This window comes from Aeromonas aquatilis, from assembly GCF_054052405.1.
The window spans coordinates 57,672-106,750 of the sequence record NZ_JBSTYP010000008.1; the positions used below are offsets into that span (position 1 = coordinate 57,672).

Annotated in this window: 43 protein-coding genes, 2 tRNA genes and 1 pseudogene (1 of these 46 only partly in view); 25 read left to right on the top strand and 21 right to left on the bottom strand. The window is 60.0% G+C overall.

The window, feature by feature from the left end; translation table 11 throughout:
- Window positions 1-514, bottom strand: partial view of a CheR family methyltransferase gene (locus ACW5W8_RS04540; RefSeq protein ID WP_042657132.1) — the 5' portion only. Its footprint begins 311 nt before the window's first position; the window shows 514 of its 825 coding nt (coding positions 1-514); its start codon is at window positions 512-514; the stop codon falls past the left edge of the window.
- A 17-nt stretch (window positions 515-531) separates the two neighbouring features.
- Window positions 532-1,443, bottom strand: a complete 912-nt coding sequence (locus ACW5W8_RS04545; protein WP_498626611.1) for a chemotaxis protein CheV — start codon at window positions 1,441-1,443, stop codon at window positions 532-534.
- A gap of 144 nt (window positions 1,444-1,587) precedes the next feature.
- Between ACW5W8_RS04545 and flgA the strand changes: the two genes are divergently transcribed.
- From flgA to ACW5W8_RS04560, 3 genes are all read left to right on the top strand, one after another.
- Entirely contained in the window at window positions 1,588-2,271 is a 684-nt protein-coding gene (gene flgA, locus ACW5W8_RS04550) for a flagellar basal body P-ring formation chaperone FlgA (protein WP_498626665.1), read from the top strand.
- Window positions 2,272-2,362: 91 nt separating this feature from the next.
- Window positions 2,363-2,683, top strand: coding sequence for a flagellar biosynthesis anti-sigma factor FlgM (flgM, locus tag ACW5W8_RS04555; RefSeq protein ID WP_005334177.1), 321 nt, complete (start codon window positions 2,363-2,365; stop codon window positions 2,681-2,683).
- Window positions 2,680-3,096: a flagella synthesis protein FlgN gene (locus tag ACW5W8_RS04560; protein WP_498626614.1), complete on the top strand. Its 417-nt coding sequence runs from the start codon at window positions 2,680-2,682 to the stop codon at window positions 3,094-3,096. Before flgM ends, ACW5W8_RS04560 begins: the two co-directional genes overlap by 4 nt.
- A gap of 36 nt (window positions 3,097-3,132) precedes the next feature.
- Here the strand turns inward: ACW5W8_RS04560 and yfcE are convergent, their stop codons facing one another.
- Window positions 3,133-3,675 carry a phosphodiesterase gene (yfcE, locus tag ACW5W8_RS04565; protein WP_498626615.1) on the bottom strand — a complete coding sequence of 181 codons (543 nt, stop codon included), beginning with the start codon at window positions 3,673-3,675 and terminating at the stop codon, window positions 3,133-3,135.
- A 10-nt stretch (window positions 3,676-3,685) separates the two neighbouring features.
- Window positions 3,686-5,323 (bottom strand): peptide ABC transporter substrate-binding protein, encoded by a 1,638-nt coding sequence (locus tag ACW5W8_RS04570; protein WP_498626617.1) that lies wholly within the window; start codon window positions 5,321-5,323, stop codon window positions 3,686-3,688.
- Between the two features lie 156 nt (window positions 5,324-5,479).
- On the opposite strand from ACW5W8_RS04570, the gene ACW5W8_RS04575 reads away from it, so the two are divergent.
- Window positions 5,480-6,379, top strand: a complete 900-nt coding sequence (locus ACW5W8_RS04575) for a DMT family transporter (RefSeq protein ID WP_498626619.1) — start codon at window positions 5,480-5,482, stop codon at window positions 6,377-6,379.
- 15 nt (window positions 6,380-6,394) lie between these two features.
- Here ACW5W8_RS04575 and rsuA read toward each other — a convergent pair whose 3' ends face one another.
- The gene (rsuA, locus tag ACW5W8_RS04580; protein WP_498626621.1) at window positions 6,395-7,087 is read right to left on the bottom strand and encodes a 16S rRNA pseudouridine(516) synthase RsuA; all 693 of its coding nucleotides are present in this window, start codon (window positions 7,085-7,087) and stop codon (window positions 6,395-6,397) included.
- A gap of 168 nt (window positions 7,088-7,255) precedes the next feature.
- On the opposite strand from rsuA, the gene ACW5W8_RS04585 reads away from it, so the two are divergent.
- Complete coding sequence (locus ACW5W8_RS04585; protein ID WP_498626622.1) at window positions 7,256-8,455, top strand: HD-GYP domain-containing protein; 1,200 nt, start codon at window positions 7,256-7,258, stop codon at window positions 8,453-8,455.
- Window positions 8,456-8,472: 17 nt separating this feature from the next.
- Here ACW5W8_RS04585 and ACW5W8_RS04590 read toward each other — a convergent pair whose 3' ends face one another.
- Both ACW5W8_RS04590 and fsa read right to left on the bottom strand, forming a co-directional pair.
- Window positions 8,473-8,652, bottom strand: a complete 180-nt coding sequence (locus ACW5W8_RS04590; protein ID WP_042057439.1) for a hypothetical protein — start codon at window positions 8,650-8,652, stop codon at window positions 8,473-8,475.
- A 126-nt stretch (window positions 8,653-8,778) separates the two neighbouring features.
- Window positions 8,779-9,432 (bottom strand): fructose-6-phosphate aldolase, encoded by a 654-nt coding sequence (fsa, locus tag ACW5W8_RS04595; protein WP_498626624.1) that lies wholly within the window; start codon window positions 9,430-9,432, stop codon window positions 8,779-8,781.
- A gap of 128 nt (window positions 9,433-9,560) precedes the next feature.
- On the opposite strand from fsa, the gene ACW5W8_RS04600 reads away from it, so the two are divergent.
- The 4 genes from ACW5W8_RS04600 to ACW5W8_RS04615 all read left to right on the top strand — a co-directional run bounded on the left by ACW5W8_RS04600 (window position 9,561) and on the right by ACW5W8_RS04615 (window position 15,763).
- On the top strand, window positions 9,561-10,457 hold the full coding sequence (locus ACW5W8_RS04600) for a glycyl-radical enzyme activating protein (RefSeq protein WP_498626625.1): 897 nt from the start codon (window positions 9,561-9,563) through the stop codon (window positions 10,455-10,457).
- Window positions 10,458-10,509: 52 nt separating this feature from the next.
- A complete protein-coding gene (locus ACW5W8_RS04605; protein ID WP_498626627.1) occupies window positions 10,510-12,942 on the top strand; it encodes a formate C-acetyltransferase/glycerol dehydratase family glycyl radical enzyme in 2,433 nt (810 codons plus the stop codon).
- 96 nt (window positions 12,943-13,038) lie between these two features.
- Entirely contained in the window at window positions 13,039-13,785 is a 747-nt protein-coding gene (locus ACW5W8_RS04610) for a DeoR family transcriptional regulator (protein ID WP_498626629.1), read from the top strand.
- Between the two features lie 127 nt (window positions 13,786-13,912).
- Window positions 13,913-15,763 carry an extracellular solute-binding protein gene (locus ACW5W8_RS04615; RefSeq protein ID WP_498626631.1) on the top strand — a complete coding sequence of 617 codons (1,851 nt, stop codon included), beginning with the start codon at window positions 13,913-13,915 and terminating at the stop codon, window positions 15,761-15,763.
- Between the two features lie 94 nt (window positions 15,764-15,857).
- On the opposite strand, the gene ACW5W8_RS04620 is transcribed toward ACW5W8_RS04615, so the two are convergent.
- Both ACW5W8_RS04620 and ACW5W8_RS04625 read right to left on the bottom strand, forming a co-directional pair.
- The gene (locus ACW5W8_RS04620) at window positions 15,858-16,250 is read right to left on the bottom strand and encodes a DUF2750 domain-containing protein (RefSeq protein WP_005334204.1); all 393 of its coding nucleotides are present in this window, start codon (window positions 16,248-16,250) and stop codon (window positions 15,858-15,860) included.
- 159 nt (window positions 16,251-16,409) lie between these two features.
- Window positions 16,410-16,958: a hypothetical protein gene (locus ACW5W8_RS04625; RefSeq protein WP_498626633.1), complete on the bottom strand. Its 549-nt coding sequence runs from the start codon at window positions 16,956-16,958 to the stop codon at window positions 16,410-16,412.
- Between the two features lie 245 nt (window positions 16,959-17,203).
- Here ACW5W8_RS04625 and ACW5W8_RS04630 point away from each other — a divergent pair, with 245 nt between their 5' ends.
- Window positions 17,204-17,452, top strand: a complete 249-nt coding sequence (locus ACW5W8_RS04630) for a TIGR02647 family protein (RefSeq protein WP_005334209.1) — start codon at window positions 17,204-17,206, stop codon at window positions 17,450-17,452.
- Here the strand turns inward: ACW5W8_RS04630 and ACW5W8_RS04635 are convergent.
- From ACW5W8_RS04635 to ACW5W8_RS04660, 6 genes are all read right to left on the bottom strand, one after another.
- Complete coding sequence (locus tag ACW5W8_RS04635) at window positions 17,439-17,744, bottom strand: hypothetical protein (RefSeq protein WP_498626634.1); 306 nt, start codon at window positions 17,742-17,744, stop codon at window positions 17,439-17,441. The genes ACW5W8_RS04630 and ACW5W8_RS04635 overlap by 14 nt on opposite strands.
- A 90-nt stretch (window positions 17,745-17,834) precedes the next feature.
- The gene (locus ACW5W8_RS04640; protein WP_075112094.1) at window positions 17,835-18,044 is read right to left on the bottom strand and encodes a cold-shock protein; all 210 of its coding nucleotides are present in this window, start codon (window positions 18,042-18,044) and stop codon (window positions 17,835-17,837) included.
- A gap of 207 nt (window positions 18,045-18,251) precedes the next feature.
- Entirely contained in the window at window positions 18,252-19,352 is a 1,101-nt protein-coding gene (locus ACW5W8_RS04645) for a dihydrolipoamide acetyltransferase family protein (protein WP_179903571.1), read from the bottom strand.
- Window positions 19,349-20,335 (bottom strand): alpha-ketoacid dehydrogenase subunit beta, encoded by a 987-nt coding sequence (locus ACW5W8_RS04650; RefSeq protein ID WP_498626636.1) that lies wholly within the window; start codon window positions 20,333-20,335, stop codon window positions 19,349-19,351. Before ACW5W8_RS04650 ends, ACW5W8_RS04645 begins: the two co-directional genes overlap by 4 nt.
- Complete coding sequence (gene pdhA, locus ACW5W8_RS04655; RefSeq protein WP_194496735.1) at window positions 20,328-21,416, bottom strand: pyruvate dehydrogenase (acetyl-transferring) E1 component subunit alpha; 1,089 nt, start codon at window positions 21,414-21,416, stop codon at window positions 20,328-20,330. Before pdhA ends, ACW5W8_RS04650 begins: the two co-directional genes overlap by 8 nt.
- A 268-nt stretch (window positions 21,417-21,684) precedes the next feature.
- The gene (locus tag ACW5W8_RS04660; RefSeq protein ID WP_498626638.1) at window positions 21,685-22,602 is read right to left on the bottom strand and encodes a hypothetical protein; all 918 of its coding nucleotides are present in this window, start codon (window positions 22,600-22,602) and stop codon (window positions 21,685-21,687) included.
- Window positions 22,603-22,843: 241 nt separating this feature from the next.
- Between ACW5W8_RS04660 and ACW5W8_RS04665 the strand changes: the two genes are divergently transcribed.
- The gene (locus tag ACW5W8_RS04665) at window positions 22,844-24,796 is read left to right on the top strand and encodes a TonB-dependent receptor domain-containing protein (RefSeq protein WP_498626639.1); all 1,953 of its coding nucleotides are present in this window, start codon (window positions 22,844-22,846) and stop codon (window positions 24,794-24,796) included.
- A 79-nt stretch (window positions 24,797-24,875) separates the two neighbouring features.
- On the opposite strand, the gene ACW5W8_RS04670 is transcribed toward ACW5W8_RS04665, so the two are convergent.
- The 3 genes from ACW5W8_RS04670 to ACW5W8_RS04680 all read right to left on the bottom strand — a co-directional run bounded on the left by ACW5W8_RS04670 (window position 24,876) and on the right by ACW5W8_RS04680 (window position 30,557).
- Window positions 24,876-25,874 (bottom strand): LacI family DNA-binding transcriptional regulator, encoded by a 999-nt coding sequence (locus tag ACW5W8_RS04670; RefSeq protein WP_498626641.1) that lies wholly within the window; start codon window positions 25,872-25,874, stop codon window positions 24,876-24,878.
- Window positions 25,875-26,051: 177 nt separating this feature from the next.
- The gene (locus tag ACW5W8_RS04675) at window positions 26,052-27,953 is read right to left on the bottom strand and encodes a transglycosylase SLT domain-containing protein (protein WP_498626643.1); all 1,902 of its coding nucleotides are present in this window, start codon (window positions 27,951-27,953) and stop codon (window positions 26,052-26,054) included.
- A 99-nt stretch (window positions 27,954-28,052) separates the two neighbouring features.
- The gene (locus tag ACW5W8_RS04680) at window positions 28,053-30,557 is read right to left on the bottom strand and encodes a putative bifunctional diguanylate cyclase/phosphodiesterase (protein ID WP_498626644.1); all 2,505 of its coding nucleotides are present in this window, start codon (window positions 30,555-30,557) and stop codon (window positions 28,053-28,055) included.
- 368 nt (window positions 30,558-30,925) lie between these two features.
- Between ACW5W8_RS04680 and hpf the strand changes: the two genes are divergently transcribed.
- Window positions 30,926-31,264, top strand: coding sequence for a ribosome hibernation-promoting factor, HPF/YfiA family (hpf, locus tag ACW5W8_RS04685; RefSeq protein ID WP_005334257.1), 339 nt, complete (start codon window positions 30,926-30,928; stop codon window positions 31,262-31,264).
- A gap of 111 nt (window positions 31,265-31,375) precedes the next feature.
- Here hpf and ACW5W8_RS04690 read toward each other — a convergent pair whose 3' ends face one another.
- Entirely contained in the window at window positions 31,376-31,885 is a 510-nt protein-coding gene (locus tag ACW5W8_RS04690) for a VC2046/SO_2500 family protein (RefSeq protein ID WP_498626646.1), read from the bottom strand.
- A 124-nt stretch (window positions 31,886-32,009) separates the two neighbouring features.
- Here ACW5W8_RS04690 and ACW5W8_RS04695 point away from each other — a divergent pair.
- A tRNA-Tyr gene (locus tag ACW5W8_RS04695) sits at window positions 32,010-32,094 on the top strand.
- Between the two features lie 34 nt (window positions 32,095-32,128).
- Window positions 32,129-32,213: transfer RNA gene (locus tag ACW5W8_RS04700), tRNA-Tyr, on the top strand.
- A 177-nt stretch (window positions 32,214-32,390) separates the two neighbouring features.
- Here the strand turns inward: ACW5W8_RS04700 and tamB are convergent.
- Together tamB and tamA are read right to left on the bottom strand one after the other, a co-directional pair.
- Window positions 32,391-36,191, bottom strand: coding sequence for an autotransporter assembly complex protein TamB (tamB, locus tag ACW5W8_RS04705; RefSeq protein ID WP_498626648.1), 3,801 nt, complete (start codon window positions 36,189-36,191; stop codon window positions 32,391-32,393).
- A gap of 61 nt (window positions 36,192-36,252) precedes the next feature.
- The gene (gene tamA, locus ACW5W8_RS04710) at window positions 36,253-38,028 is read right to left on the bottom strand and encodes an autotransporter assembly complex protein TamA (RefSeq protein ID WP_263084106.1); all 1,776 of its coding nucleotides are present in this window, start codon (window positions 38,026-38,028) and stop codon (window positions 36,253-36,255) included.
- 514 nt (window positions 38,029-38,542) lie between these two features.
- Here tamA and ACW5W8_RS04715 point away from each other — a divergent pair.
- From ACW5W8_RS04715 to ACW5W8_RS04765, 11 genes and pseudogenes are all read left to right on the top strand, one after another.
- On the top strand, window positions 38,543-38,917 hold the full coding sequence (locus ACW5W8_RS04715) for a hypothetical protein (protein WP_043818464.1): 375 nt from the start codon (window positions 38,543-38,545) through the stop codon (window positions 38,915-38,917).
- Between the two features lie 133 nt (window positions 38,918-39,050).
- Complete coding sequence (locus tag ACW5W8_RS04720; protein ID WP_005334269.1) at window positions 39,051-39,329, top strand: peptidylprolyl isomerase; 279 nt, start codon at window positions 39,051-39,053, stop codon at window positions 39,327-39,329.
- A 179-nt stretch (window positions 39,330-39,508) separates the two neighbouring features.
- Complete coding sequence (locus ACW5W8_RS04725) at window positions 39,509-40,183, top strand: DUF1499 domain-containing protein (RefSeq protein WP_498626650.1); 675 nt, start codon at window positions 39,509-39,511, stop codon at window positions 40,181-40,183.
- A 25-nt stretch (window positions 40,184-40,208) separates the two neighbouring features.
- Window positions 40,209-40,790 carry a carboxymuconolactone decarboxylase family protein gene (locus ACW5W8_RS04730; protein WP_204476638.1) on the top strand — a complete coding sequence of 194 codons (582 nt, stop codon included), beginning with the start codon at window positions 40,209-40,211 and terminating at the stop codon, window positions 40,788-40,790.
- Complete coding sequence (locus ACW5W8_RS04735; RefSeq protein ID WP_498626652.1) at window positions 40,790-42,943, top strand: dihydrolipoyl dehydrogenase family protein; 2,154 nt, start codon at window positions 40,790-40,792, stop codon at window positions 42,941-42,943. Before ACW5W8_RS04730 ends, ACW5W8_RS04735 begins: the two co-directional genes overlap by 1 nt.
- 17 nt (window positions 42,944-42,960) lie before the next feature.
- Window positions 42,961-44,157, top strand: coding sequence for an ABC transporter substrate-binding protein (locus ACW5W8_RS04740; protein ID WP_498626654.1), 1,197 nt, complete (start codon window positions 42,961-42,963; stop codon window positions 44,155-44,157).
- 77 nt (window positions 44,158-44,234) lie between these two features.
- The gene (locus tag ACW5W8_RS04745) at window positions 44,235-45,869 is read left to right on the top strand and encodes an ABC transporter permease (RefSeq protein ID WP_498626656.1); all 1,635 of its coding nucleotides are present in this window, start codon (window positions 44,235-44,237) and stop codon (window positions 45,867-45,869) included.
- A gap of 23 nt (window positions 45,870-45,892) precedes the next feature.
- On the top strand, window positions 45,893-46,543 hold the full coding sequence (locus ACW5W8_RS04750) for an ATP-binding cassette domain-containing protein (protein ID WP_498626657.1): 651 nt from the start codon (window positions 45,893-45,895) through the stop codon (window positions 46,541-46,543).
- Window positions 46,544-46,557: 14 nt separating this feature from the next.
- The gene (locus ACW5W8_RS04755) at window positions 46,558-47,172 is read left to right on the top strand and encodes a CDP-alcohol phosphatidyltransferase family protein (RefSeq protein ID WP_498626658.1); all 615 of its coding nucleotides are present in this window, start codon (window positions 46,558-46,560) and stop codon (window positions 47,170-47,172) included.
- A gap of 131 nt (window positions 47,173-47,303) precedes the next feature.
- Window positions 47,304-48,386 (top strand): lytic murein transglycosylase B, encoded by a 1,083-nt coding sequence (mltB, locus tag ACW5W8_RS04760; RefSeq protein WP_498626659.1) that lies wholly within the window; start codon window positions 47,304-47,306, stop codon window positions 48,384-48,386.
- Window positions 48,387-48,606: 220 nt separating this feature from the next.
- Window positions 48,607-49,079, top strand: a pseudogene (locus tag ACW5W8_RS04765) (IS3-like element ISAeme20 family transposase); the annotation flags it as partial.

Genomic DNA, 49,079 nt, shown 5'->3' on the forward strand with positions numbered 1-49,079 from the left:
TGCGCTCGGGTGACAACCCGCGAGCCAGTGCAAGACTGTCATAAATGCCTTCCTTGCACTGGTTGAGCATGGTCGTCGAGATATCCGTTCCGACAATCTGAACGCCACCAGGTAAGGTACCCGGCTTTTTCATCTGTTGCTCCAGCGCCGTCATGGCAATGGAGTAGGGCTCCTGACCTGACGACGATGCCGCAGACCAGATCTTGATAGGGCGGCCGCTTTTCCCCAATTCAGGGAAAATCTTGTCGGTAAGCAGTTGAAACGGATAGGTATCACGAAACCAGAGGGTCTCGTTGGTTGTCATGGCATCCACCACGGCCATTTTCAGGTCACGCTCTCGCACACTCATTGCACGGGTAACCAGATCAGACAGACTCTCGATGCCAAACTGAGCCATCAACGGTGAAAGACGGCTCTTCACCAGATACTGTTTGTTATCACCCAGCACGATCCCGCTCTGAACCGCCAGAAAGTTGCTGAACTGTTTGTATAAGTCGTCCGAAAGTGTCTTCATGCAGCTGTTCTTCTTTATTAGAGTGCGTTTTGTACGGCTTTGGCCAGTTCATCTGGTTGGAACTTGGCGATGAAATTGTTGGCCCCCACTTTCTGCACCATTGCCTGGTTGAATACCCCACTGAGGGAAGTATGCAGAATAACATGCAAATCCTTGAGATTGGGATTATTCCGGATTTCGGCAGTGAAGGTGTAGCCATCCATTTCCGGCATTTCGATATCTGAAATCACCAGCGCAATCTGATCCTTGATAGGGCCATTTTTGGTCATTTCTAGCAGCATATTCAATGCTTCACGACCATCTTTTGCCAGCACGCACTCAACCCCGATGGCCTCGAGCGCACGCTGCACCTGTTTGCGTGCCACGGAAGAGTCATCGGCAACCAGTACCGGACGTCCCAGGGTCGGGTGTTCGACGCTCGACTCCACCAGCTCTTTGCTCACTTCGGTAGAAACCGGGGAGATCTCGTTGAGAATACGTTCAACATCAAGGATTTCGACCAACTCGCCGTCCACCTCGGTGACCGCCGTCATGTAGTTGATGCGCCCCGCCCCTTTGGGCGGTGGCAGGATCGACTCCCAGTTCATATTGATGATGCGTTCGACCGAATGCACCAGAAAACCCTGAATGGAACGGTTGTACTCGGAGATGATAATGAAGCACTTGCTCAAATCTTCAATCGGACGCTTGCCAACCGCCATGCTGAGATCGATGACCGAAATCGTCTGGCCACGAATATGGGCGACCCCGCGAATGCAGGAGTTCAACTTGGGCATCACGGTCAAGGGGGGGCACTGCAACACTTCACGCACTTTGAATACGTTGATGCCAAATCTTTGACGTCCGTTGAGACGAAACAACAACAACTCCAACCGGTTTTGTCCCACGAGCTGGGTACGCTGGTTGACCGAGTCCAGAATACTGGCCATAAACACTCCCTAAAAACGCTTGGCATTAATCATGCATGCATGATGGATTGCGTCAGACTATCAATGTGACAACGAAAAGATTCTGAAGCAATCATAGTTAAATATGGTGATATGCGTGAACAACTTATCGACCAACGAGCGAAAATGATTAACCGACTTTTACTCATCAGCCTCTTTTTTGGCAGCATATCTTCCAGCTACGCCTCGGACGTCACTACTTATCTGCAAGAAAAGGCACAAGAGTTCGTTTACAGCCAGCTGGATATTCCGTTGGATGCCAGAGCTGAGGTCACCTCTGCCACGCTGGATGAACGGCTCCCACTGACCCGTTGCGATGATCTGTTGACTATCAGCTTACCAGCAAAAATGGAAATTCGCCGTAATACAACAGTTTACCTTAAATGTGAGGAAGACAAACCCTGGGATGTCTATCTCCCGGTGCGAGTCAGCATTCAAAAACCCTATGTCACGGTGGCCAATCCCATCGCCAAGGGGGATCTGCTGAGTGAAAGCCAGCTGGTCTTGGCCTATCAGGATCAGACCCTGATCCGCGGCGACTACCAGACTGATACAGCTCCTCTTATCGGGGTGCGCAGCAAGCGAGAGCTAAAACCGGGGCAGCCCATCCGCTTGAGCCAGGTTTGTGTAGTGTGTAAAGGAGATCAGGTCACTGTGACGGCAGAAAACAGCAACTTCCAGATCAAAACCATGGCCCGAGCCTTGCAAGATGGCAGCTTCGGAGAGATCATCAAACTCGTCAATATTCGCTCCGGCAAAACCGTTGAGGGTAAAGTCAGTGCTGTGGGGGCCGTATCGGTCTCGTTTTAAATTCGGATCCTTGACAACTTTTTTCTAAAGTTTTGACCTGCCGCACCGATAAACAGGTAAGCAAACCTTAAAGCAGACGAAGGTAACTAAAATGGCCATCAACAATATCAACAACTTGGCGAACAATCGGTTGCAAAATACCGCTAATAGCCAGGGGACAGGCAGCAAGTCAGTCACCTCATCGCCCGAAAACAAAGCGGCTACTGTCAAGCTGGACTCCGTCTCCTTGACCAGTGAGGCGCAACAATTGCAAAAGATGCAACAAAACCTCAATACTGCCTCGACCGGCAATGAGAGCAAGGTCGAACGACTGAAAAAAGCCGTCGCGAGTGGCGAATATCAGGTCAACAGCGACGCTGTTGCCAAGAAGATGTTCAGTTTCGAGGCCAATCTGGACAAAGTTCTGGGATGATGGACTTACCTTCGTTACTGCACACTCAAGATGATTACCTCAGCCAGATGCAAGGCATTCTGGAAGAGGAGTTCAGCTTGCTCGAGCAGCATCAGGCACTGGCCCTGCCTGCACTGACCGAGCGCAAACAGCAGTTGCTTGCTGCGATAGAAACCCTGGACAAGACGCTGGCAGAGATGCCAGAACTGGCACTGCAGCTGGCAGCCTATCCCGACGAGATGGCGCAGGTTCGTGCAAAACTGGATGCCTGCCAGGCACAAAATGATATCAACGGTCGCTTGCTTGAATTGAGCATCGTCTCAAACCGTCGTCTGGCAACCTTTCTTAGTCAGCTGCGCGATCGCAACAGCCTGACCTATGACGCCAAGGGTAATACTCGCTCTGGCACCCGCTCCTACGGTATCAAGGCCTGACATCTCTTATCAGGCCTTGCATTTTTGCTGTCCGTTTTAAAGCACCAGTCGCAACAACTCTCGCCCGTCCTCACACGCATTGACGCGCAGTAACCCGTCCTCATAGCACCCGTAACTGGCCGGCAACTCGCCGCGCGGGAAACAGATTGACCCCGGGTTCATCAATATCCGTTCCCCCTGCCACTCCAGCACCGGCACATGGGTGTGGCCGCTCAGGAACAGACTACCCGCCGGAAGCTGAACCTCGTCCGGGCGATAAAGATGGCCATGGCTGACAAACCAGCGCCGCTCATCGACCAGCAGCTGGTTGTAGGGGGCGGTGATAGGAAAGCGCAACAGCATCTGATCCACTTCGGAATCACAATTGCCCCGCACCGCGATGATCTGCGGTGCCAACTCGTTGAGCAGGTCGGCCACGGCGGCCGGGTTATACCCTTCCGGCAGAGGATTGCGCGGGCCATGGTTGAGCAGATCGCCGAGCAGCAGATAGTGATCCGGCTGCCAGGGCTCAAGTTGGGTCAGCACCCGCTCCAGCGCAATGATGCTGCCGTGGATGTCGGAAATGATGGCAAGTTTCATGAAATGCTCCTCACTGCGGGCTGAAATAGAGATCCTTGGTGGCAATCGTCCCTTTCAAATTCTTGCTGGGCAGCCCTCGCAGCGCGGGATCGACCAGTCTCATCTGATTGTAATGATATACGGGGATGATCGGCGCCTCTTCGAGCAGCAACTGTTCGGCATGCCGGTACAATTCAACACGGCTCGCGCTGTCCAGCGTGTTGGCCGCCTGCTCCAGCAGCAGATCAAAATCGGGATTGCAGTAACCACTCTCGTTGCGCAGATCCTGACAACGGAAGCTGCCCAGCATGGCTGATGGCTCGACGTAATCGCCAAACAGGAAGCTTCTGGCCACCAGGAAATCACCGCTATCCTTGGCCACCTGATAGGCGCCCCACTCCAGACTGTTGAGGGTGACCTGTACCCCCAGCTTCTGCCACATAGCGGCGATGGCCATCGCCATCTGCTTGTGGGTTTCGGCGCTGTTGTAGGTAATGCTCAGCTTGAGTGGATTGGCACTGTTATAGCCGGCCGCTGACAGCAACGCTGCCGCTTTGGCCTGGCGGGTTGGCATATCTTCAAGCGCCACAGGCAATATCACCCGGGGGTAACCCGGCATCTCCGGCAACAGCGACCATGCCGCCTGTTCATCCTGCCCGCTCACCGATCCAATGAGCTGCTGTCGATCAACCGCCATGGAAAGCGCCTGACGCACCCGCACATCCTGCAGTTCCGGGCGCTTCAAATTGAACGTATAGAGATAGGTGCCAAACAGCGGCAAGCCCCAGAGCCGCTCCGGAGACTCGCGCTTCATCTTCTGGTAATAGCCGAGGGAGACCTTGTTGGTGAGCTGGATTTCACCAGCCTCATAGCGCAGCCGTTCAGCATGTTGTGAGGTGATCGGCAGATAGGTGACCCGCCCGATGCGGGTGTGGAGATCATCCCAGTAGTGGATATTGCGCTCGGCTTCGATCCGCTCGTTCGGCGCCCAGCTTGCCAACCGGTAAGCACCATTGCTCACCAGCTTGCCGGGCTCGGTCCACTGCTTGCCAAATTTGGCTATCGCCTTCTGATTGACCGGTACGAAGGGGCGCAGACTGATGAGCTGCAGGAAATGGGGCGCTGGCCGCTCCAGCGTGATCTTCAGGATCAGATCACTTTGTGCCTCAATGCCCAGATTGTCAGACTCCAGCGCACCGGCATAGATGGATTGCGCATTGTTGATCCCCGTGGCGAGCAGCAGGTCGGCCGAGGGGGACGCGATGGCTGGATCGAGCAGACGGCGCCAGGCATAGACGAAATCTGCAGCCACCAGCGGCTCGCCATTGGACCATTTCAGTTGGGGTCGCAGGAAAAAGCGCCACTCCAGCCCATCCTCACTCACCTCCCAGCGCAGCGCCTGAGCGGGTACGATATGCCCCTGCCCGTCGTCGCTGACCAGCCCTTCAAACAGATCGACCAGCACGGCCTCCCCCGGAAAACCGGATCGCACCAGCGCCGGATCCAGCGACTCGGGCTCGGCACCGTTGCCCTTGACCAGAGTTTGCCGATCGGCAAGCAGAGGCTGCTGCTCAACGGTGGTGGCATGGGCCAGGGGCCCTGCCAGCACGGCAAGCAATAGCGGGGAGAGCCAGCGTTGCGCCAGCTTGGGGAAGAAACCATAGCTCATGACAAAACCTCGAATAAAACCACTGCAGGAGGGGAAGGCCGACGGCGCGCCTGATGAATGCCTGATGCCGCTCTTGTTATCCCCGAAAACGCCCCGTATTGTATCGGGCTTGCCCGGGAGATGGAGTCTTTCGGGTTAATTTTTTCAGGAGTTTTTATGGGTTATGAGTGGCTGGCCCTCGCGTCGGCCAGTTTATGGGCAGTTGCAGCGCTAATTTCGGTCAAACCGGCCCGTCATCTCGGCGCATTTGCCTACAGCCGCTGGCGCATGTTTCTGGTCAGCCTGATGCTCGGCACCATGAGTCTGCTCACCGGTGGCTGGCAAACTCTCACCGCAAGCGCCCTGCCCCTGCTCGCCCTCTCCGGGCTGGTCGGCATCTTTATCGGTGATACAGCGCTATTTGCCTGTATGAACCGACTGGGGCCAAGACGCAGTGCCCTGCTTTTTTCCTGTCATGCGCTGTTTTCCGCCCTGCTTGGGCTCTGGCTCTTTAATGAACAGCTGACGGGCTGGCGACTGCTGGGGGCCATGCTGGTCTTTGCCGGCGTGATGCTGGCGATCCTGTTTGGCAGACGCAGTAGCAGCAACGAGTGGGAGCAGATCCGTGGCAATCTGGCACTGGGAATTGGCCTTGGCCTGACGGCGGCACTTTGTCAAAGCGTGGGAGCCATCATCGCCAAGCCGGTGATGATGAGTGGTGAAGTGGATGCGGTGAGTGCATCGGGTATCCGGATGGGCAGTGCCCTGCTGGCCCACTGCGTCCTGCGGCTGGGGCGCTTGCCGCTGGCCATGCCGCTCAAACCGGTCAATCGTCAGATCCTCGCCATGATTGCCACCAACGGTTTTCTGGCAATGGGGCTGGGCATGACGCTGATCCTGATGGCACTGCGGCAGGGAGAGGTGGGCATGGTGGCCATTCTCTCCTCCACCACGCCGGTACTGCTGCTGCCGCTGTTATGGTGGCACTCGGGGGAGCGGCCATCCGTTGCCGCCTGGGCGGGGGCACTGATTGCCACTCTGGGCACCGCGCTGGTGCTGGGTTTCAGTACCCACTGACACCCGGCACCATGATCAGAACAGGGCGATCTCCTCAGCGGTCAGCTCGCGGTATTCACCGGGGGTCAGCTCTTCATCCAGCGTCAGGCCGCCCACCCGCTCGCGATGCAAGCCAACAACCTTATTGCCGATGGAGGCAAACATCCGCTTGACCTGATGGTACTTGCCTTCGTGGATGGTCAGGCGGGCCTCGCACTCACCGAGAATTTCCAGCTGGGCAGGACGGGTTTTATCGGTCTCATTACGCAGGAATACCCCTTCGGCGAACAGCGCGATCGCATCCGGGCTAACCGGTTCGGCCAACCAGACGTGATAGGTCTTGGCACACTCGTGGCGAGGCGAGGTGATGCGGTGGGACCATTGGCCGTCGTCGGTCACCAGCACCAGACCCGTGGTATCGAGGTCGAGGCGACCCACCACGTGCAGCTTGCCCATCGCCGGCTCATCCATCAGGAAGAAGACGGTCGGATGATCCGGATCCTCGTTGGAGCAGACATACCCTTCCGGCTTGTGCAGCATGAAATAGCGGTTGCGCTGCTCCAGCGTCAGCAGCACGCCGTCAAACTCGATCTGGCTCTGCTCATTGATATGAAAGGCGGGCTGCTTGACCACAATGCCATCCACCATGACCTCACCCTGACGGATCAGTTTGCCTGCCAGCGAGCGGGTCAAATCGGAACAATCGCACAGAAATTTATCAAGCCGCATTCACAACCTCGGAGTCCAACAAGTAAAGGGGCGTCATTATATCGGGCGGAGGCGACAACGCCACTGTTAAGGGGTTGCCAATTATGACGAACTGGTCATCCGATGTTACACTGCTCCGGTGTGACCCATCCGAACAATACTCATAATAATAAGAGTCAGGAAGCCCTCATGAAGTCTCAAGCATCCTATCCCGTCATCCCCGTCAACCAGCTGAAACCCGGCATGTATGTCATTGCTATCGCCAGCCAGACAGGTGGGATGGAGATCGCCCAGATGGGCTTGGTGACCAACGTGGCGCAAATTGCCAATCTGGTGCGCCAGGGGGTGCTCACGGTACGCATCGATCTTGCCCGCAGCAAGCTGGGCAGCGCCGAGAGTGACGCCGTTACCTCCCCCGATCTCAATGCCAACAGCGCCCAGGTAGGGCGCCGTGCCAGTGCCAACGGCGAAGGGCGGGAGCTGAAGATCCGCCGCCTCTATCAAGAGGCGCGCGAGCTGCAAGGAAAGTTCATTCGCCACCTCAAGGCGGGTGAACCCATCGACATCACCCCGCTGGCCGAAGTCGCCGAAGAGATGGTGGACACCATGTTCACCCACGGCGATGCCATGCTCTGTCTGGCCCGCATTCGCGCCAAGGATGCCTACCTGATGGAGCACTCCATGAACGTGGCCATTCTGCTGGCCAACTTCGGCCGCTATCTGGGGCTGGAGCGCAGCGTACTCAAAGAGCTGACCCTGGGTGGCCTGCTACACGACGTGGGCAAGGTGATGACACCGGATGAGGTGCTCCACAAACCGGGCAAGCTGACCGATGAGGAGTTTGTCATCATGCGCCAGCATGTGGTGCATAGCCACGATATTCTCAAGAATACCCCGGGTATCACGCCAACCATGCTTGAAGTGGCCGCCAACCACCATGAGCGACTCGATGGCACCGGCTACCCGCAGCGGCTCAAGGGGGAGCAGCTCTCCCTCTATACCCGCATGAGCGGCATCGTCGATGTCTATGATGCCATCACCGCGGATCGGGTCTACAAAGCGGGCATGCAGCCGACCCAGGCCTTCCGCATTCTGCTCAAAGGGATCAATCAGCACTTCGATGCCGAACTGGTGACCAAGTTCATCAAGTGCATGGGGGTCTATCCGGTGGGAACCCTGGTGCAACTCTCGAACCAGCGCTTGGCTATCGTGATGCAGCGCAACGAGCAGCAACCGCTCAAGCCGGTGGTCAAGGTGATCTATCACGCCACCCAGCGCCACTACCTTGATGTGCAGTGGCTGGATCTGGCCAAGTCAGGGGTGCAGGAGAGCATCGAAAATACCGTCGATCCCAAAGAGTTTGGTATCAAACTCGCCAACTTCTTCTAATTCCTTACCTCAGATATTCATGATTGGCGCTGGCTGTCGAGCCAGTGCTGGATCAGAAACTCCTCATCCAGTGGCGAGAGATCAAAACGCAGGCTGGCCTCTTCAATGGCAGAGATATCGTGCTGGTGATGCTCGCTGAGCCAAAGCACCGCACGACGCAAATCTTCACCATGGGGGAGCAGCAGATGGTCGCTCATGGGATACCTCCGGTAGACTGCAGGGCGGCCAGCGAACGTGGCCCCCCTCTTTCAAGTCTAGTCGGTCAATCCCCACAACCTGCGCCTCACCCCCCCTTTATCACAACAATCCGCTTGTCACTGCAATCAGTTGCCGAAGGCACGCTGCCAATCCTGATCAAACTTCACCAGCGCCGCATCCACCGCCGGCACGTTCAGCAACTGCTCCGCCACATCGAGCGGCAGAGTGATGGACTGGCAGCCCGTCAGCAGGCAGTCGAGCGCCTGACGGGGCGTGCGGAATGACGCCGCCAGCACCTTGCTGTTCGGTGCATGCAGCTCAAGCAGCTGTTGCAGCTCCTGCACGGTGGCAATGCCATCGCCCCCCTGCGCATCCAGCCGGTTGACGTAAGGCGCCACGTACTCAGCCCCCGCCACCGCCGCCAGCCAACCCTGCAGCGGGGTATAGACCGCCGTCCCCAGCGTCGGAACCCCATTGGCAGTCAGGGTCTTGATGGCCGCCAATCCCTCTTCACATACCGGGATCTTGATCACCAGGTCGCGGTCCAGCTCACGCAGAGCGAACGCCTCGCGCACCATCTCGGTTTCGGTTTTGGCCATCACCTGGGCAAACAGGCGCGCCTTGGGCCCCAGCACGTCGCGCAGGGCGGGCAGCAGCTCACAGAGCGGCAATCCCCCGGCGGCGGTAATGGAAGGATTGGTGGTGACACCGGCCAACGGCAGGATCCGTGACCAGCGACGCACTGCCGCCACATCGGCAGTATCGAGATACAGCTCCATCTCTGACTCCTTAACGGGATGTTCAATTTGTCGCCATTCTAGCGATAAAACATCTGCAAATGGCTTGATCGAAATCAAATCAACTTTCGAATGAAAGCAAATAGAATGCACATACAAAAGGAGGCGGTATGATTTTTGACCTGCAACGATATTCAACTCACGATGGCCCCGGCATTCGCACCCTGGTATTTCTCAAGGGGTGCTCGCTGGCCTGTCGCTGGTGTCAAAACCCGGAAAGCCGCTCTCCCAAGCCGGACATACTACTCGACCGGCGCCAATGCATCGAGGGATGCCGGCTCTGCAGCGATGCCTGTCCGGCAATCTTGCGTGACAGCCAGGGTGTCCAGCTCGTCCGCTCAGCCCTCAGCAATCAGGATGTGGAACGGCTGCGCGGCCTCTGCCCCAGCGAAGCGCTGCAGGTGTGCGGCAGGGAGGAGAGCCTGGACACCCTGATGGCCACCATCTTGCGGGATCGCCCCTTCTTCGAGCGCAGCGGCGGCGGGGTCACCCTCTCCGGCGGCGAACCCTTCATGCAGCCCGAATTTGCTGCCAACCTACTGGCCCGCTGCAAGATCGAGGGGCTCCATACCGCAGTGGAAAGTTGCCTGCACGTGCCCTGGCACCAGATTGAGCCAAGCCTCCCCCACCTCGACCTGCTGCTGGCGGATCTCAAGCATGTGGATGAGGAGCGCTTCTTCGGCTGGACCCGCGGCAAGGTCGCCCTGCCCCTGGCCAACCTCAAACGCTTGGCCGAGCACGGCGTGCCGATGCAGATCCGGGTGCCGCTCATTCCCGGCTTCAATGCCGACCGCGCATCGATCGAAGCCATCACCGACACCGCCGCCAGCCTCGGCACGGTGCAGGAGATCCACTTTCTCCCCTACCACACCCTGGGCGCAGGCAAGTACGCCCTGCTCGACCAACCCTATCAGGCCCCCCGGCAGCCACTCGATGACCCGGCACTGCTCGCCTTTGCCCATGGATGTGCCCGTGCGCAGGGGCTTACCCCGCTCACCCGGGGCTAGCAACACCCCATGACATCAGCCACTCACTGCCCAATGACCAGAGGATAAGATCATGACCCAGCTCGACCTCACTACCCTGCCCCCGCGGATCCGTGCCCACAAGGAGAGCCTGATCCACATCGTTCAGCCGCCGGTCTGCACCGAACGTGCCCGTCACTATACCGAGGCCTATCAGACCCATCTGGCCCGGCCGCTGCCGGTGCGCCGCGCCCTGGCGCTGGCCCACCACCTCAAGGAACGCACCATCTGGATCAAGCACGATGAGCTTATCGTCGGCAATCAGGCCAGTCAGGTGCGGGCGGCGCCGCTCTTTCCCGAATACACGGTGGGCTGGATCGAGAAGGAGATCGACGAGCTGGCGGATCGCCCTGGCGCCGGCTTTGCGGTGAGCGAGGCAGACAAGCTGGCCATCCACGCCCTCACTCCCTTCTGGCGCGGCCAGACGGTGCAAGATCGCTGCTACGGCCTCTTTACCGACGAGCAGAAAGCGCTGCTGGAGAGCGGCATCATCAAGGCCGAGGGCAACATGACTTCGGGGGATGCCCACCTCGCGGTCAACTATGAGGAGCTGCTCACGCTGGGGTTAGATGGCCTCAAGGCCAAGGTGGCCGAGCGGCGTGGTCGGCTCGATCTAGCTGACTGGGCCGATTTGCAACGCGAGCAGTTTTTGCAGGCTGTCGCCATCACCTTCGATGCCGTCAGCCTGCACATCGAACGCTACGCCGCGCTGGCCCGCGATATGGCCGCGCAGGAATCGCGCCCCGAGCGCCGGAGTGAACTTGAGATCATCGCGCTCAACTGCGCCCACATCGCCCACCAGCCCCCCGAGACCTTCTGGCAAGCGCTGCAGCTCTGCTACTTCATCCAGCTCATTCTGCAGACCGAGTCCAACGGCCACTCGGTGTCATTTGGCCGGATGGACCAGTACCTCTACCCCTGGTATCGCCGCGAGGTGGAATTGTCGGAATCCCTGCCTCGGACGCGCGCCATCGAACTGCTGCAAGGGTGCTGGCTCAAGTTGCTGGAGGTGAACAAGATCCGCTCCGGCACCCACTCCAAGGCCTCCGCCGGCAGCCCGCTCTATCAGAATGTCACCATTGGTGGCCAGAACTGGCGGGATGGCAGTGCCCATGACGCGGTCAATGGCCTCTCCTACGCGATTCTGGAGTCCTGCGGCCAGCTGAGATCCACCCAGCCCAACCTCTCGGTACGCTACCATGCCGGGATGAGCGAGGATTTCCTCGACGCCTGCATTCAGGTGATCCGCTGCGGCTTTGGCATGCCCGCCTTCAACAACGACGAGGTGGTGATCCCCGAGTTCATCAAGCTCGGGGTAAGCGTGGAGGATGCCCACCATTACGCCGCCATCGGCTGCATCGAGACCGCCGTGCCCGGCAAGTGGGGCTATCGCTGCACCGGCATGAGCTTTATCAACTTCGCCCGCATCCTGCTGGCCTCCCTCGATGGTGGCCGCGATGCCACCACCGGCAAGGTATTCCTGCCCCAATCCCTGTCGCTGCGAGACGGGAGTTTTGGCAACTTTGACGAAGTGATGGCCCGCTGGGATGAGCAGGTGCGCTACTTCACCCGCAAATCCATCGAGATCGACTGCGTGGTCGACAGCGTGCTGGAGGCGCAGGCTCACGACATCCTCTGCAGCACCCTGGTGGATGACTGCATAGAGCGCGGCAAAACCATCAAGCAGGGGGGCGCCGTCTATGACTGGGTCTCCGGTCTACAGGTGGGGATTGCCAACCTCGGTAACAGTCTGGCTGCGCTGAAGAAACTGGTGTTCGAGCAAGGCGTGGTGGATCAGGCTGAACTGGCTGCCGCACTGGATCAAGACTTTGCCGGGCTGGCGGGCGAGCAGCTGCGCCAGCGCCTCACCAATGCCGCCCCCAAATATGGCAACGATCTGGACGAGGTCGACATGCTGCTGGTACAGGCCTACCAGAGCTACATCGACGAGCTCAAGGGGCTGCACAACACCCGTTTCGGCCGCGGCCCCATCGGCGGCACCTACTATGCGGGCACCTCCTCCATCTCGGCCAACGTGCCCTTCGGTGCGGCCACCATGGCCACCCCGGATGGCCGCCACGCCCGCACCCCGCTGGCGGAAGGGGCCAGCCCGTCATCGGGGTCAGATCGCTTGGGCCCCACGGCGGTGTTCAACTCCCTTGGCAAGCTACCCACCCCGGCCATCCTCGGCGGCGTGCTGCTCAACCAGAAGCTGAGCCCGGCCAGCCTTGAGAACGAGCGGGACAAGGCCAAGCTGATGAGCCTGCTGCGCACCTTCTTCGAGGTACACAAGGGGTGGCACGTGCAGTACAACATCGTCTCGCGGGAAACCCTGCTGGCGGCCAAGGCCCATCCCGATCAGTACCGGGATCTGGTGGTGCGGGTGGCGGGTTATTCGGCCTTCTTCACCGCCTTATCCTCGGATGCGCAAGATGATATCATCGCCCGCACCGAGCACAGTCTCTGACGGGGCGCTCCCCATGGCGCCTGTGACGTCATATGATTGGCAAGCCACCCCCTCGGGTGGCTTGCCGCTATCCACCACCTTGCATGCGAGCGCACCATGAATCCACGCCACCAACTGATCCTCACTCTGGTCCATCAGGCTCGCAAGATGAGCGTGAGTGAGCTCGCCCAACACACTGGCGTATCGGAAGTGACGGTGCGCAACGACCTGACCGCGCTGGAGAAGCAGGGGCTGCTCAGACGGGTACACGGCTCGGCCATGGCGCTGGAGAGCGACGACCCCGATGCCCGGATGAATATCAACTACCTGCTCAAGGAGCGTCTCGCCGAGCGGGCCGCCCAGCTGGTGGAGGATGGCGAGACGGTCTTTATCGAGGGGGGCAGCGCCAACGCTCTGCTGGCCCGCCATCTGGCCCTGCACAAACGGGTCACCATCATCACCATCAGCAGTTACATTGCCCACCTGCTGCGCGACACCCAGGCTCAGGTAGTGCTGCTCGGCGGCCTGTTCCAGCATCAGAGCGAGAGCGTGGTGGGACCGCTGACCCGGCTGTGCATCGAACAGGTGCACTTCTCCAAGGCCTTCATCGGGGTGGACGGCTTTCATCCCGAGATGGGTTTTACCGGCCGCGATATGATGCGGGCCGATGTGGTCAACAGCGTGCTGGCCAAGGGGATGACCAATGTGGTGATCACCGACAGCAGCAAATTTGGCGCCATCCACCCGAGCCAGCTTGGCGCGCCAGGCCAGATCAACGTGCTGGTTACCGACGATGCCCTGCCCGCCCCCATGCGGGTAGCCATCGCGGCCAAGGGGATCACCCTGCACTGCGTTGCGGCCTAGGCCACCCGCTAATTCACGCTATTTCATTGACCTGACAGGATAAAATTTTCATGATGAGCCAGTCCCCATCGGGACTGACATCACCAGTGCGTGATCTGCAGGAAGCAGACTTCAGGAGAGCAAGGACATGCCATCGACCATCACCGCCGGGGAGCGCCGACTCCCCCCTATCATTCGCGCCACCGCCATCACCCTGACCCTGTGCTGGAGCCCGTTTGGCTGGAGTGCCACACTGCCCGCTGACTTGAAGTGGGAGAGCAACAACCAGGATCCTATCTATGCCGATCCGGCTGCCAAACGCGGCGGCACCTTTCGCACCTTTATGACCAGCTTTCCCCTGACCTTGCGCAAATATGGCCCCGACTCCAACGGCGGCTTTGCCGGTTACGTGCGGGAAACCAACCTGCCACTGCTGAGCACTCATCCCGTCACCGGCAACCCCATGCCGATGCTGGCAAACGAGTGGGCCTTCGGCGCCGACCACAAGACCCTCTATTTTCGCATCAACCCCAAGGCGCGCTGGTCAGACGGCCAGCCGGTCACGGCCGATGACTGGCTCTTTACCCTGAAGATGATGCGCAGCAAAGAGATAAACGACCCCTGGTACAACAACTACTACAGCACCCAAATAACCGACGTCACCAAATTTGATGCCCACACCCTGGCCATCACCAGCGGCACCGAAAAGAGCCGTCAGGATCTGCTCGAATCACTGCCCATCAGCCCGGAGCCGAGCCACGCCATCAAGCTCACCGCCAACTGGGTCAAGGAGTACAACTGGAAGGTGTTGCCGGTCACCGGCCCCTATCAGATCGATCAGGTGAAAAAGGGTAAATCGGTCACCTTCAAGCGGATTAAAAACTGGTGGGGAGATGACGAGCGCTACTTCCAGCATCGCTTCAATCCTGCACGGATCGAGATCAAGGTGCTCAGGGATCTGAACATCGCCTGGCAGCACTTCCTGCGCGGCGATCTCGACACCTTCCCGCTGGTGATGCCCAACTGGTGGCACGACAAGACCAAAACCGCCGAGTTCGAGAAGGGGTATATCGCGCGCACCTGGTTCTACAACCAGACCCCGCAATCGCCGATGGGGCTCTATCTCAACACCGCCGATCCGCTGCTGCGCAATCTCGATGTTCGCCTCGGGGTCCAGCATGCCCTCAACCTCGACAAGATGCTCACCACCCTGCTGCGAGGGGATTACCAGCGACTCAACAGTTATGGCTCAGGTCAGGGTGAATTTACCAACAGCGAGATCAAGGCCCGCCCGTTCGATCCCAAACTGGCACGGGAATACTTTGCCAAGGCAGGCTTTAACAAAGTGGGGCCACAGGGGATTTTGCAAAACGACAAGGGGCAGTCACTGACCCTCGCCATCACCTACACCACCGCAGAGCACGCCCAGCGACTCACGCTGTTGCGGGAAGAGGCCAAGAAGGCGGGGCTTAATCTGGAGCTCAACCTGATGGATGCCTCGGCCGGTTTCAAATCGATGCTGGAGAAAAAGCACCAGAGCGCCTGGATGGCCTGGGCTGGCAGCCGCTATCCCGCCTATTGGGAGTTCTTCCACAAGATCAACGCCAACAAACCCCAGACCAACAACATCATGAACATCGATGACGATGCCATCACGGCCTTGGTGGAGCAGTATGACAAGGAGTTCGACTTTGCCAAAAAGGCGGCCCTGTCACGGCAGATCCAGCAGCGGCTCTATGAGCTGGCGAGCTTCGTCCCCGCCTATCAGGTGCCCTACACCCGGGAAGGAGCCTGGCGCTGGATAAAACTGCCAAAAGTACCTGCAACGCCTAAGAGCGAGCAGTTCTACTGGCCCCTCGGTGGCGACAACAGCGGTTACAGCTATGGCGGTCTGCTGTGGATCGATGAAGAGCTAAAATCCGAGACCAGGGCAGCCATCAAGAGTGGCAAGACTTTCCCGGCCGAGCCCATCATCGACACCACCTATCGCCAGCCCTGATAGCCACAACTCGTTTGGCAAACAGACCTAAAACAAAGACCCCGCCAGATAGCGGGGTCTTTGTTGGTAACCGGTGTTGCGAATAGCTCGGTGATCAGCCGCGTTTGGCCTGCTTCTCGGCAATGGCGTCAGCCACGTCAGCCGGCTCCAGTACGATGCCTTCCTGATCCGGGGTCGGGAACACGGCAACACACAGCTCGTCCTGCTCCATACCGTCAACCCAGCGCTCCAGCCACACCTTGAGGGTGATGGACTGCGGCTTGCAATCGGCCCACTCACCTTCGGCCCACGCCTTGGCGTACTCCGGGTGCGGCCATACCGGGATGCAATCTTCATCGTCGGTGGTCAGCATCATGACGCCATGCTCGTCAGTCAGGACGAACAGCTCTTCATGCTCGACCAGCTTGCTGATGAAGTGATCGTAACGGTAATCAGCGTTCAGTTGCAGCGCGGCATTGCGCTCTGTGTCGCTCAGTTCATAGCTCATTGGCCAAGTCTCTCTCTCGATAAAGGGCGCCATGTTCACATCTTGTCGTCAGCTTGTCCAGCTTGCAGCCCCTTGGCACCGGATGGGGAGGACAATGACGCAAATAAGGATAGAGCAGCCTCCTCGATAGCGAGGCCGCCAGCCATCATATTGCCCCTTTTACAACGCAGGGGTGATCAGATCCACATCAGGCTGCTCGCTCAGCTTTTGCCGCAGCCAGTAGACGGACTCCACCTCGACAAAGCAGAGCAGATCCCGGCCATTGGCCGCCATCGCCATCAGCTGCTCAAAACGCAGCTGTTGTTGCTGCTCCCAGGCGGCAGCGAGTTTGGCACCGTGGGCCTCATCCACCACTTCGCGACGCAGCTCGAACAGGTTATCGGTGATCGGGCTGTTGATCTTGGCGGCGGTGTGCCAGTACATCAGCAGGTTATCCATCATCTCGCTGTCGTAGTTGGCCAGTGCATCCAGCTCGGGTGTATCACCGCTGTCGCTGGCGGCAAAATCACACCAGCCCGCATCGAGTGACGCCAGCTCATGAGCCCCCTTAGCATGCTTGCGCAACAGTGCAATGTCGGCTCCCTTGCGTGCAGGTAACCACACCTCGCCCTGATGGGCATCCAACAGGGACGTCAACGAAGCAGCGGGGTAAACCGGAAAGCGGGTACAAAGTGAATGCAGCAGGGATACCAGAGTGATCTTGACCATGAGCGATACCTTGAACAGGGCGAACAGCCACCAATAGACCGTCCGATATAAAGAAGTGCCCTATCCTACCACGTTTGGTCCGGCTCGGCCCTTGGCGAAGCTGTCAGCCAACCATCTGATTACGCCGAAAAAAACAGCATTTGAAACGCAGCATCCAGTCAAAGGTCAATAATTTGAGCCAGCGCCCACTAAAGTGGATCTGGGGATGCTAGTTTGCATACATCTTTAGCGTAAGGAGTAAATCCATGATTGGGATCGACCAGGTTTCTAACGAATTCGTGAACGATTTGAAAATACTGGCATGCTTTGATCCGGCCAACATGAGCCTAGGGATTAAATTACGCAGCGATATGTCTGAAGAGTTGTGCCAGGCGGCAGCCCGTCTGCACCAACAGGGGCTCATCAGCGCAGAAGATGGCGGCTATCTCACCCCGTTTGGCATGACCATGGTTGAACACCTGCAACATCTGCTGGTCGCACTCAAACCGCTTTGACCGGCTGTGGTGCCCAGAGTGAAAAGTTGAGTAGCTCCCAGCGCTCCCCTTGGTGAAGATGACAGGCAAACAGCAAAGGACCTTCGGGTCCTTTTACTTTGCCATCCACCAGCCACTCCCCCTCCCTTTCAGGCACCAGTCGCGCATTCACCTCATCGGGTTGCAGCGCAGCACCTATTCGGACCTGGACAGACTGCTGGCAGATCACCTGCGCTTCCATCGCGGATTGAACCGGTACCGGCGCATCGGACGTCGGAGTCAAGGTGGCAACAAGCAGGAGCGATAGCAGCATGATTCAGCACATGTGAGTCAGTAGCGGGAGCCAGATAAACAAAAAGCCGTGGCACCAGAGGTACCACGGCTTTCTTAAATTCTGTAAAAATTACAGAGCAGTAACGTTCTCAGCCTGCGGGCCTTTCTGACCTTGGGTCACAGAGAACTGTACGCGCTGACCTTCAGCCAGGGTGCGGAAACCGGCACCTTGAATAGCGCTGAAGTGAACGAAAACGTCCGGGCCGTTTTCTTGCTGGATGAAGCCAAAACCTTTGGTTTCGTTGAAAAACTTAACGGTACCGGTGATCATGTTAGACATATCTTTAAACCTGTATTCAAAATAATTACTTATGCTTTTCAGCGGGTAAAGCTCAAAAAACGGGATTAACTTATGAACAACAGGACAAGATGCAGAACATCGTATTCATTGACATAACTATCGCCCTTTCAAGCTGATTTGGATTATACGTGGCTTTGTAGATTACGCAAACAAATTTGTGCCCTGCCAATGACAGGGCGCAAACCGTTATAATGTGGCCGCTTCCAACGCTTCGACCAGCGCTCTGAGAAAACGGGCCGCCTCCCCGCCAGTGCACGCTCTGTGGTCAAATGTCATCGACAACGGCAATGCCCTAACGGGGCGTGCTTCACCATGGATGAACACCACTTTTTCAAACAACTTGCCTGCCCCTATGATGGCCACCTGCGGCGGCGTGACGATGGGGCTGGCGTAGCGGCCTGCGATGGCGCCGAAGTTGGTGAGGGTAATGGTCGCCCCCTGCAACATCTCGCGGGGCACGGCGCGCGCCTTCACATCGGCGATCATCCGATCCAGCCCCTGCCGGATATCCGCCCCCTCCCGCTCGGCCACGTTCTCCATCACCGGCACATAAAGGCCATGCTTTGAATCCACCGCGATGGCCACATTGACCTCTTTGAACAGCCGCCGTGACAGGGTTTCGCCATCGAACCAGGCATTCATCGAGGGCTCGGCGCGGCACGCCACGCCAATGGCCTTGATCAGGCGCACCGTCACATCCTCATCAGGGCGCCAGTGACGCAAATCCACCTCGTCGGTGATGCTGACCGGCACCACAGTCTGATGAGAGAGCTCCATCGCCTTGGCCATGGCCCGCCGTGACCCTTTGAGGAATTCGTTGCCACTGCTCTGCTGTGACTCGAATGCCTGCTGCACATCCAGTTCGGTCACCATGCCGCCGCTGCCACTTCCCTTGATCCGGTCGATATCCAGACCCAGTTTTTGTGCCAATAACCGCACGGCGGGCATGGCTTGCACCAACGCCCCCCCCGGGGCAATGGCCCCCACCACGAAGTGATCCTCGATATGTTGCTGATGGGCGCTCACCTTGCCTACCACGGTCCCATCATCTTCGCCCCCCTCGAACTCCACCAGCGGCGCACCGATATGGAGGATATCCCCTTCGGCGCCGCAGAGACGGGCGATAACCCCGGCCACCGGAGAGGGCACATCCACCAGTGCCTTGGCCGTTTCCACCGACAACAGCACCTGATCGACCGCAACGGTATCACCGGCACTCACCTTCCACTCGACGATCTCGGCTTCGGCCAACCCTTCACCCAGATCCGGTAATTTGAAAAATTTCATAGCCACTGGTTCTCCATCAGCTGCTGAGCCGCATCGGCGATATCCTGCTCGGTGATGAGGTAATATGCTTCGTTGCGATAATAGGGCACGGCGGCATCCACGCCGGTCAGCCGCTTGGGCGGCGCCTTGAGGCTGGGAAGTGCCTGCTCGGTCACCCGCGCCACAATTTCGGCCCCGACCCCGAAGCTACCACAGGCCTCGTGCACCACCAGCAAGCGGCCGGTCTTGCGCACCGAGGTGAGGATTGTCTCCATATCCAGCGGCTTGATGGTGGCCAGATCCAGCACCTCGCACTGGATATCCTGCTCGTCCAGCAGATTCGCCGCCCGCACCACCTCCTGAATGCAGGCTCCCCAGGCTACTACCGTGATATCCCGGCCCGGGCGCAGGGTGAAGCAGACATCCAGCGGCAGGCCGACACCGTCATCCACAACCTCGGATTTCATCGAGCGATAGATGCGGTCCGGTTCAAAAAACATCACGGGATCCGGATCTCGGATGGCCGAGAGCAGCAGGCCATAGGCGCGTCTCGGGCTGGAGGGGATCACCACCCGCAACCCCGGAATATGGGCAAACAGCGCCTCGACACTCTCGCTGTGGTGTTCCGGCGAATGAATGCCAGCGCCATACGGGGAGCGATAGACGAGGGGACAGGAGAGGCGGCCGCGGGTGCGGTTTCGCATCCGCGCCGCCTGACAGATGATCTGCTCCATCCCGGGGAAGATGAAGCCCTGAAACTGGAACTCAGCCACCGGCTTGAGCCCCTGAGTGGCCATGCCGACCGCCACCCCGGCGATCAATCCCTCGGCCAGCGGCGTGTCGATCACCCGCTTGAAACCGAACTTGTCGCGCAGCCCCACGGTGGCGCGAAACACCCCGCCGTTGACCCCCACATCCTCGCCCAGTACCACCACATCCGGGTCGTGCTCCATCTCGTAGTGAAGGGCCATGTTGACCGCTTCCAGCAAACTGATCTCACTCATGACCAACCTCCTGCTTCATCCCCTTGGCAATCACTCGCTCGCGCTGGGGCACGAGTTCGGCGGGCAGGCTGGCGTAGTGATAATCGAGCATCGCCTCCGGCGGCTGGGGCGCCATCGCCTCATAGCGGGCGACCGCCTGCTCTACCTCCCGGGTGGCTTCCGCCAGCAGGCTCTGCTCCTGCTCTTCATCCCACCAGCCCTGGCTGTGCATAAACTGGCGCAGCCGCTTGACCGGCTCTTTCGCCCAGGCTGCCTCGACCTCGGCCCCGTCGCGATAGCGAGTGGCATCATCGGCCGTGGTGTGATCGCCGAGACGATAACTGACCGCTTCTATCAGGGTCGGCCCCTTGCCGCTGCGGGCCCGCTCGACGGCACTGCGGGCGGCATCGTAGACCGCAACCACATCGTTGCCATCCACCTGCAGGCTGCGCACCCCTGCACCAATCCCCTTTTGGGCCAGCGTAGGAGCGCTCGATTGCAGCTTGCGTGGCACCGATATGGCCCACTGGTTGTTGTTGACAATGATGACCATCGGCAGGTGCCAGACACCGGCGCAGTTGAGCCCCTCCAGAAAATCCCCCTTGGAGGTGCCACCGTCGCCGATAGTGACTACGGCAACCCGCGGTTGATTACGCAGTTTGAAGGCCGAGGCAATACCGCAGGCGTGGGTGATCTGGGTGGCGATGGGGACGCAGATGGGGAGATCTTCAGAGGGAGTCCCATCGGGTTTGAGAAAATAACTGCCCCGCTCGTCACCACCCCAATATTGCAAGTTCTTCTCCATCGGCACGCCCCGCACATAGAGGGTGGGCATGTCCCGATAGTAGGGGACGTAGACATCCTGCGGCTGCATGGCCAGACCAATGCCAATCCCCACGGCTTCTGCGCCGAGATGGGAGGGAAAAGTACCGAGCTTGCCGGTTCGTTGCAGCGCAATCGCTTTTTTGTCATAGCTGCGCACCATCACCATATTGCGGTAGAAGGTGTGCAGTATCGCCTTGTCCAGCCAGGTCGGTAAGGTGGCGACCGGGCACCCTTCCGCATCGAGGTAACGAAGGAAAGGGATGTCGACATGGGTCATAACTGGCTCCTTGCCGTTGTAGGCGTCACCGATGCTGGTGACACCTAGATGTAAATACCTTGTTAAATAAAAAGCAAAGGGATTTACTCAGGTAAGACCAGTAGAAACTTCTTTAAAGTAGCGAAGGAGCTGAATTTTCGGCGATGAGTGGCAAGGTATGCCGTAAATGGTGCAACTTTGCAGCACTGAATGCAGGATGCAAAATGTGAAAAAGGGGAGCCTTGCCCCCCCTTCTGTTACTCAAGTCAGCGGTTACGCCAACCAGCAGTTACGCCAGCCACTGTTGCAGCTGGCGGGCCATACCAGCTGGCAGCAAGTGAGCGCGACTTAGCAAGCGGCTGCGCCAGGGCTCGGCCAGCAAGGTGGGGCAAATTCGCAACTCCCGCCCCCTGTCAGCCACGCGCACCAACCGATCGATAAGAGTTTCCAGCGGCGGATGCACCGGCCAGTGAGGATAGAGGTTGGCAGTCGCGATCCCGGCCAGCTCGCACACCCGCTCCTCTTCCCCATCTCCCTTCCCAGCAACCATTGGCCAGGGGTGAAGCACCTGCAGCCAGCCCGGCCGTGCTGCCTCCAGCAACTGGCCCAGCGTCGGCTGCGCAAAATGAGGATCCCCTGCGGCTTTGAGCAGATGGCGCGCCCCCGCCAGCACCACCACGCCGCGGGCGGGAAGTGCAAGAAGATAGTCGGCCAGCGCCAGATCCCGCCCCCTGTTGTGCTGCTGCCAGCGCTCCGGACTCATCTCCTGCCACTCGAATGAGGGCTCGCAGAGATGCACCCGCAGCCGCATATGTGCAGGGCGCGCCAGATTGTTCTGGCGCAGGGCAGCGAAGAGGGCCGGAAACTCGGGGGCCATCCAGGCGGGAAAGGCGCATGAGTCGAGCCAGACCGGATAGAGCCGCCCCAGCGTGAGCGGCTCCCCCTGCCAGCTCTCCTCCCCCGCCAGCCAGGCATTAAGCAAGCCCTGATGGCGGCGATTGCCGCACTCCAGCACCAGATCGGTCATGACTCCCCAGAGCGCCGGATCGCAGAGCCAGGCGTGCTGGCTCCGGATAAAATCCGGGTGCCAATGCGGCTCCCCCAGCCCCACCAGCTTGCCCGCCAGCAAGGCTTCCCGGATGGCGTCTATCGGAGTCCTGGCGACCACTCTGACCACGTTTTCATTTTCCTGCGCTATCCCAGACATCAGATTTATCTCCTCGCTCCCACCCACCATAACAACACGCTTCTCGCGTTTATTGATGACATCAGTTATCGCGGCCAGATCCATTCCCCCCCTGATAGTCTCAGCCATCGATCACGGATGGTGGTTGCCATTGCACCGTACCCGCCCCGTCAGCTCGTCAGTAAAAAAGTGTTGCGAACGGAACAAGATAGCCGAGATAATGATAATGCTTATCATTTAAATATTATGGAAGATGTAAATAATGAAATTCTCAACCTCCCGTTTTATTGCTCCCAGCCTGCTGGCCACCACCATATTCACCCTGCTGACCCAGCAAGCGGTCGCCGCCAGCAACGCCCCTCAAGCCGACGAGGTGATCACCGTCACCACCACGGCGCACAATACCCGCTCGGCCCCTGCCTCCATCTCGGTTATCAGTGCCGAACAGATCAAGGCCACACCGGTCAATGACCTTGCCGACCTGCTGCGCCACGAGGTAGGCATCCAGGCCGAGACCGACACCAATGGCCGCAGCGACATCGGTATTCGCGGCATGTCCGGCAAATACACCCTGGTGCTGGTGGATGGCAAACGCCTCTCCTCCTCCAATGCCCTGTGGCGCGGTGGCAACTTCGACAACACCCCGGTGCCCCTTGGCATGATCGAGCGGGTCGAGGTGATACGCGGCCCCATGTCGGCACTTTACGGCTCCGATGCCATCGGCGGTGTCATCAACATCATCACCAAGCAGCCGGGCAAAACCTGGCAAGGGGCAGCCGATGCTGACTTCAAGGCCATCGAGGGCAAGGATGGCGGCGATCAGCACAGAACCAACCTGGGCTTTACCGGCCCGCTGACCGACAACCTGCTGATCCGGATGAACGGCGAGGTGTATGACCGTCAAGCCTGGACCCCCACCGAAGCCGCTGACGGCATCCCCCTTATCGAAGCCAAGCAGACCCGCAACTTCGCCTCCACCCTGAGCTGGCTGGTGGATGAGCAGCAACGCTTCGAGCTGGATTACCTCTACAACCAGGATGAGCGGCCTCTCGATATCTTCCGCAAAACCGGCAACAAGGTGCACAGCCGCCAGCAGCAAAACGATCGCAACCTGTTTGGTCTGACCCACAAGGGGAACTGGAGCTGGGGTGACACCACCGTCATGGCCAACTACGAGACCTCCCAGATCGACGACTTCAACACCAGCTACTCTGCCCCGCAGCAGCGGGAGCTGGAAGAGAACACCTTGACCCTCAAGGGCTATACCAACCTGGCGCTGGCTAACCACTACCTGACCCTGGGTGGTGAATATCTGGATCGGGAGCTGGTGGATGCGGTGAGCTACAAGGATATCGGCGGTAAAGAGAGTCACTCTCAGGAGGCGCTGTTCGCTCAGGACGAAATCGGCCTGACCGACAGCCTGACCTTCACGCTGGGCGGCCGTTACGATCACCACGAGATCTACGGCAGCCACTTCACCCCGCGCGGCTATCTGGTCTATGAGATGAACGATGTGGTGACAGTGAAAGGCGGTGTCAGCCAGGCCTTCAAGGCACCGGCACCACACCAGTACTCCAACGGTTACAGCATCGAGAGCTGCGGCGGCAGCTGCCGCATCTATGGCAGCGACAAGGTCAAGCCGGAAACCAGCACCAACTACGAGCTGGGTGTCATCGCAGGAGAAGGGATCTGGGAAACCAGCGCCACCCTCTTCTACTCCGATATCGACGACATGCTCACCTTCAAGCAGTTGCCGAACTCCACTGACCGCACCTGGTACAACCTGGAGAAGGCCACCACCAAGGGGCTGGAGCTGACCGGCAAGCTCGATCTGACCGACGACATCAATCTGGGTGCCAACTACACCTACCTGAAAGCGGAAGGCGATCAGGGTCAGGCTCTGCCCGAGCGGCCGGAGCACAAGGCCAATGCCAAGATCACCTGGCAGGCCACCGAGCGGGTCAATGCCTTTGTCGGCACCACCTACACCGGTACCCAGTTTGCCGAGCAGACCGTCAACAAGGTTGTCGTACTACACAAACTGCCCAGCTATCAGACCTTCGATCTCGGCACCGGCTTCAAGGTCACCGAGAACTTTGATCTTCGATTGGGGATCACCAACCTCACCGATGTGCGTCTGCAAGAGAAAGATACCCTCTTCCAGAACGTCGAACCGGGTCGCAGCTACTACGTCAGCGGCTCGGCCCGCTTCTAAACGGGCCGACAGGCAGACAACAAGCAAAAACAAACGTGGCCCCATTGGGGCCACGTTGTTATTCGCTATTTGACGTTCATCAGGCGACTGACTCACGCTCCACCAGCTGGGCTTCAAACTTGAGCGCCAAGCCGTCAACCGGCTTGTGATCGAGCAGGCGCAGCGCCAGCTCGGCAGCGCGGCTGCCCATCTCCTCGATGGGGTAACGTACCGTGGTAAGCTTGGGATAGATGTAGCGGGCGTAGGGGATATCGTCGAACCCCACCACCGATACCTGCTGCGGGATCTTGTAACCCCGCTCCAACAGGCAAGAGATCGCCCCCGCCACCATGCCGTCGTTGAAACCGAGCACGGCCGTGAACTCGACGCCACGAGTCAGCAGCTCAGTCATCGCCACATAACCCCCTTTTTCGTCGGCAAAGGCGCGACTGATCAGGGCCGGTTCAAGGGCAATACCAGCACGCCCCAGCGTCTGGGTATAGCCTGCCATCCGTTGCTGACCATCGACGAACTCCTCATCATCGGAGGTAATAAAGGCGATGTTGCGATGACCGGCATCCAGCAAGTGCTGGCACGCGGTGGTGATCCCCGCCTGGTTATCGAGCCAGACGCAGCGATCCTCAAAGCCCGGCACCTGACGGTTGATGAAAACGATGGGGGTAGAGCCTGCCGCCAGCTCACTCAGCTCCTCGTCCGGAAGCGCCTTGCTGTGGAGGATCAGCGCATCGCACTGGCGCTGCAGCAGCGCTTGAATGGCGTGACGCTCGCGCGCGATATCGTGGTTGCCAGACATGACGATGGTGAACTTGTTGGCCTGATCGACCATGGTTTCGATGCCACGCATCATCTGGGCAAAGAAGGGGCCGCCGCAGAGGTCGCCAACCAGCACGCCAATGCAGTTGGAACGCTTGCTGACCAGTGCCTGGGCAAAACTGTTGGGTCGAAAATTCAGTTCCTTCATGGCCGCCAGTACGGCCTCACGCTTTTCCGGTGCTACCTGTGCCGTGTTGTTGATAACCCGCGACACGGTGGAGATAGACACATTTGCCAGCTGAGAAACGTCTTTAATCGTTGCCACTATCCATTCCTTTATTGTGGGGGAACCTGTCGGTGCCGACGCCCGAGTATACCCTGCAGTCTGATGCAATTCCCGGAGCCCGGTCACCGGGCATGTTTCCTTTGGTAACAAAACCTTACCAGATGATAACCGGCGGCAGGAAAATTTGAAATCAGGGGCCGGCTGGCGGCCCCCGACTCAATAGGCGTGATTGAGCTCCCGATCCGACATGAAGCGCAGCGGCTGCTGCAACTTGTGCTGATAGATGAGATCGAACGACAGCACATTCTGCACGTAGTTGCGCGTCTCCTTGTACGGGATGCTCTCGACCCAGACATCCATCGGCTTGTTGTCACTCTGCTCTCGCCAGCGCTTCACCCGTCCCGGCCCAGCATTGTAGGCGGCCGCCGCCAGGATCCGGTTTCCGTCATAGACATCCAGCAAGCGCTTGAGATAGGCGCTCCCCAGACGAATATTCATGGTCGGATCAAACAGTTGCTGCTCGTTGCGATAGGGCACCCCCAGCTTGCCGGCGGTCTCTTTGGCAGTAGCAGGCATCAGCTGCATCAGACCGCGCGCCCCCACCGGCGACTGGGCCAGCGGATAGAGGGCACTCTCCTGGCGGGAGATGGCATAGAGCAAACTGGTGTTCATGGTGCGCTCTTGCGCCATCTGGGAGAAGGTGCGTTTGAGCGGCAGCGGGAAGCGCAGGTCTAGGGCATCCCATGCTTCGGCGCGAATGCTGGCGAGAATGGCCAACTCGTGCCAGCCCTGATTGAGGGCGATATGACCAAACTCGATGCGCTGGGCCACCGGATTGCGATCCATGTTGTGGATCCACTCCGAGCGGGCCGCTGCAATCTCGTTCATCGACAGCAGCTCGCGCACCCGCAACAGGAAGGGCCAGCGCTGGCTGGCCGTACGCCAGTCCGGTACATGCTTGACGCTCTGGCTCTTGATGCGATAAGGCACCCCGGTGCGCTGGGCAGCCATGAAACCGTAGAAACCACGCAGGTTGGCGGTCTCCAGGTAGAGATCCCGCGCCGATTTTTGCTGCCCCTGCACTTCAAGGGAGCGCGCCATCCAGTAGCGCCAACGATCCTCTTTCTGACGGGCCATCGGCATCATCTTCACCCAGCCGGAGAGGCCACGCCAATCCTGCTCCCAGATGGCCAGTCGTGCCCGCAGTTCGGTGATATCGGGATCCGCCAGCTTTTTCACCGTGCTGTCGACCCAGCTGCGCTGGGCTATGGAGCGATCCAGCAGCAGGCGGCGGGCAATGGCACGCTCTACCGGTTTCACCTCGGCCTGGGTCAGGCCGAAACGGCTGCGAAACAGCGCAAGCTGTCGCAGCACCGACTCCGGTTCCTGATTGGCATAGCGGGTCAAACCAAGGGAGAGCAGCTTGCGGGAATAGGGATTGCTGCTGAAATAGGCCGGGTTCATCGCCTTGGCTGGCTGCTCGAACAGGGTCACCATCTGATCGCCATAGCTCTGCAAGCCGCTACCGATGGTCGCGCCAAGGTGGCGGATCAGATTGGGGTTTTCCGCCTCGAACGCCAACGTCATCCGCTGCCAGATCTTCTCCTGGGTACGCTGACCGGATGCCTGCCACAGCTGGAACAGCGGGGAGCAGGCATCGGGGCGCGACTGGCCGCTCATCCAGATCTTGCCCGCCCCCTGCAACGCCTCTTTCGGCTTGCCGGTGTAATAGAGCGCCTGATAGTGCATGCAGAGCAGATCGGTGGAGCTCGGCTTGGCCGGATAGAAGCGCAGGAACTGCAACCACTGCTGGCTCTGGGCCAGATAGGTCAGATAGCTGCGCTCCAGCCGGTTGGACTGGGGGGTATCCCCATGCTGGCGGATAAAGCGGGTCACATCGTTGTAATCCGCCGCCCCCGGACGAAAGGCGAGCTGATAGTAATCGAGGTAAGGGAGCAGGGGGTAATGGGTCAAACGGGCACGAATTTGCTGGAAACGGGCCTGATCATTGGCCCGTACGGCGTCATACGCCTGACGGTAGAGCGTCTGGTCGGCAGTCTGCGCCATCAGGGTCGGCACGAACAGCGCCGACAAAACAATTCCCCATACAGCTTTCACTGAGCATCTCCATTGAGGGCAATACACCGCCCGCTGGCGGTGGGTCTACTGCCTCTCATTCTACCCGTTGCCGGGCAGCGCTACAGCGGGGAGCAGGGACTATTTTTCTGCCTCCCTCAGCTGCATTTCGCGCAGTTGCTCCGGTCTGGTCAGCCGCTGTACATATTTCTCCAGATAGGGGACCTGCAGCGGCTTGGAGGCGAGATAGCCCTGATAGAAACTGCACCCCTGCGCCTTGAGAAACTCCAGTTGCTGACGGGATTCCACCCCTTCTGCCGTGACGTTGAACCCCATATGTCGCGCCATGGCGATCACCGCCTCGACGATGGCCATGTTGTCGCCATCTCTCGGGATATCCTGAATGAAGGAGCGGTCGATCTTGAGCTCATCGGCTGGCAGCCGCTTGAGGTAGCTCAGGGAGGAGTAACCGGCGCCAAAATCGTCGATAGCAAAGCTGATGCCGAGCTCCTTGAGCTCGGTCATCTTGCTGATGGTGTCCTCGGCATGGCCCAGCACCACGGATTCGGTGATCTCCAGATTGAGGCAGGCCGGATCCATGCCGGTTTGCGCCAGCACATCGTGGATCCGCTCGACAAAGTCAGTGGCATGGAACTGCTTGGCACTGACGTTGACCGAGATCTGCGGAATGTGGATGCCGTTCTCCTCCCACAGCACATACTGGGCGCACGCCTCGTGCAGCACCCAGTTGCCGATATCGACAATCAGGTCCGTCTCCTCGGCAATGGGGATAAATTCGGCCGGCGAGACCAGCGAGCGACCGGCTGGCTGCCAGCGAATGAGCGCCTCGACGCCGATGATGTCGCCGCCATCCACCAGATGCTGGGGTTGATAGTAGAGGGTCAGCTCTTGCTGGCTGAGGGCGTTGCGCAATTCGTTGTGAATGAGCAGACGGCGATCCGCCTGCTGCTGCATCGAGGCGTCAAAGAAGCGGCGGGTCTTGCGACCGGCCGACTTGGCCTGATACATGGCGGTGTCTGCCTGCTTGAGCAGATCATCAACCCCCTGTTCCCGATCCGGAAACAGGGTAATGCCGACACTGGCGCCGATGTGCAGCACTTGCCCGACATAGGTATAAGGAGCGGCAATCTCGGTGATGAGCCGCTCGGCAATGATATCGGCCTGCATCTCCGCCTGGGGCGGGCTGGCCGAGAGCGATGGCAGCAGCAGTACAAACTCGTCACCACCGAGGCGGGCCAGGCAATCACCTTGCCGCACCAACCGTTTGAGACGGGCGGCGACCTCCTTGAGCAGCCAGTCACCGGTAGCGTGGCCGAGGGAGTCGTTGATGGTCTTGAAGTGGTCGAGATCGATAAAGAGCAGCGCGCCAATCAAGCCATCGCGGGTCGCCTCGTTGAAGGTCTGCACCAGTGTCTCGTGGAGCTGACGGCGATTGGGCAATCCGGTCAGCTCGTCGTAATAGGCGAGATCCTGAATGCGTCGCTCGGCCGCCTTGCGCTCGGAGATATCCTCGAAGCAGATGACAAAGTGGCTGATCACCCCTTTTTCATCCTGCACCGGCGTAACTATCTCCCACTGGGGATAGGTGTGACCATCAACATGGCGACGCTGGGTCTCCCCCTGCCAGCGGCTGAGGGTGTTGAGCTCGTAACCGAGCCCACCCAGATTGGGCCAGAGATCCTCTTCCAGATGCAGGCCTAGCACCGACTGGCTGTCAAAGCCGGTGATCTGGCTGAAGGCGTTGTTGACCCGCAGGATCTTGAACCCCGGATCCGTGATGATGATCCCTTCATGGGTCTCGAATGCAACGGCAGAGAGGCGCATCTGGGCATCTGATTGCAATCGCTCCAGCTCGGCCACCATCCGTACCGAAAAGGTATTGAGTACCGAGGTGAGGTTGCTGGTATCTGCCGGAGCCGAATAGAGCAGCGCCAGATGGCCCAGAAGTTGGCCTCTGGCATCAAACAGCGGCTGACCATAATAAGTCTGCCCGGCCGCCAGCCAGGGTTGATACTCCTGCGACTCATCGATCACCTCGAAACAGATGGCCCCTTGCTTGTAGAGCTCCTGACAGGGGGAGCCCGCCAGCGGGTAGTCCTTCTGCGCCAGCCCGTCGGCGGCCAGCACTTTGACCCGGTCGGCACCGCACAACTCACCCACCCAGACCGCATCCACCTTGAGGATATGGGCCAGCTGGCTGACCAGGGTATTGAAGAAATCGAGTCCGGTGCGGGCAGAGAGCGCCTGCGCCAACTGGGTGAGCAAGGTGGTTTGCAGCAATGGCAAAGAGAGGTTGAGAGAGGAGACCGCACTGTTGGCGGTATCAAGAGGGGCCAGCCAGCCACAGCAGATCTGCTGGGTAGGCACAAACTGGCCGCTCCAGAGCACATGGTTGAGCTGCCCCTGATCATCTTTCAGATGACCGATGAACTGTTCAGGCAGATGTGATTCATGAAGCCGGACGAGAAAGTCAGCAAAGCCTGCCTCATCTTCCGGTAACAGGCGAGCGGCCCAGGGATGATTGCCCTCCCCTTGCCACTGCTGGTAGGCCCCCTGATCAGAGAGACTCCACTGATCATGTTGCCGATCGAAAAACCACATGACTTGCGTGGCCTGCTGCTTCATTTACCACTCCAACACAACAACCAACCACGTTTGATGTCCAATCAGGCATAGCAACGCCCCCTGCATCCGCTCATCAGATCAGAGGTTGCGAGGGAAGAGTACAAACATGCGATATCAAGCAGTGGAAACCGGACATGAGGTCGACACGAAGTGCTGCCAAGAAGGGACAGAAACGATCCTATTCCCGTCATACTGCCTGCCAGTTTCATGGAGCTCAAGCTGTTTTTGGCACGAAACCGGAAAAGATCACAATTTATAAGTTGCTGAATAGCTAAGGGAAGGTTATGTGACATAGATCACATTTCAATCTTTAGCAATGAGTAATCTGAAGGTGAAGACACAAGCAAGACGACCCGAAGGGGGCCAATATGAAAATCGAAATTACCAGCAAAATCATCGACATCACCCCGGCTATCCGCGAGCGCATCGAATCCCGTTTTGAAAAGCTCGAACGTCTTCAGGTGCCTCTCATCACACCCCATGTGATTGTTTCCAAAGAGCGTCTGATGTTCACTGTCGAAGCCAGTGCTGGCATCCCCAACGGCAAACTGTTTGCCCAGGCAGAGCATGAGGACCTCTACGCCGCCATCAACGAACTGGGGCAAAAACTGGAGCGCCAACTCAACCGTCACACCGAAAAGCCGATTGCCCGTCGTGCCAATGCCGCACTCAAAGAGCAGCCGCAACCGGATGAAGCTGACGCTTGATAGCATGCCGCAAGGCTAAAAATTCCAAAGAGCATAAAGGCGGGTTACCCGCCTTTTTGTTGCCTGTGATTTACCCCACAAGCACAGCATTACGTCAGTGAACAGACGCCATCAACTAAGCCAGTGCAACCGGGTATCCACTCCCTGTTGCAAACGGTCGAGGATCGGCAGCAATACCAGCGGATCCTCCTGGCGTGGCATATCGGCCAGCTTTCCTTGCAACCGCTCCCGCGCCAGCGGTGACAGGTTGTCGTAGACAGCCTCATCCAGCAGCGGTTGTTTGACCGCCAGCGGCGGTGTTTGCAGCGCCAGCCAGAGCCGCACATCCACCATGCTTCCCCCCTGCTGCAGCCGCTCATTGATGGCACTGCAGTCACTCCCCGCCCCTTCAGCCACCAGCACCTCTGCCGGTCTCAGCTCAAAGTGCAGACGCCAGTCACGGCTCTGGGGAGTGGCCGCCGCTTTGGCATCAAACCAGGGCTGCTCCTCCACCGCGTCGGTCAGCAGGGCCAGATGCAGCCGGAAATCAGCCCGATCCCCATGCTGCAGGTCACGGTTGAGGCGCTGCCCCAACTGGCCCTCATCGACGAGCAGGTGATTACGGATTGAACTGGGCAGCATGAGATAACTCTCGAAAATGGCGATTTCACTGGTTATCGGCCACAAATCCAATTCTTTTAATGGAAAAATCCTGCTTGGGGGTTCACAAAACCGGAAGATCTGTTAGTATGCGCCTCGCACTTGTGGAGGGGTTCCCGAGCGGCCAAAGGGATCAGACTGTAAATCTGACGGCTCTGCCTTCGAAGGTTCGAATCCTTCTCCCTCCACCATTTCAAGTGCGACAAGTTGAAAGCAATACCCCGTGGAGGGGTTCCCGAGCGGCCAAAGGGATCAGACTGTAAATCTGACGGCTCTGCCTTCGAAGGTTCGAATCCTTCTCCCTCCACCATCATTCAGAAGACCCGGCCTAGCGCCGGGTTTTCGCATTTATAGCCCGTCGCAATCCATTCTACCTCTGCACTCCAGTCCCTTATCGCCGTTTGCCTGCTGCCGATCGCGCAATAAAAAAACGGGAGGCCTGCGCCTCCCGTTTAGGTTCATATCAGCCCTGTTACGGGATGAAGCGTTACAGAGTAAAGCGATAGAAGATATCGACCGCCTGAGCCACCCCGCTCATCGCCTGCAGATAGAGCCGTGGCAATACCTCGTAGCGCAGCTTGAACTCGGCGATGGGGCTGAAGACCCCGACCCCGTACTGGAACTGCAAGCCCGGCAGCAGATAGGCAGACAGAGTCACCTGGGTGTTGTCACCACTGCCCGCGGTATCGAGGGAGACATCGCTCATCCCCAGCGACTCGCCGATACTCGACACCACACCGTTGGCCTGACTCACCGCACCGGCCACCAGCAGACCGTTGAAACCGCCATCCTCACCGCCGGTCTGCAACCCTTTGCCGCGCAGCAGATAGGAGAGTTGTTCCGACTGCGCCATCTGCGGTTCGGAGTAGACAGTGATCTCAGGCTTGCTGGCAGGGCCGGTCACCCGCACCCCAACCGTCACCTGACCTTCTATGGTATCGGGATCCCGGTTAGCCTCGATGTTGAGGAAGGGCCGATCCAGCGGACCGGAGAAGAGGATCCGCCCCTCCTTGATGATGAGGTTCTGACCATAGGCCTTGAAGCGGCCGTTGGTCAGCACCAGCTGGCCATTGCCAGCCAGCGGCTTCTCGGGATCCTGACGGATATTGAGGCCACCGGAGACATCGGTCTTCAGTCCCATGGCATCGAGCTTCACATCGTTGCCAAGGCGGATCGCCACCTTCATCGCCAGCGGCAGGCTGGCCTGCTTGGGAGCCGGAGGCAGATCGTCATAGACCACGGTCACATCGTCGGAGACCGCCACCGCCGAATCCGGCAGACTCTTGACCAGAATGCGCGCCCAGGGAATATCCACCTGACCGGTAATCCGGGTCTCCTCCCCCAGCGACACCGCGATATCGGGCGAGACTCTGACCCGGCCCATGCCCGGATATTGTGCCTCCAGATCCTTGCCCTGAATGGTGAGGCTGCCGCTGACCGGCATCTTGGCCCAGCTGAGCCAGCCGCCCAACGCCAGCGGCCCCTTGCCCACCAACATGGATCCATCGAGCTCGGCGCGGTTGCCCTCGATCTTGAGGCGGGTCACCAGCTTGGTCAGGGTCACCATGTCGGAGTGGGTCTGCACTTCACCGTCACGCAGGTTGAGCTGGCCAAACAGCAGGGGCGCCGCCAGAGTGCCGTCAAAACGGGCATCGGCGGAGATGATCCCTTGCAGGGAGCGCACCTCAGGGATCAGCGGTGCGAAGGTATTGAGCTTGAGATCGTCAAACTTGAGTTGACCGCCGAGCAGACCGCGACCGGCAGGCTCCCTGATCAGCAAGTCGGTATCGATATTGCCGATCTGTTTGGAGGCAAAATCGAGGCGAATGGCCGCCTGCTGCCGCTCGAAATCCAGGGCCAGTGCCAGCTGCTGATAGTCGGTCTTTAGACCATCTGCCACAAAAGTGCCCGGCGTGGTGCGCACCACCGCATGCAGGGTCGGCTGATTGCCACGCCAGCTGGCACGCCCATCGGCCGAGAGCATCGCCTGCCAGCGGAAGTTGTCCGGCAACCAGGGGCGTAGCCGCTTGAGATCAAACTCGCTCAGGGCAAACTCCAGAGTCCCTTGGGCAGCGGAGACCTGACTCCCCTTGACGCAGAGGCTGGCCCCCTGGGAGCCGAGGCAGAGATCCCCCATCGCCAGCCGCTGACGCGGCAGATCGAGATCCAGTGCCCAGGGGGAGATCAAGTCCCAACGGCGCAGCGGGGTTTTCAACTGCAACTCGGAGAGCGCCCCGCGCCAGTGATCTCCGCGCACGCCGCCACCCAGTTTGAGGTTGGCCGCAACAGGGTCACCCTTCATGGTCAGGGTCAACAGATGCTGACCGATATCGCCGCTGAGGTTCAGGGCCAGCTGGCTGAGCTTGGTCTCCCCCTGTTTCAGCTGCGCCACCAACAACGCTAGCTCACCGGCCGGTTTGGCGCCGATCACCGCATTACCCTTGAGACTAATGCCCTTCAGGTCGGTGCCGGCATAGTAGAGCCGGTCGGAGGCGAGATCCGCATCGATTTTTGGCGTCTGCTGATTGCCACTGACCTTCACCTGCCCCTTGATATCCCCTTTCAGGCCGGGATAGATGCCCCCCAGCTGGGGAGCCTGCAGGTTGGCATCGAGTCTCCACTGGGCGCTGCTGATACTGCCCTTGGCCTGCAACTGGTTGGGGCCACTTTGCAGCGAGAGCGCCGGGATCTGCCACTCCATCTTGTCGTTGCCGCTGAGCTCCCCCTTGAGGGCCAGCGGGTACTGGTTGAGCTTGCCATCCACCTTGAGCTTGGGCAGTTTCAGCTCCCAGTGGCCCGCTTCGTTCATCACGAAACGGCTCTCCAACTCACCGGCCAGCGTCCCTTTCAGCTCAGGCATCAGCTCGGCCGGATTGATCCCCTTGAACAGGGTGGTTCCCTGCCACTCGATCCCCTTGTTCCAGGCCAGCTTGCCATCGAGCTTCAGCTCCCCCTTGAGGGCGTTGAGCTGCAAGGCGATCTTGCTGAGCCGCTCCAGATCCCCCTTCCCGTCCAGCGCAAGCTTGAAGGGGGGGACATCGGTTCCCTTGCCGGAGGTATTGAGGGCAAACTGATAGCCGGAGAGCTTGCCCTTGGCAGTCAGGCTCCCCTTGTCCAACCGATAGCTCGGCTCATCTTTGGCAGGCTTGTGAAGAGGCCAGCCGAGGCTCTTCCAGTCGAGGGCCACATCAAAAGGGAGATCCGGGTCGAGGGCGGCCAGCGAGCCCTTGAGACTGGCGGCGACCGGCCCCTTGGCCGACAACGCCAACCCCAGCTTGCCGACCGAACCGTTCAGCGCCAGCGTGGCCTGCTCACCCTGCAGCTCGCCATCCAGCAGCCCCTTGCGGGCCTTGGCATCCAGCGTCACCGCCAGCGGGTAGTCGTCACTGAGCTGGACGTGTCCCTTGAGCGCCAGATCGGCCATGGCGTGGCGCAGCGAGAGCTCGCGCACCTCGATGCGATCATCGACGGCGGTGGCCGAGAGCAGCAGCTTGTCGAGCCCTTCGATCAGCTCGCCCTGCTTATATTTCACGCGAGTCGCGCTAACCCCTTCCAGCTGGATGGGGAAAGGAAGATGAATGGCGGGCAGGACAATGGGGGCAGCCTTTGCCGTGTTCGCAGCTGACGCCCCGTTGCCCTGTTTGACGGTCTTGGCGCTGGCCTTGTCGGTACGAGCAACCGCAGCACCGGCTTGCTTCTCGTTAGCAGTCGGCTGCTTGGCGGATTTGGCTGGGCTGGCGGGTGCCGCGTCATCCAGTGTCACCTTCAGGTTATCGAGCACAGGCCCGCGCACAATCAGCCCCTTGCGGTTGAGGGTGGCGCCGATATCGAGCGACCCCAGGGTCACGGCCACGCCGGGCACCGCCAGATCGAGATCGGCTACCTTGAGGCTATCGACCTGGATCTTGAGTGGCAGCGGGTGCCAGACAAAGGGTTCGGAAGGCTCTTCCGGTGCAGGCTCGGAGTCGGCCACCTTCACCACCGGATGAGTCACTTCAAGCGATTTGATCCAGAGTTTGCCCTGCAGCAACTTGCCGAGATCCCAGTCGAGCACGGCGCGATCCACCGTCACATCCACCAGCTCATCCTGCCAGCCGGCCCCTTCCAGGGTCCAGCCATAGCCAAGCTGGCCCGCCACCAGCTCACCCTTGAGGGAGGGCAGCGCTCCCTTGGCCTGTTGCCACAACCACTTGTTGCCCTGATGGGTAAAGCCCAGCAGGCTGACGCCGATAAACAGCAGGAACACCAGCCCCATCAGCCAGAGGAAAATGCGTTTTAGCCAGATCACAATGCAGACCCCCGCGCAAGATACAGCCGCAGCGGCCAAAGAAAAAAGCGTTTAGACAAGATCATAATTCAGGCCCCAATGCGAAATGCAGCCGCAAGGGCTTGTCCTCCTCCGATACCCCGACCGCCAGATCCAGCCTGACCTGACCGATGGGGGTGACCCAGCGCACACCGACGCCGGTACCTATTTTCCAGGGCTCGCTGTAATCGGTGGTGGAGGTGCCGCCATCCACAAACATGGCCCCCAGCCACTTCTCGCTGAAGCGGTAGTTGTATTCCAGACTGGCCACGCTGGTGTAGCGGCCACCGGTCAGCTTGCCATCCGGCCCGGTGGGGGAGATGCTCTCGTAACCAAAGCCGCGCACCGTCTGATCGCCACCGGTAAAAAAGCGCAAGGACGGCGGCACCAGCGAGAAGCTGTCACCTATGATGGCCCCCTGCTCGGCCCGCATCAGGAATCTGTGGTTATCGCCAAGAGTACGGAGCCACTTGCTACGCCCCCACACCCGCATAAAGCTGATGTCGGAACCCCATCTGGGATCGGAGAACTCCAGCGTCAGCTGCTGGCGATCCCCCCAGTCGGGCACCAGGGTGCCGCGCACCCGCAGCCGGGACCAGGAGACCCCGGGGATCAACAGCAAGCTGTTCCCCTCGTCGGCGCCCTGGGTATAGATCTCGTTCTCCAGCCGGATAAAAACGTCCCGATCCCAGCTCTCCGGCCGCCGCGTCCAGCGGTGTACACCGATAGTGGTGAGATCGGAGCGGGTATCGTTGTTGTCCTTGTACTGGTAGCCGGTCTGGATGGAGTAGTAGTCCCGCAGCGGGTTGCCCACCGGGATCTGATAGTCGAAGCTGAGCTCTGCCTCCGGCGCCGACACCTTGGCGGTGGCAAACAGACGGTGACCATAGCGGTTGACCCAGGGCTTCTCCCAGGTGGCACTCATCCGCGGCCCCACGTCGGTGGCATAACCGATACCGGTCTCGATTTCGTGATCGACCCGGTTATCCAGCGTCACCGCAATGGGCACCCGATAGTTGCTCGCCTCGCTCAATACCGGCTTGATATCGACCTGACGGAACAGCTTGGTGGAGGAGACATCCTGCGACATCTCGGCCAGACGGATGGCGAGATAGGGGTCGCCGCTCTTGATGTTGATAAGCGGGCGGATCAGGTGAAGCGCTTCGGGGGTGGCATCGTAGCGGATCTCGCCAAAACGGTAGCGATGGCCCGATTCGAACAGAATAAAGATCTCTGCCGTCCCCTTGTCCGGGAACACCTTGACCTGACTCTTGCTCAGCTTGGCATCAAAGTAACCGCGGGCCAGCCCGAGGCTGCCGAGATCCGCCTTGATGGATTCATATTTGGCGTGGTTGAGGGGCTCGCCCTCTTTAAGGGGCAATTTGTCCAGCAGGGCGCTGTAGAGCTCATCGCTGCCCGCATCCCCCTCCAGCAGAATATCGAGGCGGGAGACGATGACCGGCTCCCCCTTGTCCACCTCAATCACCACTTTGGACGGAGTCTTCTTGTCGCGGCTCAGGGTGATTTTCGGCTGGTAGTAGCCATAAACCTGCAGCGCCTTTTGCACGCTCTCGGTGATTTTGGCGCGAGCCGGGCGGTATTGCCGCTCCTGATAGACCGGCAGGGCATTGAGGTAGGCTTCAACGTTATCCTTGTTCTCCCCTTTCAACCCCTTGACCTGATAGGTGAGCTTGGCGGCAAACGCGGGCGAAGCCAGCAGCGACAGCAACAGGCCCCCCCCCAGTACCCGCAGACCGCGGCGAAACGCAGGGCCGGACAGTGAACGCCCTGCCAGCAGGGATGAAATGCATCCTGTCAAAGGTCAATATTCCTGAATCTGTGGTGAAGGAAACCAGCGCCCTTTCGGGCCAACCCCGAATGCGGCGCAGCACGCCATGCCAAGCATGGTCGTGACACAAAAATGCGCGCCAGAAAAATGGCGAACCTTATCCTAACATAGGCATCCGCCAGCAACAGCGCAGCACCATTGGCAAATTCGCCATATCTTTTAAGAGGTTGACCACAAATCACACATTTTGCTGACAATGACACCGCCCGCTTTCCCGATGGGAGCGAACTGACCCGCTCTGAACAAGGTTGCCTTCGTCGTCAGACACCATTTGTCACCTCTCCCCCTCTCTTTACCACCAGAAACCCACCACGACAGAGTTTGTCGGCATAGCCCCACCCTCACCGTTTAACAGGCCCGGCACACGCCAAAGCCCGCCGTAGCGGGTGATTAAGAATTGCTCGTTCAGCGCAATCGAATTATCCCGCTGCCTTTGCGAACGTCCCTCCCTCACACTTGAACCATCAACTGAAGGAGACACATCATGCATGCACGTAGCGAACAGATGGCTGACTATATTGCCGATCGTCTCGAGTTCATCACCTTTCTCGCCTGTTGCAGCGCCCTGCTGGCCCTGCTGACCGGCATGAGTGGCCAGCAGGCGCTGGCCTTTACTGCCCTGAACCTGCCGTTTGGCCTCGGCATTCTGCTGGCGATGGCGCTGCTGGCCCCCCTGCCCGTCCACTGGCGGCTGCCGGGCATCACCTTGCTGCTGGCAGGTTGCGCCCTGATGACCCTGCAACTGGGGGGTGAGTGGCTCAATCCACTGGCTATCTGGAGCCTCTACGCCCTGCTCGGGCTGGAGATCATCTGGCAAGCGCGTCCCCGCGCCGTGCTGGCCACCCGCGCTCGCCAGTAACAGGGCTGACGATAGCCGGTAAATGGCGGGCTGTGATGGCTGACGCCGGTGGCAAATTGGGGTACTCTTGCGCCCCGATTTGCTACCACCCTTGGCGTTAACAACCTTCGCCATCACTCCCAGGAGCGCCCCGATGAAAAAAGCCTGTGCCCAGCACATTCTGGTCAAGACCGAAAAACAGTGTCTGGAGATCAAGGAGAAGATCGAGAAGGGAGCCGACTTCGGCCAGATGGCCAAGCGCTTTTCCACCTGCGCTTCTGCAAAACGCAGCGGCGATCTGGGGGAGTTCAACAAAGGGGATATGGTCAAGCCCTTTGACGATGCGGTATTCAAGGGCGAGCTGCTCAAGGTACTGGGGCCGGTGCGCACCAAGTTCGGCTTCCATCTGATCAAAGTGCTCTATCGCAACTAAGTCATCGCAACTGACCATTTTCTCGGTGAAGCTCCCGTCAGGCGGGCTTCACCGACCTCTGCATCTCCCTCGCAAAACTGACCAAAACCACGCCAAACTCTCATCAATTTACTAACGTTATCAGGCAATTAAGTTTATCCTTCTCGGCATTGTCCACATTCGACGATGGATCCCGTGCTATGCCCCGCTCTTGCTTGTGGCCCCTGCTGGCCTGGTTACTCCCGCTCGCTGGCGCCCTCGGCAGCCGCTTTCATCTCTGGCCCTGGTGGATCGGTTTTGCGATCTGTCTCATCGGAGCCCTTGTCTCCCTGATCTTGCTGGTACGCCTGCCTTGGAGCCGCAACCGATACGCCAGCGGCCTTGGCGCCTTGCCACTGCTGCTGCCGCTGACCTTTGTGCTGCAGGCGCTGCGCATGCCGCTAATCAACGATGTGAGCACAGATCCCTACAATCCCCCCCAACTGCGCTGGGCGGCAGAGCTCAGAACAGCGCAGGATCTGCCAATTAATAGCGCCCCGCTGAAAGCATTTGAAAGAAATCCCGGTCCTCTCTTTACCCATACCGCCCCCGAAGAGGTGGTTATTGAGGCTGAGGAGCTGATGCAGGAGCTGGGCTGGCAGGTACGACCGAGCCCGGATGGCTTGGATGCAGTGGTCACCACCGGCTGGTTCGGCTTTCAGGATGATGTGGCGCTGCGGGTCTTTGCCGGCCCCAAAGAGACTCGCATCGATATGCGATCAGCATCCCGTCAGGGGCAAAGCGATCTGGGCACCAACCGGGCGCGGATCGAGGATTTCCTGACCCGCCTGAATGAGCGGTTGGGCCAAGCCTACAAACCCAATTTGAAACCGTAAGTGTGAAACAACAAGAAGGTAACTGATGCGCGTTGAGGTCAAACCCGACCGGGAATATGCCTGGTTTATCCGCCCCTTTTTCTGGCTGCAAAAGCGCAACTATGGTCAGGTGCTTATTCCGGGCAAGTGCTGGGGCCGCTCGCCGCGCCTCTTTGCCGCCGTCGCCACCCTCTACGGCGTCATCAACCGCAAGCGCTCCCCCATCGACCCCGTGCTGCGCTCGCTGGTGACGGTGCGGGTCTCCCAGCTCAACTGGTGTCGTTTTTGCGTCGACATCAACGCCATGACCCTGGTAAAGAGAGCCGGCTCCAGCGAGAAGGTGGAGGCGCTGGCCAACTGGCGCGAAAGCCCCTTGTTCGACGAGCGGGAGAAAGCAGTGCTCGACTACACAGAAGCGATGACTGGCCTGGATGGGGTGAGCGATGAGCAGGCGGCCCGCCTCAAACCCTGGTTCGATGACGACGCCATGGTGGAGCTGACCGGTCTTATCGCCTTTCAGAACATGTCAGCCAAGTTCAACGCGGCCCTCGATATCGCGCCGCAGGGCTTCTGCCAGCTGCCGGTGCAACCGGAACGCCCTGCCCAGCCAGACAACAAGGACGCCTGATGAACCGGACCCGCCTGCTGCTTGCACTGGTGATGGGGGGCCTTATCGGCGCCTTTTTTGCCCTCGATCTCGGTCGTTACCTCAGTCTGGTCGCCTTGCAGGCCCAGCAGGCTGCAGTGGCGCAATGGGTCGACAGCCACTTTGTCTCGGCCAGCCTGCTGTTCGTGCTTATCTATGTGCTGAGCACCGCCCTCTCCCTGCCCGGTGCCAGCCTGCTCACCCTGGGTGGCAGCGCGGTTTTCGGCGTCGCCTGGGGATTGCTGCTGGTCTCCTTTGCCAGCACCCTAGGCGCAACCCTGGCCTTTCTCAGCGCCCGCTTTCTGCTGCGCGACTGGGTCACCGCCCGCTTTGGCGACAAGCTGGCCACCTTTCAGTCCGGCATGGCGAAGGAGGGGGCCTTCTATCTGCTCAGCCTGCGCCTCATCCCCATCTTCCCCTTCTTTTTGGTCAATCTGCTGATGGGGCTCACCCCCATCAGAGTCAGCACCTACTACTGGGTCAGCCAGCTTGGCATGCTGCCCGGTACCTTCGTCTACGTGCTGGCGGGCAGCGAGCTTGGCCAGTTAACCAGCACCGGCAATATCCTCTCCCCCGGCCTGATGGTCGCGCTGACCCTGCTGGGGCTGATGCCCTGGCTGGTCAAGAAATTGACCGCCAAGCTCGCACTGCGCCGCTTGCTCTCCCCCTACCGCAAGCCCGCTCGCTACGACTACAACCTGCTGGTGATAGGTGCGGGCGCTGGTGGGCTGGTCACCAGCTATATCGCCGCAGCGGTGAAGGCCAAGGTGGCGCTCATCGAGAAGCACAAGATGGGGGGCGATTGCCTCAACAGTGGCTGTGTCCCCTCCAAGGCATTGATCCGAAGCGCCCGCTTTGCCGCAGAGCAGCGTAAAGCCGACGAGCTGGGCTTTAGCCCAAGCCACTCCCGCGCCGATTTTGCCGCCGTGATGGAGCGGGTGGCTGAGGTTATCAAGGAGGTCGAGCCCCACGACTCCATCGAGCGCTATCAGGGGCTTGGGGTGGAGTGCATCGAAGGAGAGGCGCGGCTGGTCTCACCCTGGGAGGTAGAAGTGAACGGCCAGCGCCTTGCCAGCCGCCATATCGTTATCGCCACCGGCGCTCGGCCGCTGGTGCCCAAGCTGCCGGGGCTTGATCAGGTGCCTTACCTCACCTCGGATAGCCTCTGGCAACTACGCACCCCGCCGCGCCGGCTGCTGGTACTGGGCGGCGGCCCCATAGGCTGCGAACTGGCCCAGAGCTTCGCCCTGCTCGGCATTCCCGTGACCTTGGTGGAACTCTCGGAGCAACTGCTGCCCCGCGAAGATAGAGAGGTTGCCGATGCGCTGGCCGGGCAGATGAGCCGCGATGGTGTGCAGCTACTCACCGGCTGGCGCGCCGAACGAGCCGACTATCTGCCCGCAGCCGATGGGGATCTCCCCATCCGGCTGCAACTGCGCCGTGGCGATGAGACACAGGTGGTGGAAGGGGTTCAACTGCTGCTGGCACTGGGTCGGGTCGCCAATGTGAGCGGCTTCGGGCTCGAAGCATTGGGGGTCGAGCTTGCCCCCCGCGGCACCATAGCGGTCGATGGCTTTCTTGCCACCAACTTCCCCAGCATACTGGCAGTGGGAGACGTAGCGGGCCCTTACCAACTCACCCACTTTGCCGCCCATCAGGCCTGGTATGCGGCGGTCAATGCCCTGTTTGGCCAGTTCAAGCGCTTTCGGGCCGACTATCGGGTCATTCCGGCGGCCACCTACACCATGCCGGAGATTGCCCGGGTCGGCCTCAATCGCAAGGAGGCCGAGGCGCAGGGGATCCCCTTCGAGGCGACCCGCTTCGAGCTGGCCGAGCTGGACAGAGCCATCGCCGATGGGGAGCGCCAGGGTTTTGTCGAGGTGCTGACCGTGCCGGGCAAGGATACTATCCTTGGCGCCACCATAGTGGGCACTCACGCCGGTGAGCGGATTGCCGAGTTCGTACTCGCCATGCGTCACCGCCTCGGCCTTGGCAAGATCCTCGGCACCATTCACGCCTATCCCACCCTGATGGAGGGGAATAAATATGTGGCGGGTGAATGGAAACGGGCCCACCAGCCCACCCTGGTGCTGGCGTTGCTGGCCCGTTATCACCGCTGGCGCCGTGGCGCCTGACAACCAGAGAAACATTTATGCTCAAGCCATTCTCACAACTCAACTCACAGCTCAAACAGCGGCTAAACGCCCTGCTGTGCGCCCTGCCACTGCTGGCCAGCGGCCCGCTGTTAGCCAGCCCTTATGACAACTGGCAACAGACCCTTGAGGAGGCGAAGGGGCAAACCGTCTACTTCAACGCCTGGGGCGGCAGCCCGGAGATCAACGCCTATCTGGTGTGGGCCGGGCAGGAGCTGGCGCGCGACTATCAGGTCAAACTGGTGCAGGTGAAGGTGGATGACATTGCCCAGAGCGTCAGCCAGTTGCTGGCCAACAAGCAGGCGGGCAAGCAAGCTGGCGGCCCCATCGATCTGCTCTGGGTCAACGGCGAGAACTTCAAGGCGCTCAAGGAGCAGGGGCTGCTCGGCGCTCCCTTTACCGCCGAGCTACCCAACATGGCGCTGGTCGACAGCACCCTGCCGGTGAGTGAGGACTTCACCCTGCCGGTGGAAAGGCTGGAAGCCCCTTGGGGCATCGGCCAGCTCAATCTGATGGTCGACACCGAAGAGGTCGCCAGAGCGCCCACCTCGGCCTTGGCCCTGCTTGCGTGGGCCAAGGCCCATCCCGGCCGCTTCACCTATCCCAAGCCGCCCCAGTTCCATGGCTCCAGCTTTCTCAAGCAGATCCTGCTGGAATTGACGCCAAACCCCGCCCCCCTCTATCGGGAGACGACCGATACCGAGTTTACCCAACTCACCGCCCCGCTCTGGGCCTGGCTCGATGAGCTGCATCCGGCACTCTGGCGCAAGGGCAAACTGTTCCCCACCAGCGCCGCCGAAACCCGCCAGCTACTCGATGATGGCGAACTGGCCATGGCCATCAGCTTCAATCCGCAGGAGGCGCAGAGCGCCGCCCAGATTGGCGCCCTGCCCCCCAGCGTCGAGGCGGTCGCCATGGCAAAGGGGTCGCTCACCAACAGCCATTTTCTCGCCATCCCCTTTAACGCCAGTGCCCGTGCGGGTGCCAAGGTGGTCGCCAACTTTCTGTTAAGCCCGGCGGCGCAGGCGCGCAAGGCCAATCCGGCCTTCTGGGGTGATCCCAGCGTGCTGCGGGCCGATGCGCTGCCTGATTCAGCCAAGGGGCAACCGGCACTGCGCTTCAAAGCGGTAGCCGAGCCTCACCCCAGCTGGCAGCTCAAGCTGGAAGCGGCCTGGGCCGAGCGTTACAGTCACTGATGAGTGCCGCTGGTCACCCGCTTTCCCGCTCCCGACCGTGGCGCCGGTTGACACGCCACCCCACTATGAGTGCGGGGATGGCGGTCATTTATCTGGCGCTCTTCGTCATCCCATTGCTGGCGGGGCTGTGGCAACTGCTGGCGGAGGGGATGGCCGCCTCTCATCTCGCCTTGCTGCTGGCCCAACCCGGTCTTTGGCACTCAGCAGCACTGAGCCTGTGGATTGGCGCCGCCTCGACCCTCGGTAGTCTGCTGTTGACCGCCCTGCTGCTGGCCCACAGCGACAGCCGGGCTTTCGGGCTGCTCCGTCGTCTGCTCTCGCCGATGCTGGCCATGCCCCACGTCGCCTTTGCCATCGGTTTTGCCTTTCTGCTCGCCCCCTCCGGCTGGCTGCTGCGGCTCCTCTCGCCAGCGCTGACGGGGTTTGATCTTCCCCCCGATTGGCAGACCATTCGGGATCCTTGGGGGCTCGGGCTGATTGCACTGCTCGTTTTCAAGGAGACCCCCTTTTTGCTGCTGATGGCGATGGCCGCACAGCAACCCATCCAGCTGGCACGCCAGCAGTGGCTGGGGGCAAGCCTTGGCTTCAGCGCCCCCCAGATCTGGTGGCGCCTGCTGCTACCGGCGCTCTGGCCAGCCCTGCGCCTGCCCCTCTATGCGGTGGCGGCATATGGTGTGGCGGTGGTGGATCTCGCCCAGCTGCTCGGGCCCGACGCCCCCGCCCCGCTGGCGGTGCGGTTGTGGCTCTGGTATCAGGACCCGGATCTGCTCTGGCGCGGCGCCACCGCCAGCGGCGCCCTGCTTTTGCTCGCCATCACGGCGTTGCTCATCGCTCTGCTCAGATTACTGGAGTGGCTTCATAAAGAGATGGGCAAAGGCTGCTGGCTCGATGGCAAACGGGCGGCGCCCCACTTCTTTGCCAACCGGCTCGCCGCGGGCTTTGCCTTCACCCTGATCACCCTCAATCTGGCGGTGCTGGCGGCGCTGCTGCTCTGGTCACTGACCCGGCGCTGGCCCTTTCCCGCCCTCTGGCCGAGCCAGTGGAGCGGTCGCCATTGGCTCGAACTGCTGCCGACCCTGTCGCCGCTGCTCACCACCAGCATGCTGCTGGCACTGGCGAGCGGGGCGATTGCGCTGGTGATGGCGGTGCTGAGTCTGGAAGCGCAGGCCGGCCGCCGCCCCTGGCCGCTCTGGCTCATCTGCCTGCCGCTGCTGCTGCCGCAGGCCAGCCTGCTGTTCGGCATTCGGCTCGGGTTGGACTGGCTTGCACATGACTCGATAAGCAGCGGCATTGGCTGGGGATGGGTGCTCTGGAGCCAGCTGCTGTTCGTCTTTCCCTATGTCTATCTCTGCCTGCACGGCCCCTATCGCCAGTTCGATCCGCGGATCACCCAGAGCGCCCTGCTGCTGGGGGCCACGCGATGGCGAGCCTGGCGGCAGGTGAAAGCGCCGCTACTGGCACGCCCGCTGTTGTTTGCCTTCGGCGTCGGGGCGGCGGTGAGCCTGGCCCAATACCTGCCGACCCTGCTGTTTGGGGCTGGCAGGGTGGTCACCATCACCACCGAAGCGGTGGCCATCGGCAGCGGCCTAAATCGGCGGCTGGCGGGCCTCTACGGCCTGCTGCAACTGCTGCTGCCGCTCGTTATCTATCTGCTGGCGCTCTGGCTGCCGGCGCGACTCAATCCGGCGCTCAAGGGGGGCGGCTCACGATGAACTCTCACGATGGAAACAGCCATATGCTGAGCACCACGCCTCTTCGGCTTTACCTTGATGAAAATCTGCTGCTCTCGCTGCCCGCCCTGCAGGTGGCACCCGGCGAGGTATTGACCCTGATGGGGCCCAGCGGCTGTGGTAAAAGCTCCCTGCTGGCAGGGCTGGCGGGGGTACTGCCCGGCGCGCAGACAGATAGCGGCCCCATCCGGCTGGAGGGGGAGATAAGGCTCGGCGAGCGGCTACTCAACGCCCTACCGCCGCAGGCGCGGCGCATCGGCATGCTGTTTCAGGATGACCTGCTGTTCGACCATCTGACGGTGGCGGAGAACCTGATGTTCGGCATGCCGGCCAGAGTGAAGGGACACGGGCCGCGGCGAGAAAAGGCGGTGGCTACGCTGGCGCAGGTGGATCTGACAAGTCAGGCAGACAAGCTGCCGGGGGCGCTCTCAGGCGGCCAGAAGGCTCGCGTCAGCCTGCTGCGGGCCCTGCTGGCCGAGCCCGAGGCATTGTTGTTGGACGAACCCTTCTCCCGCCTCGACAAGCCGCTGCGTGCCGCCTTTCGCCAGCTGGTGTTCGCGCAGATCAAGGCGCTGGCCATCCCCGCCATTCTGGTGACCCACGACGAAGAGGACGCGCCGGGCACCATACTTCAGCTCACCGAAGCCCGTTTTTGACCGAGGAGTTCACCTTGTTTGACCGCCACCTGCTCCCCGTTATCCGCAGCCCCCTCACCCGGCTCGCCAAACCGCTCTGCCGCGCCGGGGTCAGCGCCAACCAGATCAGCCTCACCGGCTTTGCCATCGGCATGCTGGCGTTGCCGCTGCTGGCCTTTGGCTGCTATCAGTGGGCGCTGGCGGCGATCCTGTTCAACCGGCTGCTGGACGGGCTCGACGGCGCCGTGGCGCGGGAAACCGGCATCACCGACTGCGGCGGCTTTCTCGACATCACGCTCGACTTTATCTTCTACGCCGCCGTGGTGCTGGGCTTTGCCCTCGCCGCCCCCGCCAATGCGCTGCCCGCCGCAACCCTGCTGTTTGCCTTTATGGGCACCGGCTCGAGCTTTCTGGCGTTTGCCATCATGGCGGGCAAGCGGGGCATCGACAATCCGGTCTACCACCACAAATCCCTCTACTATCTGGGCGGCCTCACCGAGGGGAGCGAGACCATCGCCCTCTTTGTGCTGATGTGCCTGTGGCCAGCCGCCTTCGCCCCGCTCGCCTACGGCTTTGCCCTGCTCTGCGCCATCACCACCCTGACCCGACTCTGGAGCGGCTATCACACTCTACGTCCCCCCCAGCCCTAAACAGCACAGCCCTCACAGAAGGGCTAATCCATCGCACGATGAATTGGCGGCAAACAAGGCGCACGGAACACTTGCACGGGGATGACAATGTTTTACCATTGCGACACTTTATCAGTCTCTTTGAGAACCCTATGCGTCGCCTTGCCTCTCTTCTCACTCTGTCGTTATTCCCCCTGCTCGGTGGCTGCAGCAGCGCCCCCGCGCCAAAGCCCGTGGTCGTCCCTCAGCCCAAGAGCGCCTTTATCAATCAGGCGCCATCGAGCAAACCCGTTTATACACAAGGGGTTAGCAAGGGGGACTTCGCCAATCGCCCCAACGTGGACAGATTCGTCCAGAAGATGGTCGAGAAGCACGGTTTTGACAACGCCCAGCTGCATCAGGTGCTGGCACAGGCAGAGCGTTACGACTGGATCATCCGCCTGATGGATGCCCAAGCGCCGACCACCGCGAAGCCCACCGGCCCGACCGGCGCCTGGAACCGCTATCGCGCCAAGTTCATCACCCCCGACAACGTACAGAACGGCGTCAACTTTTGGCGTGAATACGCAAGCGAGCTGAATCGGGCGGAGCAGATCTACGGGGTGCCGCCGGAGATCATCGTCGGCATTATCGGGGTCGAGACCCGCTGGGGCCGGGTGATGGGCAAGACCCGCATTCTGGATGCGCTGGCCACCCTGGCATTTGATTATCCGCGCCGGGCTGAGTTCTTCACCAGCGAGCTGGAAGCCTTCCTGGTGATGACCCGCGACGAGGGGATGGATCCCACCGAACCCAAAGGATCCTATGCAGGCGCCATGGGCTATGGCCAGTTTATGCCCTCCAGCTTCCAGCGCTATGCGGTGGACTTTGATGGCAACGGCCATACCAACCTGTGGGATCCGGTGGATGCCATAGGCAGCGTCGCCAACTACTTCAAGGCCCACGGCTGGGAGAAAGGTCAACCGGTGGCGGTGCGCGGTCAGGGCCAACTGCCCGGCTATGAGCATGGCTTCCAGACCCGCTACCCCATCGCCACCCTGCGCCGCGCAGGGCTGACGCCAACCAGCAGCCTGGGCAACCACAGCGAGTCGAGCCTGCTGCGCCTCGATGTCGGCACCGGCTACCAATACTGGTACGGCCTGCCCAACTTCTACACCATCACCCGCTACAACCACAGCACCCACTACGCCATGGCGGTGTGGCAGCTGGGGCTGGCGGTGAAGGCGGCGCGCTGATAACTCGCTGACATAAAACAGACAATGAAAAAGGAGCCATAATGGCTCCTTTCAGACTGCTGACAAACCCCTGGACGCCGATCCCGGGGTTTGATCTAATTGCTGCATGGTCAATAAATGGACTGCGCCATGCTCAGAGAACCCGTACCCCAGCAATTTGAGGTATCCTGATTTTCACAGACAGTCCCGATTGTTACGATGAGACAATCGGGGGTATTGAATGAAATCGAGAGAACACTATTCACCAGAGTTTCGGGCAGAGGCGGTTCGACTGGTGTTGGAGCAAGGCCTTGGCCAAGCTGAAGCCGCCAGAAGGTTGGGTATTGCCAAAGGCACACTGAGCAACTGGGTGGTCGCAGCCAAAGGAGGAAAGGATACATCGGCCATTCCCGGAGCGCGTTCTGTCGCCGAGCTGGAGGCTGAAGTGGCCCGGCTACGCAAAGCTCTCGCACAAGCCAACATGGAGCGCGACATCATAAAAAAGGCCGCCGCGTACTTTGCTCAGGAGTCACTGCCAAGTACGCGTGGATAGCCAACCAGCAGCACCTCTATCCCATTTCCGTTATCTGTCGTGTGCTGGAGGTCTCTCGTGCGGGCTTCTACCACTGGCGCCAGCGTCCACCGTCACAGCGCCAACAAGAAGATGAACGACTCAAGGTCGCCATTCGGGCTGCTCACAGCAAGACGCGCCAG

What these genes read in the sequence shown, in the direction of transcription:
- ACW5W8_RS04545 (WP_498626611.1), bottom strand. Translation starts at nt 1,443, where the DNA reads ATGGCCAGTATTCTGGACTCGGTCAACCAGCGTACCCAGCTCGTGGGA.
- flgA (WP_498626665.1), top strand. Translation starts at nt 1,588, where the DNA reads ATGATTAACCGACTTTTACTCATCAGCCTCTTTTTTGGCAGCATATCT.
- flgM (WP_005334177.1), top strand. Translation starts at nt 2,363, where the DNA reads ATGGCCATCAACAATATCAACAACTTGGCGAACAATCGGTTGCAAAAT.
- ACW5W8_RS04560 (WP_498626614.1), top strand. Translation starts at nt 2,680, where the DNA reads ATGATGGACTTACCTTCGTTACTGCACACTCAAGATGATTACCTCAGC.
- yfcE (WP_498626615.1), bottom strand. Translation starts at nt 3,675, where the DNA reads ATGAAACTTGCCATCATTTCCGACATCCACGGCAGCATCATTGCGCTG.
- ACW5W8_RS04570 (WP_498626617.1), bottom strand. Translation starts at nt 5,323, where the DNA reads ATGAGCTATGGTTTCTTCCCCAAGCTGGCGCAACGCTGGCTCTCCCCG.
- ACW5W8_RS04575 (WP_498626619.1), top strand. Translation starts at nt 5,480, where the DNA reads ATGGGTTATGAGTGGCTGGCCCTCGCGTCGGCCAGTTTATGGGCAGTT.
- rsuA (WP_498626621.1), bottom strand. Translation starts at nt 7,087, where the DNA reads ATGCGGCTTGATAAATTTCTGTGCGATTGTTCCGATTTGACCCGCTCG.
- ACW5W8_RS04585 (WP_498626622.1), top strand. Translation starts at nt 7,256, where the DNA reads ATGAAGTCTCAAGCATCCTATCCCGTCATCCCCGTCAACCAGCTGAAA.
- ACW5W8_RS04590 (WP_042057439.1), bottom strand. Translation starts at nt 8,652, where the DNA reads ATGAGCGACCATCTGCTGCTCCCCCATGGTGAAGATTTGCGTCGTGCG.
- fsa (WP_498626624.1), bottom strand. Translation starts at nt 9,432, where the DNA reads ATGGAGCTGTATCTCGATACTGCCGATGTGGCGGCAGTGCGTCGCTGG.
- ACW5W8_RS04600 (WP_498626625.1), top strand. Translation starts at nt 9,561, where the DNA reads ATGATTTTTGACCTGCAACGATATTCAACTCACGATGGCCCCGGCATT.
- ACW5W8_RS04605 (WP_498626627.1), top strand. Translation starts at nt 10,510, where the DNA reads ATGACCCAGCTCGACCTCACTACCCTGCCCCCGCGGATCCGTGCCCAC.
- ACW5W8_RS04610 (WP_498626629.1), top strand. Translation starts at nt 13,039, where the DNA reads ATGAATCCACGCCACCAACTGATCCTCACTCTGGTCCATCAGGCTCGC.
- ACW5W8_RS04615 (WP_498626631.1), top strand. Translation starts at nt 13,913, where the DNA reads ATGCCATCGACCATCACCGCCGGGGAGCGCCGACTCCCCCCTATCATT.
- ACW5W8_RS04620 (WP_005334204.1), bottom strand. Translation starts at nt 16,250, where the DNA reads ATGAGCTATGAACTGAGCGACACAGAGCGCAATGCCGCGCTGCAACTG.
- ACW5W8_RS04625 (WP_498626633.1), bottom strand. Translation starts at nt 16,958, where the DNA reads ATGGTCAAGATCACTCTGGTATCCCTGCTGCATTCACTTTGTACCCGC.
- ACW5W8_RS04630 (WP_005334209.1), top strand. Translation starts at nt 17,204, where the DNA reads ATGATTGGGATCGACCAGGTTTCTAACGAATTCGTGAACGATTTGAAA.
- ACW5W8_RS04635 (WP_498626634.1), bottom strand. Translation starts at nt 17,744, where the DNA reads ATGCTGCTATCGCTCCTGCTTGTTGCCACCTTGACTCCGACGTCCGAT.
- ACW5W8_RS04640 (WP_075112094.1), bottom strand. Translation starts at nt 18,044, where the DNA reads ATGTCTAACATGATCACCGGTACCGTTAAGTTTTTCAACGAAACCAAA.
- ACW5W8_RS04645 (WP_179903571.1), bottom strand. Translation starts at nt 19,352, where the DNA reads ATGAAATTTTTCAAATTACCGGATCTGGGTGAAGGGTTGGCCGAAGCC.
- ACW5W8_RS04650 (WP_498626636.1), bottom strand. Translation starts at nt 20,335, where the DNA reads ATGAGTGAGATCAGTTTGCTGGAAGCGGTCAACATGGCCCTTCACTAC.
- pdhA (WP_194496735.1), bottom strand. Translation starts at nt 21,416, where the DNA reads ATGACCCATGTCGACATCCCTTTCCTTCGTTACCTCGATGCGGAAGGG.
- ACW5W8_RS04660 (WP_498626638.1), bottom strand. Translation starts at nt 22,602, where the DNA reads ATGTCTGGGATAGCGCAGGAAAATGAAAACGTGGTCAGAGTGGTCGCC.
- ACW5W8_RS04665 (WP_498626639.1), top strand. Translation starts at nt 22,844, where the DNA reads ATGAAATTCTCAACCTCCCGTTTTATTGCTCCCAGCCTGCTGGCCACC.
- ACW5W8_RS04680 (WP_498626644.1), bottom strand. Translation starts at nt 30,557, where the DNA reads ATGAAGCAGCAGGCCACGCAAGTCATGTGGTTTTTCGATCGGCAACAT.
- hpf (WP_005334257.1), top strand. Translation starts at nt 30,926, where the DNA reads ATGAAAATCGAAATTACCAGCAAAATCATCGACATCACCCCGGCTATC.
- ACW5W8_RS04690 (WP_498626646.1), bottom strand. Translation starts at nt 31,885, where the DNA reads ATGCTGCCCAGTTCAATCCGTAATCACCTGCTCGTCGATGAGGGCCAG.
- ACW5W8_RS04715 (WP_043818464.1), top strand. Translation starts at nt 38,543, where the DNA reads ATGCATGCACGTAGCGAACAGATGGCTGACTATATTGCCGATCGTCTC.
- ACW5W8_RS04720 (WP_005334269.1), top strand. Translation starts at nt 39,051, where the DNA reads ATGAAAAAAGCCTGTGCCCAGCACATTCTGGTCAAGACCGAAAAACAG.
- ACW5W8_RS04725 (WP_498626650.1), top strand. Translation starts at nt 39,509, where the DNA reads ATGCCCCGCTCTTGCTTGTGGCCCCTGCTGGCCTGGTTACTCCCGCTC.
- ACW5W8_RS04730 (WP_204476638.1), top strand. Translation starts at nt 40,209, where the DNA reads ATGCGCGTTGAGGTCAAACCCGACCGGGAATATGCCTGGTTTATCCGC.
- ACW5W8_RS04735 (WP_498626652.1), top strand. Translation starts at nt 40,790, where the DNA reads ATGAACCGGACCCGCCTGCTGCTTGCACTGGTGATGGGGGGCCTTATC.
- ACW5W8_RS04740 (WP_498626654.1), top strand. Translation starts at nt 42,961, where the DNA reads ATGCTCAAGCCATTCTCACAACTCAACTCACAGCTCAAACAGCGGCTA.
- ACW5W8_RS04745 (WP_498626656.1), top strand. Translation starts at nt 44,235, where the DNA reads ATGGCGGTCATTTATCTGGCGCTCTTCGTCATCCCATTGCTGGCGGGG.
- ACW5W8_RS04750 (WP_498626657.1), top strand. Translation starts at nt 45,893, where the DNA reads ATGCTGAGCACCACGCCTCTTCGGCTTTACCTTGATGAAAATCTGCTG.
- mltB (WP_498626659.1), top strand. Translation starts at nt 47,304, where the DNA reads ATGCGTCGCCTTGCCTCTCTTCTCACTCTGTCGTTATTCCCCCTGCTC.